The organism is Microbacterium testaceum StLB037, assembly GCF_008763945.1.
GTDB classification, from domain to species: Bacteria; Actinomycetota; Actinomycetes; order Actinomycetales; family Microbacteriaceae; genus Microbacterium; species Microbacterium testaceum_G.
The window spans coordinates 1,306,749-1,364,419 of record NZ_VTQH01000001.1; the positions used below are offsets into that span (position 1 = coordinate 1,306,749).

General features: G+C 68.8%; 55 protein-coding genes (2 of these 55 cut by a window edge). 38 read left to right on the plus strand and 17 right to left on the minus strand.

The features are described from left to right. From F9B98_RS06120 to F9B98_RS06130, 3 genes are all read left to right on the plus strand, one after another. Positions 1-748, plus strand: the 3' portion of a protein-coding gene (locus F9B98_RS06120) for an AAA family ATPase (RefSeq protein ID WP_318527703.1). The gene continues 179 nt to the left of window position 1, outside the view; only the last 748 of its 927 coding nucleotides appear in the window; its start codon lies beyond the left edge, outside the window; its stop codon occupies positions 746-748. Beyond that, positions 748-1,716, plus strand: coding sequence for a ParB/RepB/Spo0J family partition protein (locus F9B98_RS06125; RefSeq protein WP_150954308.1), 969 nt, complete (start codon positions 748-750; stop codon positions 1,714-1,716). The genes F9B98_RS06120 and F9B98_RS06125 overlap by 1 nt, the downstream gene beginning before the upstream one ends. 81 nt (positions 1,717-1,797) lie before the next feature. After that, positions 1,798-2,145, plus strand: coding sequence for a tryptophan synthase subunit alpha (locus tag F9B98_RS06130; protein WP_150954314.1), 348 nt, complete (start codon positions 1,798-1,800; stop codon positions 2,143-2,145). A gap of 234 nt (positions 2,146-2,379) precedes the next feature. Here F9B98_RS06130 and trxA read toward each other — a convergent pair whose 3' ends face one another. From trxA to F9B98_RS06150, 4 genes are all read right to left on the minus strand, one after another. Beyond that, positions 2,380-2,703, minus strand: coding sequence for a thioredoxin (trxA, locus tag F9B98_RS06135; protein WP_150954317.1), 324 nt, complete (start codon positions 2,701-2,703; stop codon positions 2,380-2,382). A gap of 62 nt (positions 2,704-2,765) precedes the next feature. Further along, positions 2,766-3,752, minus strand: coding sequence for a thioredoxin-disulfide reductase (trxB, locus tag F9B98_RS06140; protein ID WP_150954320.1), 987 nt, complete (start codon positions 3,750-3,752; stop codon positions 2,766-2,768). Between the two features lie 74 nt (positions 3,753-3,826). After that, the gene (murJ, locus tag F9B98_RS06145) at positions 3,827-5,425 is read right to left on the minus strand and encodes a murein biosynthesis integral membrane protein MurJ (RefSeq protein WP_150954323.1); all 1,599 of its coding nucleotides are present in this window, start codon (positions 5,423-5,425) and stop codon (positions 3,827-3,829) included. After that, positions 5,422-7,668, minus strand: coding sequence for a DUF6049 family protein (locus F9B98_RS06150; RefSeq protein ID WP_150954326.1), 2,247 nt, complete (start codon positions 7,666-7,668; stop codon positions 5,422-5,424). The genes murJ and F9B98_RS06150 overlap by 4 nt, the downstream gene beginning before the upstream one ends. Before the next feature lie 107 nt (positions 7,669-7,775). Here F9B98_RS06150 and F9B98_RS06155 point away from each other — a divergent pair, with 107 nt between their 5' ends. After that, positions 7,776-9,290, plus strand: a complete 1,515-nt coding sequence (locus F9B98_RS06155; RefSeq protein ID WP_150954329.1) for a methyltransferase — start codon at positions 7,776-7,778, stop codon at positions 9,288-9,290. 53 nt (positions 9,291-9,343) lie between these two features. Continuing rightward, complete coding sequence (locus F9B98_RS06160; RefSeq protein WP_150954332.1) at positions 9,344-10,771, plus strand: CCA tRNA nucleotidyltransferase; 1,428 nt, start codon at positions 9,344-9,346, stop codon at positions 10,769-10,771. A gap of 344 nt (positions 10,772-11,115) precedes the next feature. Here F9B98_RS06160 and F9B98_RS06165 read toward each other — a convergent pair whose 3' ends face one another. Beyond that, on the minus strand, positions 11,116-11,301 hold the full coding sequence (locus F9B98_RS06165) for a hypothetical protein (protein WP_150954335.1): 186 nt from the start codon (positions 11,299-11,301) through the stop codon (positions 11,116-11,118). Then, positions 11,298-11,630, minus strand: a complete 333-nt coding sequence (locus tag F9B98_RS06170; protein ID WP_225310285.1) for a PadR family transcriptional regulator — start codon at positions 11,628-11,630, stop codon at positions 11,298-11,300. The genes F9B98_RS06165 and F9B98_RS06170 overlap by 4 nt, the downstream gene beginning before the upstream one ends. A 149-nt stretch (positions 11,631-11,779) precedes the next feature. Between F9B98_RS06170 and F9B98_RS06175 the strand changes: the two genes are divergently transcribed. The 7 genes from F9B98_RS06175 (at position 11,780) to F9B98_RS06205 (ending at position 18,046) form a co-directional block, all read left to right on the plus strand. Beyond that, entirely contained in the window at positions 11,780-12,190 is a 411-nt protein-coding gene (locus F9B98_RS06175) for a hypothetical protein (RefSeq protein ID WP_225310241.1), read from the plus strand. Positions 12,191-12,270: 80 nt separating this feature from the next. Next, a complete protein-coding gene (locus F9B98_RS06180) occupies positions 12,271-13,557 on the plus strand; it encodes a GAF domain-containing protein (protein ID WP_150954344.1) in 1,287 nt (428 codons plus the stop codon). A 79-nt stretch (positions 13,558-13,636) separates the two neighbouring features. Beyond that, positions 13,637-14,161 (plus strand): hypothetical protein, encoded by a 525-nt coding sequence (locus tag F9B98_RS06185; RefSeq protein WP_150954347.1) that lies wholly within the window; start codon positions 13,637-13,639, stop codon positions 14,159-14,161. Between the two features lie 372 nt (positions 14,162-14,533). Then, positions 14,534-16,084 carry an aldehyde dehydrogenase family protein gene (locus F9B98_RS06190; protein WP_150954350.1) on the plus strand — a complete coding sequence of 517 codons (1,551 nt, stop codon included), beginning with the start codon at positions 14,534-14,536 and terminating at the stop codon, positions 16,082-16,084. 114 nt (positions 16,085-16,198) lie between these two features. Next, positions 16,199-16,591: a DUF779 domain-containing protein gene (locus tag F9B98_RS06195; protein WP_150954353.1), complete on the plus strand. Its 393-nt coding sequence runs from the start codon at positions 16,199-16,201 to the stop codon at positions 16,589-16,591. Positions 16,592-17,073: 482 nt separating this feature from the next. Beyond that, entirely contained in the window at positions 17,074-17,763 is a 690-nt protein-coding gene (locus F9B98_RS06200; protein ID WP_150954356.1) for a hypothetical protein, read from the plus strand. 7 nt (positions 17,764-17,770) lie between these two features. Further along, positions 17,771-18,046: a hypothetical protein gene (locus F9B98_RS06205; RefSeq protein ID WP_150954359.1), complete on the plus strand. Its 276-nt coding sequence runs from the start codon at positions 17,771-17,773 to the stop codon at positions 18,044-18,046. A gap of 128 nt (positions 18,047-18,174) precedes the next feature. On the opposite strand, the gene F9B98_RS06210 is transcribed toward F9B98_RS06205, so the two are convergent. From F9B98_RS06210 to F9B98_RS06230, 5 genes are all read right to left on the minus strand, one after another. Further along, positions 18,175-18,780 carry a response regulator transcription factor gene (locus F9B98_RS06210; protein WP_150954362.1) on the minus strand — a complete coding sequence of 202 codons (606 nt, stop codon included), beginning with the start codon at positions 18,778-18,780 and terminating at the stop codon, positions 18,175-18,177. After that, the gene (locus F9B98_RS06215; protein WP_150954365.1) at positions 18,777-19,889 is read right to left on the minus strand and encodes a sensor histidine kinase; all 1,113 of its coding nucleotides are present in this window, start codon (positions 19,887-19,889) and stop codon (positions 18,777-18,779) included. Before F9B98_RS06215 ends, F9B98_RS06210 begins: the two co-directional genes overlap by 4 nt. Before the next feature lie 19 nt (positions 19,890-19,908). Then, entirely contained in the window at positions 19,909-20,706 is a 798-nt protein-coding gene (locus F9B98_RS06220; RefSeq protein ID WP_150954368.1) for an ABC transporter permease, read from the minus strand. Continuing rightward, entirely contained in the window at positions 20,703-21,638 is a 936-nt protein-coding gene (locus F9B98_RS06225) for an ABC transporter ATP-binding protein (protein ID WP_150954371.1), read from the minus strand. The genes F9B98_RS06220 and F9B98_RS06225 overlap by 4 nt, the downstream gene beginning before the upstream one ends. Positions 21,639-21,721: 83 nt before the next feature. Then, positions 21,722-22,552 carry a class I SAM-dependent methyltransferase gene (locus F9B98_RS06230; protein WP_150954374.1) on the minus strand — a complete coding sequence of 277 codons (831 nt, stop codon included), beginning with the start codon at positions 22,550-22,552 and terminating at the stop codon, positions 21,722-21,724. A gap of 101 nt (positions 22,553-22,653) precedes the next feature. On the opposite strand from F9B98_RS06230, the gene F9B98_RS06235 reads away from it, so the two are divergent. Together F9B98_RS06235 and F9B98_RS06240 are read left to right on the plus strand one after the other, a co-directional pair. After that, entirely contained in the window at positions 22,654-23,595 is a 942-nt protein-coding gene (locus tag F9B98_RS06235) for an ATP-grasp domain-containing protein (protein ID WP_150954377.1), read from the plus strand. Then, positions 23,588-24,901, plus strand: a complete 1,314-nt coding sequence (locus F9B98_RS06240; RefSeq protein ID WP_150954380.1) for an O-acetylhomoserine aminocarboxypropyltransferase/cysteine synthase family protein — start codon at positions 23,588-23,590, stop codon at positions 24,899-24,901. The genes F9B98_RS06235 and F9B98_RS06240 overlap by 8 nt, the downstream gene beginning before the upstream one ends. 39 nt (positions 24,902-24,940) lie before the next feature. On the opposite strand, the gene F9B98_RS06245 is transcribed toward F9B98_RS06240, so the two are convergent. Then, the gene (locus tag F9B98_RS06245) at positions 24,941-26,002 is read right to left on the minus strand and encodes an LLM class flavin-dependent oxidoreductase (RefSeq protein WP_225310242.1); all 1,062 of its coding nucleotides are present in this window, start codon (positions 26,000-26,002) and stop codon (positions 24,941-24,943) included. 125 nt (positions 26,003-26,127) lie between these two features. Here F9B98_RS06245 and sfnG point away from each other — a divergent pair, with 125 nt between their 5' ends. The 5 genes from sfnG (at position 26,128) to F9B98_RS06270 (ending at position 33,068) form a co-directional block, all read left to right on the plus strand. Continuing rightward, positions 26,128-27,258 (plus strand): dimethylsulfone monooxygenase SfnG, encoded by a 1,131-nt coding sequence (gene sfnG / locus F9B98_RS06250; protein WP_150954383.1) that lies wholly within the window; start codon positions 26,128-26,130, stop codon positions 27,256-27,258. Positions 27,259-27,466: 208 nt separating this feature from the next. Then, positions 27,467-29,101, plus strand: a complete 1,635-nt coding sequence (locus F9B98_RS06255) for an ABC transporter substrate-binding protein (protein ID WP_150954386.1) — start codon at positions 27,467-27,469, stop codon at positions 29,099-29,101. 121 nt (positions 29,102-29,222) lie between these two features. Continuing rightward, the gene (locus F9B98_RS06260) at positions 29,223-30,296 is read left to right on the plus strand and encodes an ABC transporter permease (protein ID WP_150954389.1); all 1,074 of its coding nucleotides are present in this window, start codon (positions 29,223-29,225) and stop codon (positions 30,294-30,296) included. A 13-nt stretch (positions 30,297-30,309) separates the two neighbouring features. Further along, the gene (locus F9B98_RS06265; protein ID WP_150954392.1) at positions 30,310-31,380 is read left to right on the plus strand and encodes an ABC transporter permease; all 1,071 of its coding nucleotides are present in this window, start codon (positions 30,310-30,312) and stop codon (positions 31,378-31,380) included. Continuing rightward, the gene (locus F9B98_RS06270) at positions 31,377-33,068 is read left to right on the plus strand and encodes a dipeptide ABC transporter ATP-binding protein (RefSeq protein WP_150954395.1); all 1,692 of its coding nucleotides are present in this window, start codon (positions 31,377-31,379) and stop codon (positions 33,066-33,068) included. Before F9B98_RS06265 ends, F9B98_RS06270 begins: the two co-directional genes overlap by 4 nt. A gap of 572 nt (positions 33,069-33,640) precedes the next feature. Here F9B98_RS06270 and F9B98_RS06275 read toward each other — a convergent pair. Then, complete coding sequence (locus F9B98_RS06275; RefSeq protein WP_225310243.1) at positions 33,641-34,717, minus strand: hypothetical protein; 1,077 nt, start codon at positions 34,715-34,717, stop codon at positions 33,641-33,643. 2 nt (positions 34,718-34,719) lie between these two features. Next, the gene (locus F9B98_RS06280) at positions 34,720-35,829 is read right to left on the minus strand and encodes a hypothetical protein (protein WP_150954400.1); all 1,110 of its coding nucleotides are present in this window, start codon (positions 35,827-35,829) and stop codon (positions 34,720-34,722) included. 190 nt (positions 35,830-36,019) lie between these two features. Between F9B98_RS06280 and rpsF the strand changes: the two genes are divergently transcribed. From rpsF to F9B98_RS06330, 10 genes are all read left to right on the plus strand, one after another. Beyond that, positions 36,020-36,412 carry a 30S ribosomal protein S6 gene (gene rpsF / locus F9B98_RS06285; protein WP_058622540.1) on the plus strand — a complete coding sequence of 131 codons (393 nt, stop codon included), beginning with the start codon at positions 36,020-36,022 and terminating at the stop codon, positions 36,410-36,412. A gap of 5 nt (positions 36,413-36,417) precedes the next feature. Continuing rightward, a complete protein-coding gene (locus tag F9B98_RS06290; protein WP_150954403.1) occupies positions 36,418-36,939 on the plus strand; it encodes a single-stranded DNA-binding protein in 522 nt (173 codons plus the stop codon). 101 nt (positions 36,940-37,040) lie between these two features. After that, positions 37,041-37,295, plus strand: coding sequence for a 30S ribosomal protein S18 (rpsR, locus tag F9B98_RS06295; RefSeq protein WP_013584646.1), 255 nt, complete (start codon positions 37,041-37,043; stop codon positions 37,293-37,295). 10 nt (positions 37,296-37,305) lie between these two features. Then, positions 37,306-37,758, plus strand: a complete 453-nt coding sequence (gene rplI / locus F9B98_RS06300) for a 50S ribosomal protein L9 (protein WP_150954407.1) — start codon at positions 37,306-37,308, stop codon at positions 37,756-37,758. 199 nt (positions 37,759-37,957) lie between these two features. Then, positions 37,958-39,328, plus strand: a complete 1,371-nt coding sequence (locus F9B98_RS06305) for an adenosylhomocysteinase (RefSeq protein WP_225310244.1) — start codon at positions 37,958-37,960, stop codon at positions 39,326-39,328. Next, positions 39,325-40,629 carry an amidohydrolase family protein gene (locus F9B98_RS06310; RefSeq protein WP_225310245.1) on the plus strand — a complete coding sequence of 435 codons (1,305 nt, stop codon included), beginning with the start codon at positions 39,325-39,327 and terminating at the stop codon, positions 40,627-40,629. The genes F9B98_RS06305 and F9B98_RS06310 overlap by 4 nt, the downstream gene beginning before the upstream one ends. Next, positions 40,619-41,050 (plus strand): cupin domain-containing protein, encoded by a 432-nt coding sequence (locus F9B98_RS06315; RefSeq protein ID WP_150954413.1) that lies wholly within the window; start codon positions 40,619-40,621, stop codon positions 41,048-41,050. The genes F9B98_RS06310 and F9B98_RS06315 overlap by 11 nt, the downstream gene beginning before the upstream one ends. Positions 41,051-41,165: 115 nt before the next feature. Beyond that, a complete protein-coding gene (locus F9B98_RS06320; protein WP_225310246.1) occupies positions 41,166-42,032 on the plus strand; it encodes an ABC transporter substrate-binding protein in 867 nt (288 codons plus the stop codon). Positions 42,033-42,036: 4 nt separating this feature from the next. Next, positions 42,037-42,903 carry an amino acid ABC transporter permease gene (locus F9B98_RS06325; protein WP_150954419.1) on the plus strand — a complete coding sequence of 289 codons (867 nt, stop codon included), beginning with the start codon at positions 42,037-42,039 and terminating at the stop codon, positions 42,901-42,903. Next, positions 42,900-43,643, plus strand: a complete 744-nt coding sequence (locus F9B98_RS06330) for an amino acid ABC transporter ATP-binding protein (protein WP_150954422.1) — start codon at positions 42,900-42,902, stop codon at positions 43,641-43,643. The genes F9B98_RS06325 and F9B98_RS06330 overlap by 4 nt, the downstream gene beginning before the upstream one ends. A gap of 324 nt (positions 43,644-43,967) precedes the next feature. Here F9B98_RS06330 and F9B98_RS16110 read toward each other — a convergent pair whose 3' ends face one another. Both F9B98_RS16110 and F9B98_RS06340 read right to left on the minus strand, forming a co-directional pair. Beyond that, complete coding sequence (locus tag F9B98_RS16110) at positions 43,968-45,719, minus strand: hypothetical protein (RefSeq protein ID WP_225310247.1); 1,752 nt, start codon at positions 45,717-45,719, stop codon at positions 43,968-43,970. An 80-nt stretch (positions 45,720-45,799) separates the two neighbouring features. After that, a complete protein-coding gene (locus tag F9B98_RS06340; RefSeq protein ID WP_150954425.1) occupies positions 45,800-46,948 on the minus strand; it encodes a hypothetical protein in 1,149 nt (382 codons plus the stop codon). A gap of 671 nt (positions 46,949-47,619) precedes the next feature. Here F9B98_RS06340 and dnaB point away from each other — a divergent pair. The 6 genes from dnaB to F9B98_RS06370 all read left to right on the plus strand — a co-directional run bounded on the left by dnaB (position 47,620) and on the right by F9B98_RS06370 (position 52,615). Continuing rightward, positions 47,620-48,915, plus strand: a complete 1,296-nt coding sequence (dnaB, locus tag F9B98_RS06345) for a replicative DNA helicase (RefSeq protein ID WP_394685232.1) — start codon at positions 47,620-47,622, stop codon at positions 48,913-48,915. A 122-nt stretch (positions 48,916-49,037) separates the two neighbouring features. Next, on the plus strand, positions 49,038-49,577 hold the full coding sequence (locus F9B98_RS06350) for a GNAT family N-acetyltransferase (protein WP_150954428.1): 540 nt from the start codon (positions 49,038-49,040) through the stop codon (positions 49,575-49,577). 94 nt (positions 49,578-49,671) lie between these two features. Next, positions 49,672-50,571 carry a VOC family protein gene (locus F9B98_RS06355; RefSeq protein WP_150954430.1) on the plus strand — a complete coding sequence of 300 codons (900 nt, stop codon included), beginning with the start codon at positions 49,672-49,674 and terminating at the stop codon, positions 50,569-50,571. Next, entirely contained in the window at positions 50,568-51,206 is a 639-nt protein-coding gene (locus F9B98_RS06360) for a GTP cyclohydrolase II (protein ID WP_150954432.1), read from the plus strand. Before F9B98_RS06355 ends, F9B98_RS06360 begins: the two co-directional genes overlap by 4 nt. 42 nt (positions 51,207-51,248) lie before the next feature. Further along, complete coding sequence (locus F9B98_RS06365; protein WP_150954435.1) at positions 51,249-51,728, plus strand: MarR family winged helix-turn-helix transcriptional regulator; 480 nt, start codon at positions 51,249-51,251, stop codon at positions 51,726-51,728. A gap of 62 nt (positions 51,729-51,790) precedes the next feature. After that, entirely contained in the window at positions 51,791-52,615 is an 825-nt protein-coding gene (locus tag F9B98_RS06370) for an endo alpha-1,4 polygalactosaminidase (RefSeq protein WP_150954438.1), read from the plus strand. 114 nt (positions 52,616-52,729) lie between these two features. On the opposite strand, the gene F9B98_RS06375 is transcribed toward F9B98_RS06370, so the two are convergent. Beyond that, positions 52,730-53,308 (minus strand): hypothetical protein, encoded by a 579-nt coding sequence (locus tag F9B98_RS06375; RefSeq protein WP_150954441.1) that lies wholly within the window; start codon positions 53,306-53,308, stop codon positions 52,730-52,732. Between the two features lie 214 nt (positions 53,309-53,522). On the opposite strand from F9B98_RS06375, the gene F9B98_RS06380 reads away from it, so the two are divergent. The 3 genes from F9B98_RS06380 to F9B98_RS16270 all read left to right on the plus strand — a co-directional run. Further along, on the plus strand, positions 53,523-54,941 hold the full coding sequence (locus F9B98_RS06380) for a PD-(D/E)XK nuclease family protein (protein WP_150954444.1): 1,419 nt from the start codon (positions 53,523-53,525) through the stop codon (positions 54,939-54,941). 806 nt (positions 54,942-55,747) lie between these two features. Next, entirely contained in the window at positions 55,748-57,250 is a 1,503-nt protein-coding gene (locus F9B98_RS06385) for a site-specific DNA-methyltransferase (RefSeq protein WP_150954447.1), read from the plus strand. Then, positions 57,247-57,671: the beginning of a DNA cytosine methyltransferase gene (locus F9B98_RS16270; protein WP_191966689.1), read on the plus strand. 775 nt of this gene lie beyond the right edge of the window; the window shows 425 of its 1,200 coding nt (coding positions 1-425); the start codon lies at positions 57,247-57,249; the stop codon falls past the right edge of the window. The genes F9B98_RS06385 and F9B98_RS16270 overlap by 4 nt, the downstream gene beginning before the upstream one ends.

Consider the following 57,671-nt stretch of genomic DNA (forward strand, 5'->3'; position numbering starts at 1 on the left):
GACCACGACGGCTGTTAACATCGCCGCCGCGTTGGTGTCGGTCGGCGCTCGGGTGCTCGTCATCGATCTCGACCCTCAGGGCAACGCGTCGACCGCCCTGGGTGTCGCACACAACGCCGAGACGCCGAGCGTGTACGACGTGCTGATCGACGAGTTCCCCCTTGCTGACATCGTGCAGACCAGCCCGGAGTCCCCCGACCTGCTCTGTGCGCCCAGCACCATCCATCTCGCCGGCGCAGAAATCGAACTGGTGTCGCAGGTGGCTCGCGAGCACCGCCTTCGCGGAGCTCTTCGCGACTACCTCGACCTCGAGGACAACCACCTCGACTTCGTCATCATCGACTGCCCACCGTCGCTAGGTCTTCTGACGATCAACGCTTTCACTGCGGCGGATGAGGTTCTCATCCCCATTCAGTGCGAGTACTACGCCCTTGAGGGCCTGAGCCAGCTGCTCGGCAGCGTGCAGATGATCCAGAAGCACCTGAACCCCGGGCTCCATGTCTCGACCATCCTCCTGACCATGTACGACGGTCGAACTCGACTGGCTCAGCAGGTAGCCGAGGAGGTGCGGTCCCACTTCACGGACGAAGTCCTGAACACCGTCATCCCGAGATCGGTTCGAGTCTCGGAGGCGCCGAGCTTCGGTCAGACCGTCATCGCGTACGATGGCCAATCAGCGGGCGCCATCGCCTACCGCGAAGCCGCTGTGGAGATCGTCGCCCGTGACACCACGAAGAAGGGTTCCTGATGGCCAAGAGGACCGGCCTGGGTCGCGGTATCGGCGCGCTCATCCCTACCATGGAGCCTTCCGAGGCGCGTCCCGTCGACGTCTTCTTCCCCGATGGAACGAAGGCCAAAGACGCTGCCGCCGAAACGTCGGCTGAGGAGACGTCCGACGACTCCCTCGTCACCGTGCCCGGCGCACGCCTCGTCCATATCGATCCGAAAGCGATCGTCCCCAACCCGCGGCAGCCCCGAACCCACTTCGATCCCGACGACCTCGCCGAGCTCATCCACTCGGTCCGCGAGTTCGGTGTGCTGCAACCCGTCGTCGTCCGGGACAAGGGTGACGGTACCTACGAGCTCATCATGGGTGAGCGCCGCACCCGCGCCTCACGCGAGGCGGGGTTCGAGACGATCCCGGCCGTGGTGCGCGAGACGGACGATGAATACCTCCTCCGCGACGCCCTGTTGGAGAACCTGCACCGGTCGCAGCTGAACCCTCTCGAAGAAGCGTCGGCCTACCAGCAGCTGCTGGAGGACTTCGGCATCACGCAAGAGGAGCTCGCGACGCGCATCGGTCGGTCACGTCCTCAGATCAGCAACACGATACGACTGCTCAAGCTGCCGGTGCCCGTCCAGCAGCGCGTGGCCGCGGGTGTCCTCAGTGCAGGACACGCTCGCGCCATCCTCTCCTTGGACGATCCGAAAGAGATGCAGAAGCTCGCCGACAAGATCGTCAACGAGGATCTCTCGGTGCGGGCTGCGGAAGCCGCGGCCAAGATGCCGGGCGTCGCGCCCGTTCGGCAGAAGCCCCAGGCAGGTTCCCAGCGCCTCGGTCTCGATGCCATTGCAGAGCGGCTCGGAGATCGCTTCGACACGAAGGTCAAAGTGTCGTTGAGCGCTAAAAAAGGCCAGATCAGAATTGATTTCGCGAGCATTCAGGATCTTAATCGGATTCTCGCAACCCTGGGCGAAGAGGGCTACACGGGCTGACCCGGCTCCCCCACCCGTCATCTCGCACTCAGCGAACAGGATTCGGGTCCCGATGTCGGGACCTCGACGTACGCTGGAACAGTGACAGCGAACGACGACACTCCGCGCCGTCGCGCCAGCCTCGAGCTCTTGCGCGCCGAGGCATCCGACGAACTCGCGGTCCTGATCCACGAGAGGCTCCGCGGCGGTGAAGACCCGTGGGACTTCATGGAAGACCTCCCGAGCGTCGACGAACTGGTTGTTCTGACTCTGCGCGCGGACAACATCTCCGAGAACGGCGGCGTGCGGCCGACGCGAGCACGCAACTATCGCGTGCTCCGCCAGATCGCGCTGGACTATCCCCCTCTCACGAAGGCTGTGTGGCGCATTCTGGGCGACGAAGAACCGCACCGGCGCTGGGACGCCAGCGTCCGTCTCGACGCCTCCTGAGGGGCGCTCAGGCCGTTCCACGCGCGGGTCGCGTTCAACGAAGTCTCCCTGCGGGCCGCGCGGACGGTACCGATGAAGGATCCCCCCGGCCGAACCGGCGACGGTGGTCCCGCCTGCGTGCACCAGTGGCAAACGCGGGTGATCGGCATCCCCAATCTTCCGACGTGATCTCACGGGCGCAACGCAAACGTCCCCGGCACCAGGAGGCGCCGGGGACGTGAGATGCGACAGGTGTCAGCCGATGAAGGCCGCGAGGTCCTGCTCGAGAGCGAACTTGGGCTTCGCGCCGATGATGGTCGTCTTGACCTCACCGCCCTGGAACACCTTCATCGCGGGGATGGAGGTGATCTGGTACTTCATCGCGAGGTCGGGGTTCTCGTCGACGTTGAGCTTGAGGACGGTGATCTTTCCCGCGTTCTCGTTCTGGATCTCGTCGAGGACGGGAGCGACCATGCGACACGGTCCGCACCACTCGGCCCAGAAGTCCACGAGAACGGGTCCGTCGGCCTGCAGGACGTCCTGCTCGAACGTTGCGGAGGTCGTCGCCTTGGCAGTCATTGCATTTCTCCTTAGATGAGAGCGTCAGTTCGTGAAAACGCCGGTGAGACCGGTTTTGTTCCTCAGACGACCGCAGCGTCGGGAAGGCCCTCGATGGGGCTCTCGGCGACGGCGGGTTCGCCGGCCTCGCCACGCGCGGCGAGGAAGTGCTCGACGTCGAGAGCGGCGACGGTTCCACTGCCGGCGGCCGTGATGGCCTGGCGGTAGGTCGGGTCGATGACGTCACCCGCGGCGAAGACACCGTCCACCGAAGTACGCGAAGAGCGGCCGTCGACCCAGATGGTGCCCTGGTCGGTCAGTTGCAGCTTGTCGTGCACGAGGTGGGTGCGCGGATCGTTGCCGATGGCGACGAACAGGCCGTCGAGGGGCAGCTCACGCGTGGTGTCGTCGACCGTCGAGCGCAAGCGCACCCCGTTCACGGCCTCGTCACCGAGGATCTCGTCGACCGCGCTGTTCCAGATGAACTCGATCTTCGGGTTCGCGAAGGCGCGCTCCTGCATGATCTTCGACGCGCGCAACGAGTCCTTGCGGTGGATGACGTAGACCTTCGACGCGAACTTCGTCAGGAAGTTGGCCTCTTCCATCGCGGAGTCACCGCCGCCGACGACGGCGATCGTCCGATCGCGGAAGAAGAACCCGTCACACGTGGCACACCACGAGACACCGCGGCCGGAGAGGCGCTCTTCGCCCTCGAGGCCGAGCTTGCGGTAGGCCGAGCCGGTCGCGTAGATGACCGAAACGGCCTCTTCGACCTTGCCGCTTCCGAGGGTGACCTTCTTGACGGGACCGTCGAGCTCCAGCGACACGACGTCGTCGTACAGGACCTGCGCACCGAAACGCTCGGCCTGCGCCTGCATCTTGGCCATGAGGTCGGGACCCTGGATGCCGTCGGGGAACCCGGGGAAGTTCTCGACCTCGGTCGTGTTCATGAGGTCACCGCCGGCTTCGACGGAGCTCGCGACGACGAGGGGCTCGAGGTTGGCTCGGGCGGCATAGATGGCGGCCGTGTATCCGGCCGGGCCCGATCCGATGATGATGACGTGACGCACGGTTGCGCCTTCCTCTCGTTGATTCCGTCGGATGAAACCCATGGTAGCCGCGGGGTATTCCACGGCCCCCGGGGCTAGCGCTTGGGCAGGAACCGCCGAGCGAGCGCGAGCGCCGGGGCGAGTTCGGGAGTACGGAAGAGGGCCAGGATGCCGATGTACACGGCCAGGACGACGATGCCCAGCACCGCGGCACCGGCGATGCCCGACGCGACGCTGCTCGTCATCCATCCTTCGGGGCCGCCCAGCAGGATCAGGACGCCCCACCCGGCTGCGGCGGCGGGGATCGCTGCGAGGGCGAAACGTCCGAGCGCCGACAGCCAGGAGCCCGTGCCGATGCCGGAGAGGCGGCGGCGCAGGAGCACTGTCGCCACGACCACCTGCACGATGCTCGCGAACGACTGGGTCAGGGCGACGCCGGCGGCCAGTTCCGACCGTTCGACGAACGCACCGGCGGCGATCGCCCCTCCCGCGACGAGCGCGCACTGCAGCAGGGTGAAGAAGAAGGGCGTGCGGGTGTCGTTGTAGGCGTAGAAGGTGCGCTGGATGACGAACAGGACGGCGAGGGGCACGAGACACACGAGGAAGCACCACAGGACGGGAGCGGCGGCGAGGGCCTGTTCCGGTCCGTCCGTGAAGATCCGGCTGGCGGGGACGGCGGCCACGGCGAGGGCGGCGGTGGCCGCCACGATGAAGAACCCGAGGGTGCGGATGCTGCGGGCGATGTCGGCCCGGACCTCGTCGTCGCGTCCCGCGGCGGCGTGCTCGCTGAGCTGTGTGAAGTAGGGCGTTCCGATCGACAGCACGATGATCGAGTACGGCAGCATGAACAGCAACCAGGCGTTCTGCGAGGCGAAGATCGCGGGATCGTTGCCGGAGGCGCCGGACAGCACGTTCGACTGCACGATTCCGGCGAGCTGGCCGGCGACGACCATCAGGAAGGTCCAGCCGGCGAGCCGACCGATGTGGCGGAGTCCCACACCCTTCCACTGGAAGTCGGGCCGGAGGGTCAGACCCGCGCGGCGCCAGAAGAACATCAGCACGACCGTCTGAATGACGATTCCGCCCGTCGCCGTGGCCGCGAGCAGGGCGATCATCGACGGCGTCCAGACGTCGACGTTCTTCTGCGGACCACCGAACAGCAGGATGAACGCCCCGAACCCGGCGATCGAGACGACGTTGTTGACGATCGGCGCCCAGGTGTACGGACCGAAGACGCGGCGGGCGTTGAGGATCTCCCCGAGCAGGGCGTAGAGGCCGTAGAAGAAGATCTGCGGCAGGCACCAGTAGGCGAAGGCGGTCGAGAGGGCCAGCTGATCGTCGGTGAACTTGCTCGCGTACACCTGTACCAGCACGGGCGCGGCGATCATCGCGAGAGCGGTGGCCCCGAGCAGGCCCACCGTGCCGAGGGTGAACAGCTTCGAGATGAACGCCTGTCCCCCGTCGGTGTGCGCGGCGGCCTTCACGATCTGCGGAACGACGACGGCCGTCAGCAGACCCGTCGAAATGATCGCGTAGATGTTGTTCGGCAGCTGATTCGCGACGGCGAAAGCGTCACCCGTTCTGCTCTGCGAACCGATGGCGGCGACGAGCACGATCGTGCGCAGCACTCCGCTGACGCGAGACGCGATGGTCCCGGCTCCGATGAGCACACTGGCCCGTCCGATACTGCTCACGGGCGTTTCTCCTGCTCGGTGTCCGACGCGGTCGCGCGGGGGGTCTGCTCGTCGTCGTCGAGGTCGTCAGCGTCTTCTGCGGGGCTGCGGCCATCGGCATCCGGATCCTTCGCTCCGATCCCGTCGACCGGTTCGTCATCCTCGGGGTCCTGCGGCGATGCCTCCTCGGCGCGCAGTCGGCGCCGACGGGCGACCGTGCGCACGACCCCCAGACTCAGGAAACCGACGACCAGGGCGATGACGGCCACGATGCCGATGTTCTCCCACTCGGCGCGCACCTCGACGTCGACCGTCTGAGGCGCACCGATCGGGACGCCCGACGCGCTGTAGAGCTGCAGGTCGACACTGACCTCGCCGTTGGCGACGCGCGCTTCGACGGGCACCTCGACGCGGGTGTTGGCGGACGCCTGAGCGTCGATGGTCGTGCGCTCCTGCACGCGCAGGCGCACATCGTTGGTCCGGACGGCCATCACCACGGTGACGGGCCATGGCAGGTCGTTGCGCACCCACGGCCGCAACGGGGCGCTCGAGCTGACGAGACGGAAATCGGATGACAGGATGCCGACGGAGTCGAGCGTCGTGCGGGTCGCGGCGCGGTGGTCGGTGACGGCCTGGCGGGCGGCATCCCCCCTCCACGACGTGTTGGTCACCTGCAGCACCTCGGCGCGCTCGCGACCGGTGAGGAGCTCGGGCTGGTCGAGGATCGAGGCGAACTGGTCGACGCTCTGCTCGTCGCCCAGGAGCGTGCGGACCTCGTCCACGCGCGCCGTGTCGACCGTCGGGGCGCTGAGGGAGACTTCGGATGCCGGGAGCGAGGCGACGGTGCGGAGCGTGGTCGCCGTGTATCCCGGGGCGGTGGCGGCGAGGCCGAGGGTGGCGCGCAGGCTCACGCGGGAGCGGTCCGTCCCCCGGTCGAGCACCGCGAGCACGGGCTGGTCGCCCGTCTCGGCGCGCGCGATCGAGAGGTACGCCTGCGCGGCGGCGAGGGAGGCCCCGCGGCGGGTGCTGTCGTTCTGTCCGGCGGCGTCGGCGAGGGCGCGCGAGACCTCGGCGTCGTACACGGGGGTGGACACCCCTCCGACGCTCGCGGACGCTTGCCGAGCGCCCCCGGAGACGCTCGTGGACGGAAGGAGGACGTGCGTCGGATCGTCGGCGCTGCCGAGTGCCCCGAGGGTCGCGACGGTGTCGGTGCCCGCGGATCCGGTGGCGGGCCAGTAGACGTTCGGGGTGGCGACGCCGATGTCGAGTAGCGCCGACAGGGACGGATACGTGGGCTGCCCGGGCGTCGAACTCGGCGCGGGGTCGGGAGTGGACACCGCCGACACAGCGGGCGCGGGCTGCGTGAAGTCCGCGGCGGCCATGTAGTTCTGCAGCGAGGTGGGGGCCAGCGGGGTCGTGAGACCGGCGTGCAGCTGCGCCGCGACATCGGAGTCGCCGAACTGCAGGGCGAACCGGTCGTTCGGGAGGGCGAGAAGCCGCTGCAGCCAGGCGACGGCCGTCGGCGGGGCCGCCGACCCGAGCACGCGGATCGCCGCGGGGATCGCGGGGTCGATGGCGAGCGTCGCGGCGGTGCCGTCGACGGCGTCGAGCTGCGCCGAGAGGGCCCCGTCGACCGCGGTGAGCTCGGCCAGTTCGTTCGCGGTGAGCAGGCCACGGGTGAGAGGCGCAGCGGTGATCGGCACGACGAGAGCGATCGGGGTCTGCGCTCCCCCGTCGGCGGGGACGACGACCACGCTCGGCGCGGTCAGTCCCGAGCTGGTCGCGAGCACCGGATAGACGCCGGCTCCGCGGTTGGCGAGGGCCGGATCGGTGCCGGTCGCCGTGAGCGTCGTGGTCGACTGGGCGCCGGAGGCGGTGGCATCCAGTGTTCCCGTGGCGATCTGCTGGAACGTGATGCCGGAGGCGTCCCCGCTGAGCCAGCGGTCGACGGCGGCGTCGTCGGTGAGGGGCGTGGATCCGATCGACAGGGCCACGGGCACCGCCGACAGGCTCGACGTGCCGGCGGCGACGCTGACGACGACGGAGAGGGCTTCGCCGGGGCGCAGGATGCCATTGGCCGCGGGAGCGGCCGTCAGGACGGGCGGCGAGGTCGAGGCCGACGGCGAGGGGCTCGGTGTCGCTGCGGAGGCGGCGGTGGCCGGTAGCGCGATACCCAGGACGAGGGCTCCGGCGGCGAGGGTCGCCAGGAGCCGGCGCGTGAGGGAGCGCCGCGGCACGGGTGCGCCCGAAGGCTGGGAAGTCACGGTCATACGAGCGTCGGTGGCGCGAGGGGGCCCCGCACCGCCTGCGAGTCTAGGCCCGCCTACCTACAAGCCCCCCGATAGCCTCGCGCAGACGGTTGAATGGACCGGTGCTCCCCGAACCCGATCCCCAGCTGTGCCAGGCCCTCGCCGACGACCTTCGCGCGGCGGGCTACACCAGCGCCGCACTGCGCGACGCGTGGGGAGCGCAGGCCGACGACGCGGTCGCCCGCGGGCTGCGTCGTCCCGCCACCCGGGCCCTCGGCGAGCGGGGCGACGCCCTCGCGGTGCTGGGGCGGCTGTGGGGACTCGGCCTGCCCGTGCCCCGCGGAGACGCCGAGGCGGCGCTTCCCACCCTCCGCGTCGACGGCGCGGCGGCCCTGGGACTGCTGGAGATCTCGGGGGATGCCGTGACCCCGGCCGTGCTCGTCAGGCCCCAGGCCTTCGCCGACGACGAAGGCGAGGTCGAGTGGTGGATCGCCAGCGACCTCGACGAGGCGGCCCTGGGGGGTCCGCTCCCCGAGGAGCACGTGCTCGGCGTCGGCGGGGCGTCGCAGACGCTCGCGCGGCTGCAGCTCACCCGTCGCGCGCGTACGGCCCTCGACATCGGGACGGGGTGCGGCATCCAGGCCCTCCGCCTCCGCCGCCTCGTCGACCACGTCGTCGCGACCGACATCTCGGAGCGGGCCCTGCGCTTCACCCGCCTCAACGCCCTCGTGAACGGGGTGGAGGGGATCGAGACCCGCCTGGGCTCGCTGTTCGAGCCCGTTACCGGCGAGACCTTCGACCGCGTGGCATCCAATCCTCCGTTCGTCATCACGCCGCGCGTGGCCGGGGTTCCCGCGTACGAGTATCGCGACGGAGGGATGGAGGGCGACTCTCTGGTCGCTTCGGTGATCGAGGGGGTGCGCGATCACCTCGCTCCCGGGGCCGTGGCGCAGTCGCTGGGCAATTGGGAGTACCGCTGGGGCGAACCGGGGCTCGACCGCGTGCGCCGATGGGTCGGATCGTCACTGGACGCGTGGGTGATCGAACGCGAGGTGCTCGACCCGCTCGCCTACGCCGAGCTGTGGGTGCGCGACGGCGGCACCGTTCCCGGGACGCCGGAATACGCCCGGCTGATCGACGCGTGGCTCGACGACTTCGCGCGGCGCGGGGTGACGGGCATCGGGTTCGGGTACGTGCTGCTGCGGCGACCGCTCGCCGGTGGGCCGACGCTCGCGCGCTACGAGCGTGTCTCGGGCGGTGGCGAATCGGCGTTCGGCCCGCACCTGTCGGCATCCCTCGCCGCTCATGATCGAGCGGCCCTGCTCGACGACGAGGGGTTGGCCGCGAGCATTCTGCGTGTCGCCCCCGATGTGACCGAAGCGCGTCATCATCGGCCGGGTGAAGAGGACCCCTCGGTCATCGAACTGCGCCAGGGCGGCGGGTTCGCCCGCACCCTCGAGGTCGACCCGGGGCTCGCGGCCCTCGTCGGCGCGTGCGACGGCGACCTGGCCGTGGGTGCGCTCATCGATGCGATCGCCCAGCTGATGGAGGTGGATGCCGAGGCCCTGCGCGTGGATCTGCTGCCGCGCGTGCGCGAGTTGCTGGTGACGGGGTTCCTGGGTTTCGCCGACGACTGATCGCCCGCTCACCCGCTCCGTGACCTCCAGCGGCCCCGGATAGGCTCGAAGGCATGCTGAACATGGCTGAGGGTCTCGCGCGCCTCGAGGAGCTCGCCGCGCATCCCGTGGTCGCCACTCTCGCTCGCGTCTTCGCGGAGGCCGGTCGCGACCTGGCGATCGTGGGCGGGCCCGTTCGAGACGCGTTGCTCGGTCGCGTCACGCACGACTTCGACTTCACGACCGATGCGCGGCCGGATGAGATCCTCGCTCTGGTGAAGCCCGTCTCGAGCGTGCAGTGGGACGTGGGCCGGGCGTTCGGGACGATCGGCGCCCGGGTGAAGGGCGAGCAGGTCGAGATCACCACCTACCGCGCCGACAGCTACGACGGGGTCACGCGCAAGCCGACCGTCGAGTTCGGCGACACGCTCGAGGCCGACCTGAGCCGGCGTGATTTCACCGTCAACGCGATGGCGCTGCGGGTTCCCGCCCGCACCCTGGTCGACCCCACCGGCGGTGTCGAAGACCTGATCGCGGGGCGCCTTCGCACCCCCATCGACCCCGCGGTGAGCTTCGGCGACGACCCGCTGCGCATGCTGCGCGGGGCCCGCTTCTCGTCGCAGCTCGACTTCGCCGTCGACCCCGGCACCCTCGACGCCATCCGCGAGCTGCGCTCCTCGCTGCAGATCGTCAGCCCCGAGCGGGTGCAGGCCGAGCTCGTGCGCCTGTTGCAGACCGACGATCCGGTCCGCGGCATCCGGGTGCTCGTCGAGACCGGGCTGATCGAGGAGTTCCTGCCCGAGGTGCCGGCGCTACGCCTCGAGGTCGACGAGCACCACCACCACAAAGACGTCTACGAGCACTCGCTCACGGTGCTGCGCCAGGCGATCGCGCTCGAGAAGCAGCGACACCCGGATGCCGCTCCCGATGTGCCCCTGCGCCTCGCCGCCCTTCTGCACGACATCGGCAAGCCCGCGACCCGCCGGCTCGAGGCGGGCGGTGGTGTGACCTTCCACCACCACGACATCAAGGGCGCGCGCATGGCGCGCAAGCGCCTGCAGGCTCTGCGGTTCGACGCCGCGACCACGACGGTGGTCACGCGCCTCGTCGAGCTGCACCTGCGCTTCTTCGGCTACGCCGAGGGGGCGTGGACGGATGCCGCGGTCAGACGCTACGTGCGCGACGCGGGCGACGAACTCGAGCGCCTGCACATCCTGACCCGTGCCGATGTGACCACGCGCAACAAGCGCAAGGCTCAGCGCCTGGCATCCGCGTACGACGACATCGAGGCGCGCATCGCGGCGCTCCGCGAGCAGGAGGAGATCGACGCGATCCGCCCCGAGCTCGACGGCAACCGCATTCAGGAGGTCCTGGGACTGAAACCCGGGCGCGAGGTGGGCGAGGCGTACCGGTTCCTGCTCGACCTGAGGCTCGATGAGGGCATGCTCGGCGAGGACGAGGCCGAGAAGCGCCTGCGGGAGTGGTGGGCGGCGCGGGGCTGAGCTCCTCGGCTTGCGGTGCGGCCGGGGGTCGCGCTGCGCGGCGCGCCTCGCGCCGTACGTGACGGCTCGGGGTGCCCGGCAGGGCCGTGCGCTTGGGAAGTGCCCGGTTCGGGGCGCCGTTCGCGGCCCCGGGGTGCCCGGCAGGGGCGTGCGCGCGGGAAGCGCCCGGTTTGGGGCGCCGTTCGTGGCCCTGGGGCGTGGTTCGTGGCACCGGGGCCACGAATGCGCGGGGGTGACGGCGCGGGGCGTGATTCGCGCGCCCCGACGCCCGAATCACGCCCCGCGCCTTAGCGGTCCGTCCTCCTCGTCGCGGCCCTGGTCGAGGGCTGCGACCACGAGGTGGGTCAGGTCGATGCTGATGATGCGCGGCTGATCGTGAGATCCATCCCGGCTTCGGCGGCCTGATCGGCGAGGTCGGCCTCGAGACCGTCAAGCAGATCGTCGGCCTCCTCGACCGGTAGATCGTCGAGGTGTGCGCGGACGGCCGCGGCGAAGGTGCGGATGTCGTCATGGACGGTCGTCGTGATCATCGTGCGTCTCCGATCGTGCGCAGCTTCGGGGTGGGTGTGGTGTCGTCGAGCAGGTTCGTCATGGCGGAGGAGAAATGCGTCCAGCTGGAGCGCTGCGCGTCGAGCAGCTCGCGGCCCTGCGGGTTGATCGCGTAGTACTTGCGGTGCGGCCCGCCCTCGGACGGCACGACGTAGCTCGACAGCGCGCTCGCGGAGTACAGCCGCCGCAGCGTGCCGTACACCGAGGCATCCCCCACCTCGCCGAGCCCCGCTTCGCGCAGGCGCCGCACGATGTCGTACCCGTACCCGTCGTCGTGCTGCACCACGGCGAGCACCGCGGCATCCAGCACCCCCTTCAACAGCTGCGTCGTTCCATGCCCGCATCGATCTCGCGGAGGGAACGTCGGCGCTACTGCCGCTGAGCGACCTGGCCCGGATCGACCCCGCGACCGCGCGGGAGGCCCTCTCGAAGTACGACGACACCCCCGAGCGGCAGCGGTTGCGCGACACCGTCATCCCGGGTCTCGAGCGGTCGTGGACCGAGGTGGTGTTTTTCTCCCCCGTGCATCCGCACGCGATCTGGCGGGCGTGGCGCGAGATCCGGGGTCGGGAGCGGCCGCCGGTGCAGTTCTGGGCCATCCCCGCCGCCGACCTCCCCGAGGGGACCGTCGTGCTCGACCGGGCATGGACCGCCGTGGGCGATCCGATCGACCCGCGCGAGGTCCGCCCCTTCGACCGCGCGTCGCACCGGGCGGCCCTGACCACGACAGCAGCGAATCGCGCCTGGCTCGAAGAGATGGCGCGCCGGAGGGTGAGCGGGGCGTGGTTCCATGGCATCCCACACGTTCTTGCTCCCGGGCCGGTGCCGCTGGAGCGCGCTCGGGTCGTGTCGTGGGAGGTCGCGCCGTAGCTCGGGTGCACCTGGCCCTCCCGCCGCGGCACCGCCCGACCTACACTGGACCCACCTCCGTCACTGCCGATGGGAGTTCCGTGTCCTCTTCATGGTCGCGTCCGGCCGTTTCCCCCGAGACCTCGGGTCTGCTCATCGCGCGCGCCCACGAGGAGCTCATCGCCGGGAACGACGACCGGCGCCTCGACGACGTGCGGCCGCTGGTGAAGGATTCGTGGCGGAGGTCGCTGGCATCCCTCGTCGGTCCGGAGGGACTCCCCTCGCTCGATCTGGCGAGCACCGAGCTGGAGGCGTATCGCCGCGGGCACCCGCTGGCGGGGGTGATGGACATGGTCCGCTCGCTGCTGCTGCCGGGCACGGCGGAGGAATCCGGTGTCGTGGTCGCGGTCGGAGACGCCGCGGGTCGACTGCTGTGGGTCGAAGGCGACCGTCACATCCGGACCCTGACCGGCGACATGGGCTTCGTGGCGGGGGCGAATTGGGCGGAGGATGCCGTGGGCACCTCGGCCCCCGGAACGGCTCTCACCCTCGATAGGTCGGTGCAGATCCGCGGCGCGGAGCACTTCAACCGCCTCGTGCAGCCGTGGTCGTGCACCGCGGCGCCCGTGCACGACCCCGAGACGCGGGGACTCCTCGGCGTGATCGACGTGACGGGTGGGCCCGAGGCCGTGACCCCCCAAGCCCAGTTGCTGGTGGATGCCACGGCCCGAGCGATCGAGAACGAGATCCTCGTCGCGCGGCTGCGCGCGCAGCAGGCTCCTCCCCCGCGTCGATCGGCGCCGGCGCGGACGCTGCTGCGCATCCTCGGTCGGGATCGCGCCCTGCTGGAGGTGGGGGACGCGGCGGTCGAGCTCAGCGCGCGGCATGCCGAGATCCTGCTGCTGCTCGCCGTGCACCGGGAGGGGCTGTCGGCCGAGGCCCTGAGCGAGGCCGTGTACGGACACTCCGCGGTCGAGACGCTGCGGCCCGAGATGGTGCGGCTGCGGCGCGCCCTGGTGCCGGTCGCTCCGCGTCTCGTGCCCTCGTCGCGGCCGTACCGGCTGCCCATGAGCCTCGAGACCGACGCGCAGCACGTGCTGTCGCTGCTCGACCGCGGCGCGCACCGGGTGGCGCTGGCGGCGTATGCCGGTCCGGTCCTGCCCGAGTCGGAGGCCCCGGGCGTGGTGGAGGTGCGCGAGTCGGTGCGTTCGACGCTGCGCGAGGCACTCATCGCCGAGGCGGGGGTCGATGTGCTGCTCGCCTACGCCGAGACCGCCGATGCGCGCGACGACGAAGAGGTGCTGCGCCTCTGCCTGGAGCTGGTGCCCGCCCGCTCGCCGAAACGTGCGGGTCTGGTGGCCAAGCTGGAGCGCCTCGAGCGAGAGTGACACTCCGCGCTGGCTCTGTCTCACCAGGGGATTTCCCGAGAGCGTCCCCGATGTCGGAGGCCCTCGTTACGCTGAACATATGGACGAAAAAGCGCTCGACATCTTCTCGGCAGCTCGCGCCCGTCGCGACGTGGGGCGCATTCGCGAAGCGCTCGCCGAGGTGAAGGCGGGCGACGTCGCCCGCGTCATCGTCCGCTCCCCGCGCTACGGCCTGTACGCGCTCGAGGGCACCGCGCGCATCGGCGTCGGTGGTCAGCCGCTCGTCGGCGACGTCATCCTCGCCACGAGCGCCGAGATCCAGCGCATCGACCTGGGTATCGACGCCCCGCAGCCGGCGCTCGACGCCGACGTCGTCGACCCCTCGACGCTCCCCCACGGCACACCCGTGCGCGTCACCTTCCTCACGCCCACGCACCAGACGTTCGCTCTCACGGGTCCGATCACCGCGGGCAACGACCGCTTCCTCCTCGTCGGCAGCTGGATCGTCGCCGACGACCGCACGATCGCCCCGCGCGTGCAGAGCATCGAGCGCCTCGACGACGTCGACCTGCACGAGGTCAACGTTCCCCCGCTGCGCTCGGTCCTCGCCGACGCCGACGCGTAGACCGCGTTCGCGGGAACGGATGTTGTGGCCTGAGGGTCGCGGCATCCGTCGTTCTGGCCCGGGTTCCGTCCCGCCGTCGTAGCGCCCGTGCCTCGAGCTGACACGTTCTCGTCGAGATCACACGTTGTTCGCGGCAAAAGCGTGTGATCTCGCGCGGATCGTGTGATCTCGGGGCCGAGCCCGCGCCGCCCCCGCGCACCGCCCCCGCGCGCCGCCCCCGCGCGCCGCCCCCGCGCGCCGCCCCCGCGCGCCCGCACCGCACCCGCGCGCCCGGGCGCCCCGTGCAACCCGATGCAACCTCCCCCGGCGTACCGTCGGCGCATCGCCGCCCGAAGCCGTCGCGGCGACTCATGACCGTCGAAGGAGACACGCATGACCATCGTCGAAGAAGGCGTCTCGAGCGTCTACGCCGCACCCGGAACCCGTGGGGCCGTCGCCGAATACCGCTCGCGGTACGGGCACTACATCGGCGGCGAGTGGGTCGAGCCGCACAGCGGAGAGTACTTCGAGAACATCACCCCCGTCACCGGCAAGCCGTTCTGCGAGGTCGCCCGCGGCGACGCGCACGACATCGACCGAGCGGTGGATGCCGCGTGGAAGGCGTTCGCGAGCTGGAAGAAGACCACACCGGCCGAGCGCAGCGTCATCCTGAACAAGATCGCCGACCGCATCGAGGAGAACCTCGAGAAGATCGCCGTCGCGGAGACGTGGGAGAACGGCAAGCCGGTGCGCGAGACCCTCGCGGCCGACATCCCGCTGACCGTCGACCACTTCCGCTACTTCGCGGGCGTGCTGCGGGCGCAGGAGGGTTCGCTCAGCCAGCTGGACGAGAACACCGTGGCGTACCACTTCAACGAGCCGCTGGGCGTGGTGGGTCAGATCATCCCGTGGAACTTCCCCATCCTCATGGCCGCGTGGAAGCTCGCCCCGGCCCTCGCCGCGGGCAATTGCGTCGTGATCAAGCCGGCCGAGCAGACTCCGGCATCCCTCCTCTTCCTCTTCGACATCATCGGCGACCTGCTCCCCGCGGGTGTCGTGAACATCGTCAACGGCTTCGGAATTGAGGCGGGTGCGCCGCTCGCGCAGCACAAGCGGATCCGCAAGATCGCCTTTACGGGCGAGACCACGACCGGGCGCCTGATCATGCAGTACGCGTCGCAGAACCTCATCCCCGTCACGCTCGAGCTCGGTGGCAAGAGCCCCAACGTGTTCTTCGAAGACGTCGCCCTTCACAACAACGACGCGTACTACGACAAGGCGCTTGAGGGCTTCACGATGTTCGCGCTCAACCAGGGCGAGGTGTGCACGTGTCCCTCGCGGTCGCTGATCCAGCGGTCGATCTACGACCAGTTCCTCGGTGACGGCCTCGAGCGCGTGAAGAAGGTGCGTCAGGGCAACCCGCTCGATCCCGAGACGATGATCGGCGCGCAGGCCTCGAACGACCAGCTCGAGAAGATCCTGTCGTACATCGACATCGGCACGCAGGGCGGGGCGAAGCTGCTCACGGGCGGTGAGCGCGTCGACCTCGGCGGCGATCTGTCGGGCGGGTACTACGTCGCTCCGACCGTGTTCGAGGGCACGAACGACATGCGCATCTTCCAGGAGGAGATCTTCGGCCCCGTGCTGTCGGTGACGTCGTTCGACGACTTCGACGACGCGATCTCGATCGCCAACGACACGCTCTACGGCCTGGGTGCCGGCGTGTGGAGCCGCAGCGGCGACACCGCCTACCGTGCCGGTCGCGCGATCGAGGCGGGCCGCGTCTGGACGAACACGTACCACCAGTACCCCGCGCACGCGGCGTTCGGCGGATACAAGCAGTCGGGGATCGGCCGCGAGAACCACCTCAAGATGCTCGACCACTACCAGCAGACGAAGAACCTGCTCGTGTCGTACGCCGACGGAGCGTTGGGCTTCTTCTGAGTCGCAGCGGCGCCGGGGTTTTCCCGGCGCCGCGTTCCCCCAATGTCCCACTTTTGGTCGCTCGAGGACCCTGCAGACAGCCGGAAGTGGGACATCCTCTGAAAGGAATGGGACATGGCCGAGCTTTCTCGCGTCGATGTGACAGATGCCGCGGCCGCGCTGCTGCGCGAGCTCACGGTGAAGCACGGGCCGCTGATGTTCCATCAGTCCGGTGGCTGCTGCGATGGCAGCTCCCCCATGTGTTACCCCGTGGGCATGTTCCTCACTGGGCCCAGCGACGTGCACCTCGGCGACATCGACGCGGGTCTCGACGACCCCATCGAGGTCTACATGTCGGAGTCGCAGTTCGAATACTGGAAGTTCACCCACCTGACGATCGACGTCGTCCCGGGCCGCGGCGCCGGCTTCTCGGTCGAGGGCCCGACGGGCATGCGCTTCCTCATCCGCTCCCGGATGCTGACGGAGGAGGAGGCGGAGGCGTTCGGGGTGGGTGCTCCGTCCGCGTAAGGCTGGCTCGCCATCGTCTGTCCCGCACATAGGAGGTCAGTGCGAAGCACACGACGAGCAGCGGAATCGCCGGCGCGGCATCGTAGGCCAGCCCTGCGACGAGGAATCCGGTGAGACCGACGGATCCCGCGCCAACCCAGTAGGTGAGGGGACGCATCGGGTCGACGAGCACACCCCATCCGATGCCGATCAGGCAGAGATAGACGCCGATGACGATCGTGGAAACCTGCACGTGGACTCTCCTGATCATGACGTGACGCGTGACATCAGGGTGGCAGTGCTCGTTCCTAGGAGAGCCGCACTTCACCCGTCCGAAGGATGCAAATCAGCCGGCGGGTCTCACGTGTGCGGTGCTTCACCGCGAGATGACGCGATGTGCCTGTCGGCGTGCAGGCATCGGACGACCGTCGAAGCCGGCGCAAAACGGCCGGGTGAAGTTCCCTAGCGGAAGCATGCATACATGTGCAGAATGTGCACTGCTCGTGCCTGCTGTCTATCAACTAGGAGAAGCGGTTACTGCCCCGCCTGCCGCCAGCCCTCTGACCATCGCGATTCCCACCGATGCCTCGGACGGTGTTTCGCTGGCCGCGGGCGACTTCGAGATGACCATTGGCCTGCCGAACGCAAGCGAGGCCACCTCCGCAACGCGAGCTGCGAACGGTGCGGTCGCTTATCCGTCCGACGGTGACAGTGCGAACGCCGTCGTTCCGGTCCGAGGTGGAGTGCAGTTGCTTTCCGTGATCGAGAACCGCGACGCCGATGACAGCTACTCCTATCCCGTCACCGTTCCGGCGGGGAACGTTCTCGCGACTACACCAGACGGAGGCGCACAGATCGTCGACGAAGAGGGCGTTGTGAAGGTGAGTTTTGAGCCCGCTTGGGCGAAGGACGCAACAGGCAAGAGCATCCCTACTCGTTACACCGTCAGCGGCAATGTCCTCACGCAGATCGTCGACCATCGCGAGACATCTGACGTCACCTATCCCGTCGTTGCTGATCCACTGCCTGTGATCCTCATCGTTGTCACCGCGGCTGCTGCGATCATCGTGGCTGCTGCGGCGCTCGGCATAGCCACCTGGATTGTCATCAACTGGTGGAACTATTGCCGGGCCCGGGGCAAGTACCCGCAGTTGTCGACGCGCGGCGGCTTCACGGCGAGATGCGTGAGTTGAACGGCCGATGAGCGGCGATCGCGTTTTCGTGGCTGTGTGCTCCCTGACCGTGTCGATCGGCCTCACCGCAATCGGAGCATTCGGTCTGGCCGCGTGGGCGTTCGGTTCGGCAACCACGATACGGCTGCCGTTGGTCGCGACATTTCATGGCTTCGAGGAGAAGGATGGAACGCACGCCGTCACAATTGACGCGTCGTGGATGGGCGTGACCGTCGTCATCCTCGTCCTCGCGGCGCCGCTCCTCGCGGCGGTAGTCACTCGTTGCGGTCGGCCCGCGGATTAGGTGAGCGCGCGGCGTATTGAAGGTGGGGCTGACAGTGGGTCCTCGGGCCGTCCGGGGACCCACGCTCCGCGCGTTGTGCATGCGCGGAGGGAGCGGAAGGAGCTGCACTCGCCCTGGGCTCGGTTCCGCTAAAGCCACCCGCGCTCCACAGCCACCCGCACGGCGTCCGCACGATTGCGCCCGCCGGTCTTGCCGATCGCGCTCGACAAATGGTTCTTCACCGTGCCCTCCGAGAGGTGCACGGTTCGCGCGATGTCGGCGATCGAGCCGCCGTCGCGGGCCGCGGCGAGCACGTCGGTCTCCCGCTCGGTCAGCGGGGAGTCCCCCTGCGCCAGCGACTCGGCGGCGAGAGCGGGGTCGACCACGCGGAACCCGGCAGAGACCCGCCGCACCGCGTCGGCGAGCTCGGCCGCGGGGGTGTCCTTCACGACGAAGCCCGAGGCGCCGGCCTGCATGGCCCGCGCCAGGTAGCCGGGGCGTCCGAAGGTCGTGACGATGAGGGCACGGCATCCGGGAACTTCCGCGCGCAATCGAGCGGCGGCGGCGATCCCGTCGATGCCCGGCATCTCGATATCGAGCAGGGCGACGGTGGCCTCCGACGTGCGGGCCGCGTCGACCACCTCGTCGCCGCGCCCGACCTGGGCGACCACCTCGATGTCGGGCTCGAGCCCGAGCAGCGCCGCGAGGGCGCCGCGCACGAGGGCCTGATCGTCGGCGATGAGCAGTCGGATCACCACGCCACCTTCACCTTGAATCCACCCAGGTCGCTGCGACCGATGGTCAACCGCGCTCCCGAGGTCTCGACGCGTTCTCGGAGTCCCGTGAGTCCCGAGCCGGTGGATGCCGTGGCCGCCGGGCCGCATCCGTCGTCGGCGACCTCGATCGAGCGGTTGTCGAGTCGCACGCGGCAGGCGCTCGCGCCCGAGTGACGAATCACGTTCGTCACCGCTTCGCGCACCACCCACCCGGCAAGCTCGCGGCGGTCAGCGGGCACCTGGTCGGTGGAGCCGGGCAGGTCGGCGGAGACGCCCGCGCTCTCCAGTGCGGCACGGGCCGCGGCCAGCTCGCCGCTGATGCTCACGCCGCGGTAGCCGTGCACGGTCGCGCGTACGTCGGCCAAGGCTCCGCGGGAGAGGCCCTCGATCTGGGCGATCTCGTCGCGGGCCGCCGGGGAGCCGGCATCCATCAGCCTTCCGGCGAGTTCTGCCTTGACGGCAATTACCGTCAGCGAGTGGCCGAGGATGTCGTGGACGTCGCGCGCGACGCGTCCTCGCTCCTTCTCGGCGGCGAGTTCGGCGATCTGAGCCTGCGCGTCGCGCAGGCGCTCGAGGGTCGAGATGTTGTGCATGAAGCTGAACATCATGATCGAAATCGAGAGGATGATCGCCGAGTTGAGCACGCTCGTGAAGGTGTCGGCATCCGTCCACTCCCCCACGGCGAACGAGAGGCCGCTCAGCACGCCGACGGTCGTCCACACGGTCCGGCGGCCCATGCGCGAGACGGCGACGGCGACACCCACGAACGTCCACAGCCAGCGCACGTCGGCGCCGAGCCACGGCCAGAGCGACAGACTCAGCGCGAAGAGCGCGACGGGCAGAAGCAGCCGGCGGCTGTATGACGGCGTGCGGCGCGAGAGGGGCGCGGTCGCCATGAACAGGGCCGCGAACACCACGATGATCGCGGTTCCCAGCACCCGCGGGGCCAGACCCGGCTCTTCCCAGAGCGTGAGCAGCGTCGGAAAGGTCCAGATCAGCGAGATCGACGAACCGATGAGCCATCCGCGCTGAAACGGACGACGGCCCGGAACGATCGCTCGCTCCGGGCCGGTCGTCGTCGTGCTCACGTCGTTCACCCTAGGCGTGTCAGCCGCGACGCGTGTCGCGACGGAAGAAGTACACGGTTCCGGCGACGAAGACCGCGAGCCAGACCACCGCGTTGATCAGGGCGCCGAGGTCGAAGCCGTCGCCCGTGAGGGGCGAGCGGGCGAGCTCCCCGATGCCGTACACCGGCGTCAGCTTGCCGATGGCCTGCAGGAAGTCGGGCATCGACGACAGGGGGAAGAACAGCCCGCCGAGGAACGACAGCAGCACCACCGCGAGGCTCGTGATCTGCGCCGCGTTCTCGCCCGGCACCATGTACCCGACCATCAGGCCGAGGGTGGTGAAGACGGCGCCCGCGAGCACCCAGGCGGCGAGCCCCGTGACGATCCACTGCACCGGGGCGAGCTGTACGCCCGCACCGGCGGCCACCGCGTAGGTCGCGATCACCGCGATCAGGCCGAACATCATGCCCGCGAGCATCTTGACGACGACGTTCGAGACGGGGTTGAGAGGGGTGAGCCGCAGCTGCCGCGACCAACCCTGCGCGCGCTCGACCGCGACCGACGCCCCGGTCTGAGTCGCCGACATCATGGTTCCGTACATCGCCATCGAGACCATGATGTACGCGGCCACCGACACTCCCCCGGCCGCCAGCGGGGTATCGGTCAGCGGCACGTCGAGGGTCTGGAATCCGACGATGAAGAACATCAGCACGGGGAATGCGACGGTGAAGAGAATGCTGCGCGGATTGCGTAGCTTGCGCACCAGTTCGATGCGCAGATAGGTCAGCGTGAAGCCGCCCATCGCGGGAAGCGGGCGGTCGAGGGCGATGGCGGTCATCGGAGTGATCCATTCGAGACGAGGTCGGATGCCGAGGGCTCGGCGGTGAGCGTCAGAAAAACGCTCTCGAGGTTCTGGGCGGTGATCTCGAGATCGCGCGCCGAGGTGGAGGTGAGCAGGTGACGCGCCAGGGCGTCGGAATCCCGCGTGTGCACGGTGATGCGCTCGCCGGCGGCCTCGACCGAGTCGACGCCCGGAACAGCCGCAAGCGCCGTGAGATCGGCATCCGGAAGCGTCACCTGAACGACCCGCCCCGAGACGAGATTCTTGATCTCGGTGGTGCTGCCGTCGGCCACGATCTGCCCGCCGCGCATCAGCACGATGCGGTCGGCGTACTCGTCGGCCTCATCGAGATAGTGCGTGGCGAACATCACGGTGCGTCCGCGGGCGGCATCCGCCCGGATCGCGTTCCAGAACGAGCGGCGAGCCTCGACGTCCATGCCGGTGGTCGGTTCGTCGAGGATCAGGAGGGCCGGGTCGCTCACGAGCGCCATCGCGAAGCGCAGTCGCTGCTGCTCGCCGCCCGAGCACAGGCCCACCTTGCGGCGGGCGAGATTCCGGATGCCGGCACGCTCGAGGGCCTCGTCGACGGGGCGCTTCTCGGCGAACAGGCTCGCCGTCAGCTCCACCGTTTCGCGCACGGTCAGGTCTTTCAGCAGTCCGCCCGACTGGAGCACCGCCGAGACGAGGCCACGGGCGACGGCCCCGCGGGCGCTGTGGCCGAACACCTCGATGCTGCCGGCGTCGGGGGTGGTCAGGCCCAGGATCATGTCGATCGTGGTGGTCTTGCCCGCGCCGTTCGGGCCGAGGAAGGCCACGATCTCGCCCGGTCGGACGGTGAGGTCGACGCCGCGGACGGCGTGGACGGAGCCGAAGCTCTTGACGACGCCCCGCGCGTCGATCGCGGCGGGGGTGGGGGTGGAGGAGGTCATGTGTTCATGCTGGCCTCGGGGCGCTCGCCGCACATCGGACGGCCGTCACCATTCGGGGGTGACGTTCGTCATGGGTGGATCCGCTACGCCACCTTCGTCGCCCTGATCGTGTAGCTGAGCGGCACGACAGACGGCTGCTCGGTCAGCGCGTATTCGCCGTCGGGGCGTTGGGTCATGCGGCCAGGAAGTGCCTCCCACGGCACGCTGTCGTGCTCGACCAGGGCGTCGAGGCGCAGGCCGCGATCGAGCAGGGCGGTGACGATCTCGCCGAGCCCGTGATTCCACTCGTACGTCCGCGTCGACGTCAGGGGCGCAGCCACCTCGACATAGGTGCTGTCGTCGTCCCACTCCAGCGGCGCAGCCTGCTCGAAGTAGGGGAACGCCAGCGACAACCCCGGCAGCTCTTCGTTCATCGCCCACAGGACGGGGTGCCCCTCGCGGATGTGCAGCGTGCCGCCCGGAGCGAGCAGTTCGGCGACGACTCCTGCCCACTCGGTGATCGAGGGCAGCCAGCACAGCGCTCCGATACCCGTGTAGACGAGGTCGAACGACCCACGAGGCAGCACCTCGGGAGCGCTCCGAACGTCCGATCGGACGAAATCGACCTCGACCCCGGCCTCTTCCGCGAGTCGTCGCGCCTCGGCGACGGCGTTCTCCGAGAAGTCGAGACCGGTGACCTTCGCGCTCAGTCGTGCCAGCGACAGGGTGTCGGTCCCGATGTGGCACTGCAGGTGAACGGCCCGCTTGCCGGTGATGTCGCCGAGCAGCGGTCGGTCGAAGCGCACCACGTCCGACAGGGCGTCGGCGTCGTCGACATAGCGCTGGATGCCGTATCCCGAGCCGTCCCGGGCGGCGTGCAGCGTCGCGCGCTCGTCCCAGTTGGCGCGGTTGGCGTCGATGTAGTCGGAGGTCATGGCATCCCTTCTGAAGATCCGAGCATAGGGATGCCGGGACCCGGTGTCGCCGCGTGACGCGGGGTCGGCGCGATGTCGGAGGTGCGGGTTAGCCTGGCGTCATGTCGGGCAAGGTATATGTCATCCACGAGAACCCCCAGTGGATTCCGCCGTTCGCGGCGGCGTTCGAGGCGGAGGGCGTGCCGTTCGAGGAGTGGCTGCTCACCGACGGGTCGATCGATCTCGCGGTCGAGCCGCCCGAGGGCGTGTTCTGGTCGCGGTTGAGCGCGTCGGCGCACACACGCGATCACGCGCACAGCAAGGAGTTCGGCCGTGCCGTCCTGCGGTGGCTCGCATCGTGGGGCCGCACGGTGATCAATGGAGCCGACGTGCTCGAGCTCGAGGTGAGCAAGGTGGCGCAGCACGCGGCGCTGCGTCACGCGGGCATCGACGTTCCGCGCACCGTCGCGGTCTTCGGCACAGACGATCTGGTCACGAAAGCGCGGGAGTTCGGCGCGCCCTTCATCAGCAAGCACAACCAGGGCGGCAAGGGCCTCGGGGTGCGTCGGTGGGACACCGTCGACGAGTTCGCGGCCTGGGTCGGCGGTGCCGACTTCGAGCCCTCCCCCGACGGCATCACGCTCCTGCAGGAGTTGCTGGTCGCCCGGGCTCCGTTCATTACGCGCGCCGAGTTCGTCGCGGGCGACTTCGTCTACGCGGTGCGCGTCGACACCAGCGCGGGCAGCTTCGAGCTGTGCCCGGCCGAGGCGTGCGCGGTTCCGGGTGCCGACGGCGTCGAGCCCGAGCCCCTGTTCCGTCGCCGCGACGACGTCGACCCCGCGCTCATCGACCGTTACCTCGCGTTCCTCGCGGCGGAGGGAGTGGGCATCGCCGGCATCGAGTTCATCGAGACACGCGACGGCCGCACCGTCACCTACGACGTGAACACCAACACGAACTACAACCCCGATGTCGAGGCCACGGCACCCCGTTCCGGACCCCGCGAGATCGCCCGCTGGCTCGGTTCGCTCCTCCCGCAGGAAGCGGTCGGTCTGCGTGGCTGAGGCTGCTCCCCCGCACTCCGACTGGCAGGGCTTCGGGTTCGCCACCCGGCAGGTGCACGCGGGCGAGGTCGAAGACCTCACGCACGGATCGCGCATCACACCGGTGCACCTATCGGCCGCGTACCGGTTCGATTCCTTCCAAGAGGCGACCGACCGGTTCGCCGGCGCAGACCTGGGCCACCTTTACTCGCGCAACGCGAACCCCACCAATCAGGTGGCCGAGGCACGTCTGGCATCGCTCGAAGGCGGTTCGGGCGCGATCGTCGTCGGCTCGGGCCAGGCGGCGATCACCATCGCCCTGCTCGGTCTCGCGGGCAGCGGCGAACACATCGTCTCGACGGCGAGCATCTACAGCGGTACCCGGGTGCTGTTCGACCGCACGTTCGCTCGCATGGGCGTGACGGTCGAGTACGTCTGGGATCCCACGGACGAAGCGGAGTGGGACGCCCTCATCCGCCCCGAGACCAAGGCGATCTTCACCGAGACGCTGCCGAACCCCAAGAACGATGTCGTCGACATCGACGCCGTTGCTCGCGTCGCGCGGCGCCACGGCATACCCCTCGTCGTCGACAACACGATCGCGACGCCCTTCCTCATCCGACCCATCGAGCACGGGGCAGACATCGTCGTGCACTCGGCAACGAAGTTCCTCTCCGGACACGGTGCGAACCTCGCGGGTGCGGTGGTCGATGGCGGAACGTTCGACTGGGCTGCATCCGACCGCTCCTATCCCGCCCTCACCGACACCGCCATCGCCGGGCACGCCTCATACGTCGAAGCCTTCGGTGCGCGCGCGTTCGAGCTGTCGCTGCGTTTCGGTATCGCGAACGACACGGGTCCGGCGTTGTCGCCACTGAACGGCTTCCTCCTGCAGCAGGGCATGGAAACCCTGTCGGTCCGCATGCGGCAGCATCTCGCCAGCGCCCGCACGATCGCGGAGTGGCTCGAGGGGCACGCGGCGGTCGAAAGCGTCGACTTCGCGGGGCTCCCCTCGCACCCTCAGCATGCGCTCGCGATGCGCGACTACGACGGCCTCTCGGGCTCGGTGTTCTCGTTCACCGTGCGCGGGGGCCGACCCGCCGCGGAGCGGTTCTTCGACGCGCTGCGCCTCTTCAGTCGCATGACGAACATCGGCGACACCCGGTCGATGGCGTTGCACCCCGCGACGACGACCCACCTCGGCTTCACGCAGAAGACGCGGGACCGTCTCGGCATCGGCGACGGTCTGATCCGGCTGTCGATCGGCCTCGAAGACGCGGAGGACCTCATCGCCGATCTGGATCAGGCGCTCCGCTCGGCGTCCTAGGGTCGGCGCGCGTGGCGAGTCCCCGCGGCGCCAAGCGCGTCAGGCGTCGCGCAGCGCCTCCAAGCGGCGGACGCGCGGGATGACCTCGGCGGCGAAGCGCTGCATCTCGGGGAGGTGCGGCGAGAACTGCAGCAACAGGGTCGAGACGCCGACGTTCGCGAAGGCGACGATGCGTTCCGCGACCTGATCGGGCGTTCCGACGAGGTTGGGGCGCAGGCCGCGGTTCGATACCGAGTACTCCTTGAGGTCGACCTGGGTGTCGAGCTTCGACTTGCTCACGAAGTCCTGGTACGAGCCATAGGCCGCTCCCCCGCGCACGTCGGTGATGCGGTCGATCTCGGCCTGAGCCTCTTCTTCGGTGTCGCGCACGACGGCGTAGGCGGCCATGCCGAACGCCTCGAACGGCGTCGCGCCGGCCTCCGCGCGACGCCGGCGCATGTCGGCGACCTTCGTCTCGAGCTCTTCGAGCGTCCCGCCGTGCGTGAGGTACGCGTCGGCGAAGCGCGTGATCGCGGTGCGGCCGGCTTCGCTCTCACCGCCCGCGTACAGGCGCGGCTGCACCTGCGGCTTGGGTTCGGTGTAGGTCCCCTCGGTGCGGTAGTACTCCCCCTCGTAGGCGAACGGGGTCTGCGACCACAGGCCGCGCAGCACCTGGACCCATTCGATGGTGCGGGCGTAGCGATCGTCGTGCGCGCTGAAGAGGCCCTCGTACTGTTTGGCCTCCTCGGCCCACCACGCCGAGACGACGTTGAGGGTGAAGCGACCGCCGCTGATCTCGTCGATCGTGGCGGCCTGCTTCGCGGTGTGGAACGGGTTGTGGAAGCCCGGCCGCACGGCGGTCATGAGCTCGAGCGTCGACGTCACCGCCGCCAGTCCCGCGGTCACCGCCCACGCGTCGAGCGACGGCGCCTCGACGCCCTTGATGTCGTTGAGGTTCAGCTCGGGGATGAGGGTCAGGTCGAAGCCACCCTCTTCGGCAGCGCGGGCGATCTCGGCGATATGGGCGAACGACACCGGCGTCTGCTCGTCATCGACGTTGCGCAGCCATCCGCCGAAGATGGGGGTCCAGTAGCCGAAACGCACGCGCTGGGGGGAGGTCATGGCATCCATCCTCACCTGGCTTGCGTCGCCCTGCGTCACGCGGCGAAACGGTCCGTCACATGTCGTTGACCGATGGCCGAAGCGGTGCGAGGTTGGCCGGGTTCCGATCCCGCGAGGAGGGCCCCATGACCGATTCCACTCCCACCCACGAGCCCCTGAAGTTCGCCTACTGGGTGCCCAATGTCAGCGGCGGTCTCGTGATCAGCTCGATCGAACAGCGCACCGACTGGGACTACGACTACAACGTGAAGCTCGCCCGCACGGCCGAGCGCGTCGGGTTCGAGTACGCCCTGAGCCAGGTGCGGTACGCCTCCAGCTACGGCGCCGCGCAGCAGCACGAGTCCACCTCGATCAGCCTGGCTCTGCTGCTGGCCACCGAGAAGCTGAAGGTCATCGCCGCCATCCACCCCGGGATCTGGCATCCCGCGGTCTTGGCGAAGTTCATCAACACGGCCGACCAGTTCTCGCACGGGCGCGCGGCGGTCAACGTCGTCAGCGGCTGGTTCAAAGACGAATACACCGACTTGGGCCTCGAGTGGCTCGAGCACGACGAGCGGTACGAGCGCGCGGCGGAGTTCATCCAGGTGCTGCGGGGCCTGTGGACCGAGGAGAAGTTCTTGTTCCACGGGAAGTACTACGACATCACCGATTTCACGCTGCGGCCGTTCCCGTATGAGGTGCCGGGCCGGGCGCACCCCGACATCTTCCAGGGCGGAAACTCTACGGCGGCGCGCTTCAACGGCGGCGCGTTCTCGGATTGGTACTTCTCGAACGGCAAGGACTTCGACGGCTTCACCGAGCAGTACGACGACGTGACGCGCATCGCGGCCGAACACGGTCGACGCACGCGCTTCGGGCTGAACGGGTTCGTGATCCAGCGCGACAGCCGCGCCGAGGCCGAGGCTCAGCTGCGTGAGATCATCGCCCACGCCGACGCGGGTGCCGTAGAAGGGTTCCGCAAGAGCGTGCAGGAGGCGGGCAACGCGACCGCGGACAAGAAAGGCATGTGGGCCGACTCGAGCCTCGACGACCTCGTGCAGTACAACGACGGGTTCCGCACGCAGCTCTTCGGCGACGCGCAGCAGATCGCCGAGCGGATCATCGAGTACAAAAAGCGCGGCGTCGACCTGTTCCTGCTCGGCTTCCTGCACTTCCAGGAGGAGCTGGAGCGCTTCGGTGAGACGGTCATCCCGATCGTGCGCGAGCTCGAAGCGGATCTGGAGCGCACGGGAGACCCGCTCGAATTCGCGAGGTGAGTGCGTATGTCGCATTCCGCATATGGCACGACAGCGAGCGGGGGGTCACCAGCGGGTGAGGCGATGGTGAGGGACTGAGTCGCACCTCCCTTGGGTTTCGGTCTCGTAAATATGCGCGTGAGGGCTTTGTGAGCGGCGGGAATCGGACTTAGATGTCCGAAGGACTGCGGCATCTGTCGCAATCGTCACTTCACAGCAGAGGTAAAACATGACACTGCACAACAGTGGACGCGGCCGTCTCGGCCTCGCTCTCGGCGCGTTGGGCGTTTCGGCCCTCGTTCTCGCAGGTTGCTCCGCCGGCGACGGCGACAACTCCTCGGGCGGCGGCAGCTCGACCGACCCCCTCGTCATCGGCACCACCGACAAGATCACCTCGATCGACCCGGCCGGCTCGTACGACAACGGCTCGTTCGCCGTCATGACGCAGATCTACCCGTTCCTCATGAACAGCCAGTACGGCACGTCGGAGGTCACCCCCGACATCGCCGAGTCGGCCGAGTTCACCTCGCCGACCGAGTACACGGTCAAGCTCAAGTCGGGCCTGAAGTTCGCCAACGGCCACGACCTGACGTCGTCCGACGTGAAGTTCTCGTTCGACCGCCAGGTCGCGATCAACGACCCGAACGGCCCCGCATCGCTGCTGGGCAACCTCGACAGCGTCGCGACCCCCGACGACACGACCGTCGTCTTCACGCTGAAGAACGGCAACGACCAGGTCTGGCCCCAGATCCTGTCGAGCCCCGCCGCCCCCATCGTCGACGAAGAGGTCTTCTCGGCCACCGCCGTCACCCCCGACGACACCATCGTCGACGGCAAGGCCTTCGCCGGTCAGTACACGATCGAGTCGTACAAGCCCAACGAGCTCATCTCGTACGCGCCGTACGCCGACTACGCCGGTTCGCTCCCCAAGGCGGCCAACGGCGGCATCTCGACGAAGTACTACGCCGACTCGTCGAACCTCAAGCTCGACGTGCAGTCGGGAGCGATCGACGTCGCCTACCGCAGCCTGAGCGCGACCGACGTCGCCGACCTGCAGAAGGACGACGCGGTCAAGGTCGTCGACGGTCCCGGTGGAGAGATCCGCTACATCGTCTTCAACTTCGACACCATGCCCTACGGCACGAAGACCGCCGACGCCGACCCCGCCAAGTCGCTCGCGATCCGCCAGGCCGCGGCCGACCTCGTCGACCGTCAGGCGATCGCCACCGACGTCTACAAGGACACCTACTCGCCGCTGTACTCCTACGTCCCGCAGGGTCTCGCGGGCGCCAACGAGGCGCTCAAGGACATGTACGGCGACGGCAACGGCAAGCCCGACGCCGCCAAGGCCAAGGCGACCCTCGAGGCGGCGGGTCTCACCACCCCCGTCACGCTGAACCTGCAGTACAACGGCGACCACTACGGCCCCTCGTCGGGTGACGAGTACGCCGCGGTCAAGGCGCAGCTCGAGGCGGACGGCCTGTTCACCGTCAACCTCGCGCAGACGGAGTGGGTGCAGTACACGAAGGACCGCAAGGCCGACGCCTACCCCGCTTACCAGCTCGGTTGGTTCCCCGACTACTCGGATGCCGACAACTACCTCACCCCGTTCTTCTCGAAGGACAACTTCCTGCTGAACCACTACGACAACGCCGAGGTCCAGAAGCTGCTCGTCGACCAGGCGACGCAGACCGACAAGACAACGCGTGAGCAGGAGATCGGTCAGATCCAGGACAAGGTGGCCGCCGACCTGTCGACGCTCCCGCTGCTCCAGGGCAAGCAGGTCGCGATCGTGGGCTCGAGCGTCGAGGGTGCCGTCCTCGACGGGTCCTTCAAGTTCCGCTACGCACCGCTGCACAAGTAAGACCGAATCGGCGCCTCGCGCGATTCCGCACACCCGACGACCGGGGGTCACGTACCCTCGGTCGTTGGGTGAGAGCGGAGCGACGAGGCGCCGTTCCCCCTTCGAGTGAGGTCCCTCCCGTATGGTCACCGCCGTCGACGCTGCCGACATCGCCAAACCCGTCGCTCCCAAGGGCGGAGGACTGTGGCGCTACATCCTGGTCCGTCTGCTCCTGATCATCCCGACGGTGTTCATCCTCGTCACCGTGGTTTTCGTGCTCATGCGCATCACGGGCGACCCGATCACCGCCGCCCTCGGCGGCCGCCTTCCCCCCGATCAGCTCGAGGCCCGCATCGCCCAGGCCGGGTACGACCGACCGCTGATCCTGCAGTATTTCGAGTACATCGGCGGCATCCTCCGCGGTGACTTCGGTACCACGCTCACCGACAACCGCCCGGTCATCGAGATCCTGCTGCAGTACGGCTCCGCCACCCTCGAGCTCGCGATCTACGCACTCTTCGTGGCGCTGCTCATCGGCATCCCGTTCGGTCTCATCGCCGCGTACAAGCGCGACCGCTGGCCCGACGCGACCCTGCGCATCGGGGCGATCCTCGGCTACGCGACCCCCATCTTCTTCGTCGGCCTGCTGCTCAAGCTCGTCTTCTCGGTGTGGCTGAGTGTCCTGCCGGTCGCCGGCCGCGCGAGCACCCGCACCGAGCTCAAGTTCGGCACGCTCGACAACCCCACCGGCATCTACTTGATCGACGCGATCCGTCTCGGCGACGGCGCGGCCGTGGGCGACGTGCTGATCCACGCGATCCTGCCCGGTGTGGCTCTCGGCATCCTGACGGCGGGGATCTTCCTGCGTCTGGTCCGCACCAACGTCATCGGCACGCTCGGCGCACAGTACGTCACTTCGGCTCGTTCGCGCGGAGTGGGGGAGTACCGCCTGGTCACCAAGCACGCCTACCGCCCCGCCCTCATCCCGATCATCACCGTGATCGGCCTGCAGATCGCCCTGCTGCTGTCGGGCGCGGTGCTGACCGAGACGACCTTCGAGTGGAAGGGCCTGGGCTTCATGCTCAGCGAGTACCTCAAGGCGCGTGACTTCGTCGCCGTGCAGGGCATCGTCGTGATCATCGCCGTGCTGGTCGCCTTCACCAACTTCCTCGTCGACGTCATCGCGGCGATCATCGACCCGCGAGTGAGGTACTGAGATGTCGGATGCCATGACCCCCTCCCTCTCCGACGACACCGTGACCGCACGCAAGGTGCCGCTTCGCGACCGCCTGCCGGTGATCTCGCACCTGCGCCGCAGCGTCGGCCTGCAGCGCACGATGCTCGTGATCGGGCTCGTGATCACCACCGTGTTCCTGCTCACGGCGCTGTTCGCCCCGCTGCTCGCTCCCTACGGGTTCGCGCAGCAGGAGGCCGACGGCGTGAAGTTCGGCACGCAGCAGCCGCCGAGCGCGATGAACCTGCTCGGAACGACCGTCGGTGGATACGACGTGCTCTCGCGCGTGATCTGGGGAGCGCAGACCGCGCTGCTCGTGATCCTGTGCGCGATCGCGTTCTCGATCTTCCTCGGCATTTTCCTGGGGCTCGTCGGCGGCTACTTCGGCGGCTGGCTCGACCGCATCCTGGTCGTGCTGTGCGACGCGATCTACGCCTTCCCCTCGCTGCTGCTCGCGATCGTCATGTCGATCGCCATCACCAAGGGCCAGTCGACGCTGTGGGGTGGCATCCTCGCCACCGCGATCTCGATCACGGTGGTCTTCGTGCCGCAGTACTTCCGCGTGATCCGCGCCGAGGTGGTGCGGGTCAAGGCCGAGCCGTTCGTCGAGTCGGCGCGCGTGATCGGCGTGCCCACGGGCCGCATCCTCCTGCGTCACGTGCTACGCAACTCGACGCGCTCGCTGCCGGTCGTCGTGACCCTCAACGCCTCCGAGGCGTTGCTGACCCTCGCGGGCCTCGGCTTCCTCGGTTTCGGCATCGAGGCCACCGCCGCCGCCGAGTGGGGCTACGACCTCAACCGCTCGGTGAGCGATGTGACCAGTGGCATCTGGTGGACGGCCATCCCGCCGGGAGTCGCGATCGTCCTCGCCGTGCTCGGCATCACCCTCGTCGGCGAGAGCCTGAACGACCTCAGCGACCCGCGCCTGCGCACGCGTCGCCGAGCCGGGCGTGCGCCCGCGCCCGTCACGGCGGTCGATCCGTCGACGGCTCCTGCTGAGGCCTCGGCCACCGCGTCCCCCGCCGGGTCCCCGGCATCCGCCCCCTCCGAAGGGAGCCCCTCATGACCGCCGCCACCGCGCCCGTCGCCCGTATCGACGACCTGCGCGTCGCGTTCGCCACGGACGGTGCGCCGGTCGCCGCGATCAACGGGATCTCGCTCGAGGCCCACGCCGGCGAGGTGCTCGCGATCGTGGGCGAGTCGGGCTCTGGCAAGACCGTCACCGCGAACACGTTGCTGGGGCTGTTGCCCGAGACGGCGACGCTGTCGGGTGCGGTCATCGTGCGCGGACGCGACGGCGACCAGACCGACATCGTGCACGCCACCCGCGCTCAGCTGCGCGAGATGCGCGGGCGCGACGCCGCCATGGTGTTCCAGGAGCCCTCGACCGCCCTCAACCCCGTCTACACCGTGGGGTGGCAGATCGCCGAGGGTCTGCGTGCGCACGAGAAGCTGTCGAAGTCCGAGGCCAAGACCAAGGCCGTCGACATCCTGCGCCGGGTCGGCATCCCGAACCCCGAGCAGCGCGTCGACGACTACCCGCACCAGTTCTCGGGCGGGCAGAAGCAGCGCGTGGTCATCGCGATGGCGCTCGTGCTCAATGCCGGCCTGATCATCGCCGACGAGCCGACCACGGCGCTGGATGTCACCGTGCAGGCCGAAATCCTCGACCTGCTGCGCACGTGCCGCGACGAGTTCGGCGCGACGATCGTGCTCATCACGCACAACATGGGCGTTGTCGCCGACCTCGCCGACCGCGTGATCGTGATGTACCGCGGCGACATCGTCGAGCAGGCGCCCGTGCGCGAGCTGTTCGCGGCCCCGCGCGAGGAGTACACGCGCGAACTGCTCGCCGCCGTGCCGCACGTGGGTCGCGGCAAGAGCTCGCGCCAGTCGCTCGCCGATGCCGCGCCCACCTCGCCGCCGGCGGGGAGCCTGGTCGTCGCCGAGAAGGTCGAGATCGGCTACCCCGGTCGCTTCGGGTCGCCCGGCGTCGTCGCCGTGAAGGGCGTCGATTTCTGGATCGGTCCCGGCGAAGTACTCGGCCTGGTGGGGGAGTCCGGCTCGGGCAAGACCACGATCGGTCGCGCGATGGTGGGTCTCACCTCGGTCGTCGGGGGGTCGCTCAAGGTCCTCAGCACCGAGATGAACGGCGCGAAGCCCCGGAATCTCGCGAAGACCCGGCCCGACATCGGGTTCGTCTTCCAGGACCCCGCGACGAGCTTCAACCCGCTGCTCACGATCGCGGAGTGCATCGCCGAGCCGCTCGTGGTGCACCGCCGCGTCTCGGGTGCCCGGGCCGCGCGCACCCGGGTGAATGAGCTGCTGGATGCCGTGCAGCTGCCGACCGCGTTCGGCGACCGCTACCCGCACGAGCTGTCGGGCGGCCAGCGCCAGCGCGCCTCGCTCGCCCGCGCGCTCGCGCTCGACCCCAAGCTGCTGATCGCCGACGAGCCGACCTCGGCGTTGGATGTGTCGGTGCAGGCGCGCGTGCTGCAGCTGTTCGCGCAGCTGCAGGCGGAGTTCGGCTTCGCGTGCCTGTTCATCAGCCACGACCTCGCCGTCGTCGACGAGGTCGCCGATCGCGTCGTGGTGCTGCAGCAGGGCGTGATCCGCGAGCAGGGCACGACCGTCCAGGTGCTCACCGAGCCGCGCGATGACTACACCAAGCGCCTGCTCGTGTCGCTGCCGGTGCCCGACCCCGTCGAGCAGGAGAACCGCCGCGAGCTCTGGCGTTCGACCCGCGGGGTCTGATCGCCTCGGGCCCTCGCGCGTGGTGCGCGGGGGCCCCGGCCGTGGCTCAGGGTCAGTGATTCGCGCACCCTCAGCGCAATGCGCGGGATGCCGGCTGAGTTTGTGCGAATTGCGGAGCTTGTGTCGTGGCATCCGCCGTCGTCGCGCAGGGTCAGCGATTCGCGCACCCTCAGCGCAATGCGCGGGATGCCGGCTGAGCTTGTGCGAATCGCGGAGCGTGTGTCGTGGCATCCGCCGTCGTCGCGCAGGGTCAGTGATTCGCGCATCCTCAGTGCGATGCAAGGGATGCCGGCTGAGCTTGTGCGGATCGCGGAGTCTGTGTCGTGGCATCCGCCGTCGTCGCGCAGGGTCATCGATTCGCGCACCCTCAGTGCAATGCGCGGGATGCCGGCTGAGTTTGCGCGAATTGCGGAGCGTGTGCCGTGGCATCCGCCCCGCGCCCGTCGCGCAAACTCAGTGATTCGCGCATCCTCAGTCCAATCCGCCGGATTTCGACTGAGCTTGTGCAGATCGCCGAGCCTGTGCCGCGGCCACCCCCGCCACGGCCACCCGCCCCGCCCCAGCCCCCCGCGTCAGCGCCCGAACACGGTCGTGAGGATCCACCACCCGGCGACCGCGGCGAACACGACGAACGTCCAGACGGGGAACCCGCGCTTGAGTCGCCGGCCCTGCGCGGCCACACCCGCGGGCGGAGGCGTGAGCAGGGGAGCGGTACCGGGTGTCGGAACCGCCGCCGCCGAAGACCCGGCAAGCCGGTCGTCGCGCCACCGCGCCCACTGCGCGAGCTTCTCGTCGATCGCGTCGATCGTGGCGAAGAGCCACCGCCAGGTCGCGGGGTCGAGTGTCACCAGGTCGCGCTTGGCGTACAGGAACAGCCAGTCGTCGACGATCTCGACGTCGAGGGCCGCCGCGTTGTCGATGAAGCGCGCCATCACGTCGGGGGTGAACAGATACAGCGCATCGCGCTCGTACCCCTCGGGGCAGTACAGGGCGAAATGCTTGTCGAAGTCGCCCTCGAGGCTCAGCCGCTGGTCGCGACCGAACGTGATGGGCAGGTTCGAGCCGCCGAACAGACCGTTGTTGCCCACGGCATCCAGCACGATATGAGGGAGAGGGGTGTCGAGTCGCAGCGCGACGTAGCCCCACCGGTGCGTCTGCTTGCTCTTGCCCGACCCGGTCTCGTACGTGTAATTCGCCACCTCGAGCGAGCGCGGGTGCTCGCGCCGCATGACGTCGTGCAGCTCCTGGTCGCGGCCGAGGTCGAAGATCATGCCCGGTCGTCGGGGATTGGAGAATCCCGGATGCCAGGTCATCCCGTTCGCGCTCGCGAAGAGACTCAGCCGGTACCGGCGTGCCGCCGCGCCGCCGACCCCCCGGATGAGCGCCCAGACCATCAGGCCGATGACGATGGCGATGACGACGACGGGCAGGAGGGCGACGCCGCTCGAGCTGCTGCGGGTGATCCCCATCGCGACGATCGAGACGAAGGTCGGAACGATGATGACCAGCGCCGCGAGCCCGATCACCGAGAACACGATGATCGTGAGGGCGCGGCTGCGCAGCATCCCCTTCTCGCGCAGGGCCTTGTCGAAACCGCGGACCTTCGCACGGTCGATGGGCTGGGTCAGGGCGGTGGTGTCGACGGTCACGGTCACTGTCCCAGGAACACGAGGAAGCCGACGGCGAAGAGCACGACGGGGATGACGACGAGGGCTCCCGCCACGACGAGCAGCGCGTTGAGCCACGCGTTGCTGCGCTTCAGCCGCTGCCCGGGCGGGGCGACCCCGACGGGTGCGGGGGTGAAGGTGGGCGCCGGTGCCGCCACCGCCGGTCGATCGACGGGGGCGCTCGCCACCAGCTTGTCGTCGCGCCAGCGTCCCCACTGGTCGAGCTTGTCGAGCAACGCCGAAACGACCGCGAACGCCCACGCCCACCGGGTGGGGTCGAGGGTCGACAGCTCGTCGGGGGAGTAGAGGAACATCCAGTCGTCGACGATCTCGACCTCGAGCGCCGAGGCGTTGTCGATGAAGCGCGCCATGACATCGGGCGTGAAGAGGTACAGCGCGTCGCTTTCGTACCCCTCGGGGCACGAAAGCTGGAAGTACCTGTCGAAGTCGCCCTCGAGACTCAGCCGCTGCCCGCGCTGCCAGATGCCGAGCTTCACGCCGTTGCCCACCGCATCCAGCACGATGTGGGGGAGAGGCACGTCGAGCCGGATCGCGATGTACCCCCACCGCGAGGTTCGCGTGTTCTTCCCGTCGCTCGTCGTATACGAGTAGTTGCCGATCTCGACGAACCGCGGCTCGCGCCCGCGCAGGATGTCGTACGCCGTGCGGTCGCCGCCGATCCCGAACAGCACGCCCGGCAGCGGGGGAGCGGGCACCGCGGGAACGTACTCCATGCCCACGTCGCGACTGAACCCGGCGAGGCGCCACCGGCGGTCCTCCTGGGCGCGTTGCGTCTTCTGCCCGAGGAACCACGCCAGCGCCAGACCGCCGAGACCGATCACGATCGGAAAGAGGAACAGGATGCCGAGGATGAACGACCCCTCGCGCAGCACCGGCGCGAGCAGCACCGCCGCGACGATGATGACGACGCCGATCCCGCCGATGAGTGCGAACGCGATGGCGAAGGTGACGACGGCCACACCCGTTCCCGGGAGCCGTCCGGTCTTGCGCAGGTCGGCGGTGAAGGCCTTCGCGGCCCGGGGGTCGGGCGGCGTCAGCAATGCTCGCGCGTCGAACGGTCGAATCCCTGCCATGCGGCCCCCCGCCGTCGTCTGGTCACGTCCACGCTACCGAGGTCGGATTCCCCGAGGCCAGCGGCATCCGTTAGACTACGAAGGTTGTCCGGCGACGCCCATGCGCGTGTGAGCCCGTGACGACGTGCAACACACCCTCCTGCTGCCGGGAAATGCCCGTCAGCCGTTCTAGTCCGAAGGAGGTGGGTTAGTGACGCACCAGTACGAACTCATGGTCATCTTCGATCCCGAGGTCGACGAGCGCCAGGTCGCTCCGAAGCTCGACGGATTCCTCAAGGTCATCACGGCCGATGGAGGAACCATCGACAAGATCGACATCTGGGGCCGCCGTCGTCTCGCCTACGAGATCCGCAAGAAGAACGAGGGCATCTACGCCGTCGTCAACTTCGTCGCGACCAGCGAGGCCACGAACGAGCTCGACCGTCAGCTGAAGCTGAACGAGCAGATCATGCGCACCAAGGTCCTCCGTGCCGAAGAAGCGATCGCCCAGGTCGCCGCCGAAGCCAAGCGCTCCGAGGAGAAGGCCGCCCGCAAGGCCGCCGCTCCCCGCAAGGTCGAGTCCGCCGAGAAGGCTGCGAAGTAACGACGATGGCCGGCGAAACCGTCATCACCGTCGTGGGTAACCTCACGGCCGACCCCGAGCTGCGCTACACGCAGAACGGGCTCCCGGTCGCGAACTTCACCATCGCGTCGACCCCCCGCACGTTCGACCGTCAGGCGAACGAGTGGAAGGACGGCGAGGCGCTCTTCCTGCGCGCCTCGGTGTGGCGCGAATTCGCCGAGCACGTCGCCGGTTCGCTGACCAAGGGCAGCCGTGTCATCGCGACCGGTCGCCTGAAGCAGCGTTCCTACCAGGACCGCGAGGGCAACAACCGCACCTCCATCGAACTCGAAGTCGATGAGATCGGCCCCTCGCTCCGCTACGCGACCGCCCAGGTCACCCGAGCCGCCGGTGGCGGTAACGGTGGCGGCGGCGGTCAGCGCGCCCAGGTGCAGCAGTCGAACGACGAGCCGTGGTCGACCCCCGGCTCGAACAACGGCGGCGGCAACAACAGCGGCGCGGACGCGTGGAGCACTCCCGGTTCCTACGGCGACGACACCCCGTTCTGATCTTCGCCCCGCTCTCGAGCGAGACGACCCCTGAAATTCCGGATGCCATGACCCGGTCCCCGTGACCGGAACGGCGTCCGAACCACACGAAAGAAGGAAGCATGGCTGGAAAGGCCACTGGCGACCGCCGCAAGCCGCGGAAGGGCGCAAAGAACGCAGCCCCCGCGAAGGCGATTCGCGTCGGCGTCATCGACTACAAGGACGTCGCAACCCTCCGCAAGTTCATCTCGGAGCGCGGCAAGATCCGCGCCCGTCGTATCACCGGTGTCTCCGTGCAGGAGCAGCGCCTGATCGCCCGCGCCATCAAGAACGCGCGCGAGATGGCTCTCCTGCCCTACGCCGGCGCCGGCCGCTAAGGAGCACCCGATGGCAAAGCTGATTCTCACGAATGAGGTCACCGGGCTCGGTAGCGCCGGTGATGTTGTCGAGGTCAAGAACGGGTACGCCCGCAACTACCTCATCCCGCAGGGCTTCGCCGTGGCTTGGAGCCGCGGTGGCGAGAAGCAGGTCGCGTCGATCCGCGCCGCTCGCGAGTCCCGCGCGATCCACGCGCACGAAGACGCCGTGGCCCTGAAGAACACCCTCGAGTCGAACACCGTCAAGCTGTCGGTCAAGGCCGGCAACGAGGGTCGCCTGTTCGGTTCGGTCAAGCCCGCCGATGTCGCCGACGCCGTCAAGGCCGCCGGTCTCGGTGAGCTCGACAAGCGCAAGATCCAGATCACCTCTTCGATCAAGTCGGTCGGCGAGCACGAGGCGACCGTTCGCCTGCGTGACGACGTCACCGCCGTGATCACCCTCCAGGTGGTCGCCGCGAAGTAATTCGCGACGCACGATTCGGCCCCGCTCCTGCTTCGGCAGGGCGGGGCCTTTTCGTTGGTGCCGCGGGGCCTCCGGGTTTGGGGCGCACTTTTCCGTTCGGGGCGGGGAATGCCGCGCCCCAAACGGACGAACGCGCCCCGAACCCGCCCACCGCGGGGGTCGTCGGGGGGACGGATGCCGGGACCCTAGGCTGAGTGCCGTGACCGACCCCCGCGCACCCGAGCGCATCGTCCGCCGCTTCGCGCGCGCGTCGAACCTGATGATCGCCGGACGCCCGTTCGCGGCGACCGGAACCGGCGCCGACGCCCTGGCTCAGCTGGTGGAGCGGCTGGGTGGCATCCCGAGTCCGACTCCCCGTCCGGGGCGCATCGAGTTCGACCTGGATGCCGACCGGGTGCTGCTCGACGGAAGGCCCCTGCCCGAGCGCGGTGATGCAGCCGGGCGCATCGCGTTCGCACGGCAGCACATGCCCGTCGCCACGGCCCTGGCCGAGCGGCTCGACCTCACCGGCCTGCGGGTGGGTGTGGCGATGGTGCTCGAGCCGAAGACCGCCGTGCTGTCGCTGCTGCTGCGCGAGCGGGGCGCGGAGGTATCGGTGTACGCGCATCCGGACGAGACCGATGTCGCGGTCGCCGACGAGCTGCGGGAGCGGGGGTTCGCGGTGACGGCGGATCCGTCGCTGTCGGGTGCCGACGAGCACGCGGCCGCCCTTGAGTTCGTGCGCGCGGGCCTCGACGTGCTGCTCGACGACGGGGCGCACCTCATTCGTCTCGCGCACGAGGACGACCCGGCGCTCGTGGACGGCTGGATCGGAGCCTGCGAAGAGACGACGAGCGGGCTGACGCCGCTCCGGCGGATGCGGGACGCGGGTCTGCTGCGCTGCGCCGTCATGGCCGTCAACGATGCCCGCACCAAGACCATGTTCGACAACCGCTACGGCACGGGGCAGTCGTGCGTGTTCGCGATCGCGGACCTGCTCGAGGAGCGGGGGATCGCGCTGACGGATCAGCCGGCCCTCGTCATCGGCTACGGACCCGTCGGGCAGGGCGTCGCCGCCCATCTGCGGGCGCTCGGTGCCGAGGTGCGCGTGGCCGAGACCGACCCCGTGCGGGCGCTCGAGGCGCAGCACGGCGGCTTCGCCACCGGCCCGGCGATCGATCTGGCCGGGGGAGCTCTCGTGGTCTCGGCGACCGGCGTCCCCGCGACCGTGACGCGCGAGATCGCCGCGGTGGCCCGCGTGGTCGCGGTCGCCGGGGGCGTGCCGGGCGAGGTCGCCGAGGCGGGGTCCGCGCTGCTGTTGGGCGGCGGGGGAGCGGTCAACATCACCGCGGCCGAAGGCAATCCGATCGAGATCATGGACCTGTCGTTCGCCGTTCAGCTCGCGGCCCTGGGGGCGCTGCTCGAGCGGCGTCCCGGCGTCGGCGTGCACGAGTTGGGGCCCGAGGTCGACGACCTCGTCGCCCGGACGGCGCTCGCGGTGCGAGGAGCGGCGCTCGACTCCCCGCGCGCGCTCGACCCCGAAGGCCTCGACGAGTGGCGCTCGCCCCGATACAAGGCCTCCCGCTCGTGAACGTCGTCCTGTATTCGGCATCCCTCGTCGTTCCCGTCACCGCCCCGCCCATCCCCGGGGGAGCGATCGCGGTCGCCGGAGGCCGCATCCGGCACGTCGGCGACCGCGAGTGGGTGCGCCACGAGCTGCGGGCGCGCGGGCTCGCCTTCGACGAGGTCCACTGGCCGGGAGTGCTCACCCCCGGACTCGTCAACGCGCACTCGCACCTGCAGTACACCGGTATGGCCGAGGTCGGGCGGGGCTCGTACGCCGGCTTCGACGACTGGGACGACGCCTTCACCCCGGTCTACCGCGCCGGTCACGACTGGGCGGCGGATGCCAGGACCGGAGCGCTCGCGATGATCGCCGCCGGGACCACGGCGGTGGCCGACATCGTCACCGACGTCGAGGCGGCCTCGGCGCTGCACGACGCGCGGCTGCACGGCATCACCTACTGGGAGGTGATGAGCTGGACGAACGCCGCGTGGGCCGAGCGCGGCCGCGCCGAGGTGGAGGCGCGCCTCGACGCAATGCCCGCGCCTCCGGGAACGGGTCTCTCCCCACACGCGCCGTACTCCCTCGACGTCGAGCCGCTGCTCGAGATCCCCGACATCGTGCGCGAGCGCGGCAGTCGCCTGCACCTGCACCTCGGCGAGGCCGCCTTCGAGCGCGAGCACGGAGAGGCGGTTCCCTGGCAACTGCACCGGCCAACGAGCTTCCGGGCGCTGCGCGACGAGGGCTTCGGCACCGGAGCTACCGAGTTCGTCGACGAGCTCGGCGTTCTAGGCCCCGACTGCCACATCGCCCACGGCGTGTACATGACGGCGCGCGACCGGGCGATCCTGCGCGCGCGGGGGACGACGGTGGCGCTCTGCCCCCGCTCGAACGCGGTCATCGGTCTCGACGAGCCGCCGGTCGCGGCGTATCTGCTGGAGGGCAATGCGCTGGCCGTGGGCACCGACTCCCTGGCATCCAGCCCCTCTCTCGACCTGCTGGCCGACGTGTCGGCGCTGCACCGGCTGGCGCGGGCGCAGGGGTACGCGAACCGCGATCTGTCGGAACTGCTGCTTCGCGCTGCGACCCTCGGCGGGGCGCACGCGATGGGGCTCGACACCGGGCCCGCGCGCACCGGGTATCTCGCCGTGGGGGCCGTGGCGGACCTGGCGTTCTTCGACGTGCCGGTGTCGGAGGTCGATGAGACCATCGAGCACCTCGTCGTCGACGGCGAGGGGAGCGCGGCCGCGACGTTCATCGACGGCGAGGTGCGCTCGGCATCCGCCGCCTTCACCCGAGAGACCGGAGAATCCGCCGATGACCGCTGAGCGTCCCGCCACCGCCGTCCTGCTCGATCTCGAACCGCACGCCGAGGGCGGGTGGTTCCGGCGCATGTGGACCGGCAGCGTCGAGGTCGAGACCCCCGGGGGGACGCGGCCCGCGGCCACCTGCATCCACTACCTGCTCACCCCGGGCGAAGAGAGCGCGTGGCACGTCGTGACCAGCGACGAGGTGTGGCTCTGGCACGGCCCCGGCGCGCTCGAACTCTCGCTCGGCGGTGACGGCTCCCAGCCCGGTGACGCGCGCACGGTGACGCTCGGGCCCGACCTCGCCGCCGGTCACGTGCTGCAGCAGACCGTGCCGGCCGGGGTCTGGCAGGCGGCCCGACCGGCGGGAGAGGCTGAGGTCGTGGTCAGTTGCGTGGTGTCTCCGGGCTTCAGCTTCGCCGACTGGCGCCTCGCCGAGTAGGCCACGGCGCGTGTCGCCAGGTTTCGACGGCGACATCCGCTGAAACATGCGCTCGGTACGCTGTGCACATCACAGCACTCCGGGGATGACCCCGATACGTCCACGAGGAGAAATCGTGACCGCTTCCGCACGCCTGCGCCGCGTCGCCGCCCTGACCGCCCTGGCCGCCGCCACGGTCGTCACCCTGACGGCCTGCGCCTTCGCCCCCACCGGTTCCGACGCCGGCGCCGCCCCCGCCACCGAGGGCGCGCTGCAGACCGTCGCCGCCGGCAAGCTCACCATCGCCACCGGCGAGCCCGCCTTCTCGCCCTGGGTCGAGAACGACGACCCGGCGTCGTGCGAGGGCTTCGAGGCGGCCGTCTCGTGCGCCGTCGCCGAGAAGCTCGGCTTCACGAAGGACGACATCGTCTGGGTGCGCTCGAACTTCGACAGCGCGATCGCGCCCGGCCCGAAGGACTGGGACATGAACGTCCAGCAGTTCTCGATCACCGAGCAGCGCAAGCAGGCCGTCGACTTCTCGTCGCCGTACTACACGACCACCCAGGCGGTCGTCACGACGGGCACCTCGCCCGCGGCCTCGGCCACGACCGTCGCCGAGCTGAAGAACATCCCCGTCGGCGTCATGAGCGCCACCACCAGCTACCAGGTGGCCGCCGACCAGCTCGGCACGGGCAACCTCAGCGTCTTCAACTCCAACGACGACGCCGTCGCCGCCCTGCAGTCGGGTCAGGTGGATGCGATCGTCGTCGACCTGCCCACCGCGTTCTACCTCGCGGGCGCCGTGCTCGACAACGGCAAGGTCGTCGGTCAGCTCCCCGACTCCTCAGCCGGTGGCGACGAGCTCGCCTACGTCCTGCCCAAGGGCTCGGCCCTGACCGCTCCCGTCAGCGAGGCGGTCGACGCCCTCAAGGCCGACGGCACCCTCGACGAGCTGCAGCAGAAGTGGCTCGGCGGCACGGCCGCCGCGCCCGTGCTGAAGTAACTCCGTGGCATCCACCTCATCCGACACCGCGTGGCGGCCGAGCGAGCTCGAACTCGGTCGGCGCGCCACGCGGCGTCAGCAGTCGACGAAGTCGGTGTTGATCGCCCTGGTCAGCTCCGTCGTGTTCGTCGTGGTCGTCGGGTGGGCGATCCTCTCGAGCCCCGGCTGGGAAGACGTACGCCGCAGCTTCTTCGACCTCGACATCGCGGTCAAGAGCTTCCCGTCGATCCTCGCGGGGCTGTGGGTCAACATCCAGGTGCTCATCGTCGCCGCGCTCGCCGTGGCGGTGCTCGGCACCACCCTCGCGGTGCTGCGCTCGCTGCGGGGGCCGGTGTTCTTCCCCCTGCGCGCCCTGGCCACGGTCTACACCGACCTGTTCCGTGGCATCCCTCTGCTGATCGTGCTGTACCTGGTGGGCTTCGGCCTGCCGGCGCTCGGGATCTTCGGGCGCGTGCCGGTCGTGCTGTGGGGAACCATTGCGATCGTGCTGACCTACTCGGCGTACATCGCCGAGGTGCTGCGCGCGGGCATGGAAGCCGTGCACCCCTCGCAGCGGGTCGCCGCCCGCTCGATGGGCCTGACCCACGGCCAGACGCTGCGGATCGTCGTGATCCCCCAGGGCGTCCGCAAGGTCGTGCCGGCGCTCATGAACGACTTCGTGTCGATGCAGAAAGACGTCGGGCTGATCTCGGTGCTCGGAGCGGTGGATGCCGTGCGCGCGGCGCAGATCGCGGCGGCGGAGTACTACAACTTCACGCCGTACATCGTCGCGGCTCTGCTGTTCGTCGCGATGGCGCTGCCGATGATCCGCCTCACCGACTACGTGTCGGCGCGGTTGGCGAAGCGCGAGCAGATGGGCGGAATCGTATGAGAGTGCTCGACGTCCGCGCGGTGCGGAAGGCCTTCGGCGATCACGTGGTGTTGGACGGCATCGACCTCGACATCGCGAAGCACGAGGTCGTCGTGCTGATCGGCGCTTCGGGCTCGGGTAAGTCGACCCTGCTGCGCACCATCAACCTCATCGAGCGCGTCGACGACGGTCAGATCCTGCTCAACGGCGACGATCTGACGGATCCGACGATCGATCAGGATGCCGCCCGCTCGCGCATCGGCGTGGTGTTCCAGCACTTCAACCTCTTTCCGCATCTGCGCGTGATCGACAACGTCACCCTCGCTGCGCGGAAGGTGCACGGGCTGCCGAAGGCCGAGGCCTATGCCCGCGGCACCGAGCTGCTCGAGCAGCTGGGGCTCGGGGCGAAGGCGCGGGAGTTCCCCGACCGGCTCTCGGGCGGCCAGCAGCAGCGCGTCGCGATCGTGCGCGCCGTGATGACCAACCCCGAGCTGCTGCTGCTGGACGAGATCACCTCGGCCCTCGACCCGCAGCTGGTCGGCGAAGTGCTCGACCTGGTGCGGGTGCTGCGCGACCGCGGGTCGACCATGCTCATGGCCACGCACGAGATGTCGTTCGCGCGCGAGGTGGCCGACCGAATCGTGTTCATGAAGGGCGGGAAGATCGTCGAGCAGGGCACGCCCGCGCAGATCTTCGACGCCCCGCAGCGGCCCGAGACGGTCGCGTTCCTCGAGCGTGAGAGGCAGGGTGGGGCGCTGTAGCGCGTCGGTGGCCGGCGGGGTTGCGCCGTTCGCCGCGGGTCGGTGATCTGCTCGGTCGCTGACCCATGGGTTGAGGGCGCGTTCCGCGCGTGGTCGGTGACCTGCCCGGACACCGCATCCCTGGGTTTGGGGCGCATTCCGTGCATTGGGGCGTGAATTATCCGCCCCGAAGCACGAGAAGCGCCCCAAAACCCGGCGCGTGGCCGCCCGGGGCCGGGCACGCCGCGACACCGGATGCCCCCCAATAACTCGGCATCCGGTGTCGCTTTCCGTGGAGGGGTCGCCCCCTCCACGGAACCTGTGCGGATCAGTCGGTCATGTAGATCAGCTGGTCGCGCGGCGACGCAGCAGCAGCGCGCCGCCGAGCAGCAGGGCCACCAGGCCCGCGATGCCCAGTCCGGCGGCCGATGCTCCGTCAGCACCCGTCGTCGCCAGCGCCTTACCGGTGCCCGAGGTCGCCGACGTCGCAGCGGTGTAGGGCGTGGCCGACACGGCCGAAACGGAACCCGTCACGGTCGAAGAACCCGAGGTGCCGGGCGTTCCGGGGGTACCGGGCGTGCCGGGCGTTCCAGGGGTGCCGGGGGTGCCGGGGGTTCCGGGCGTTCCGGGGGTTCCGGGCGTGCCGGGCGTTCCAGGGGTGCCGGGGGTGCCGGGGGTTCCGGGGGTGCCGGGCGTTCCGGGGGTTCCGGGCGTGCCGGGCGTTCCGGGGGTTCCGGGCGTTCCGGGGGTGCCGGGGGTGCCGGGCGTTCCGGGGGTGCCGGGGGTGCCGGGCGTTCCGGGCGTTCCGGGCGTTCCGGGCGTTCCGGGCGTTCCGGGGGTGCCGGGGGTGCCGGGCGTTCCGGGGGTGCCCGGGGTGCCGGTGTTCGAACCGATGGTAGTGCTGTCACCGATCACCGAGACGGCGTTGCCGCCGATGGTGACGGGCAGCGAGATCGGAACGATCAGCTGGTTGCCGCCGAGGATGCTGTCGCTTCCGTCGGTGGTGATGCCGCCCAGCAGGCCGCCGCCGGTGCCGCCGGTGGTGGTGGCGCCCTCCGAGGTGCTGTCGCCGATTCCGGAGACGGCGTTGCCGCCGATCGTGACGGGGAGGCCGATCGGGGCGATCACCTGGTTGCCGCCGAGGATGCTGTCGCTTCCGTCGGTGGAGACGTCACCGGTGCCGGTGCCCGCGCCGCCGCCGGTGGTGGTGGCGCCTTCGGTGTAGCTGTCGCCGAGGCCCGAGACCGCGTTGCCGCCGATGGTGACGGGGAGCGCGATCGGGGCAATCACCTGGTTGCCGCCGCCGATGCTGTCGGTGCCGTCCGTCGAGACGTCGCCGGAGCCGGAGCCGGAGCCGCTGCCCGAGCCCAAGCCCGAGCCGCCGGTGGTGGTGGCGTCCTCGCTGTGGCTGTCGCCGATGACCGAGACGGCGTTGCCGCCGACGGTGACCGGAACGCTGATCGGCGCTGCCGCCTGGTTGCCGCCGAGGATGCTGTCGGTGCCGTCCGTCGAGACGTCGCCGACACCGCTGCCCGAGCCCGAGCCGCCGGTGGTGGTGGCGTCCTCGCTGTGGCTGTCGCCGATGACCGACACGGCACTGCCGCCGACGGTCACGGGCACGCTGACCGGCAGCACGGCCTGGTTGCCGCCGCCGATGCTGTCGCTGCCGTCGGTGGCGACGTCACCGCCACCGCTCGAGGCGCCGCCGCCGGCGGATCCGCCGTGGGTGTCGGCATCCTGGCTGTGGCTGTCTCCGACGACCGAGACGGCGTTGCCGCCCACGGTGACCGGCACATCGATCGAGACGATGCCCTGGTTGCCGCCGCCGATGCTGTCGCTGCCATCGGTGGTGACGGACGGGGCGGGCGCCGCCGCGGGGGCCGAGGTGTCGGCGCCTTCGCTGTGGCTGTCGCCGATCAGCGAGACGGCGTTACCGCCGACCGTGACGGGCGCGTCGACCGAGACGATGGCCTGGTCACCCGAGAGCAGTCCGTCTGTTCCCGAGGTTTCCGCGGCATTGGCGATGCCGGCTCCGAGGACGGCGATGCCGCCTCCGACGAGCGTGCCCAGAAGCACGCGTGAGTAGATCTTTCGCATGAGAGTTTCTCCTGTAGATGAATGAGGGTGCGCGTGAGTGCGCGTGGTCGTCTGCCGTGCGATGCACGGTGCGACCGTCCTCAGTCAGGAGAGACGTCGGTGCCGTAGACGGGGAGGGCGGGGAGGTCGTCGTCGACGTCGCCTCCGCGCGAGAGAAGAACGATGGCGGCCAGCTGAGCGCCGAGGTCGGCGGTGGCTGCGGATGCGCCGCCCGCTCCCGAACCCGAGAAGGCCGACGAGGCCGTTCCGGTGCTGGCGCCGAAGGTGACGCCCGAGGCGTCGTCGGCGGTAGGGGAGGAAGAGCCGATGGATGCCGAGTCGGCGGCGGCCCGAGCGGCTTCGGTGGCTGCCGAGGCGGTGTCGCGGAACAGGCGCGCGATCTGGTCAGCGGTCGCCTGGACCGAGGCCTTCGCCGTCTGGACGGAGGTGAGGGCACCCGCGAGCGTCTCGCTCGCGTCGGGCGTGCTCGCGGAGGGGAGGCCCGGGAGGTCGACACCGGGGAGCGAGGGGAGGGGGGTCGAGCCGCCGCCGGTCTGCGTTCCGCCGGGGATGGCGGGGACGACCGGGGCCACGGCGGGCAGCTCGCCCACGACGACGGGGAGGGACTCGTCGACCGTGTCGCTCACGCCGGTGACGACGCCACCGAGGCCCGTGCCCTCGACGACCGCGCCCACGATGGGGAGCGACTCGACGGTGTCGACGACCGGGTTCACGATGCCGCCGACCACGCCCGATCCGGCGACGCCGGTGACGATGTCTCCGACCGCTCCGACGGTGCCGCTGACAGCTCCGTTGGCGGTGTCGCCGACCGTGTTGACGGTGTCGACCACGGTGGGGACGACTGCGGGGACCACGGCGGGAACGGCTTCGGTGGTGGCTGTGACGGTCTCGGCGACGGGGGCGGGAAGCACCTCGGCGACCGGCTGAACGACCGGCTCAGCGGTTTCGACGACCGTCTCGACCACCGGGGTCACGACGGTCTCGACGACCGGCTCGGCCGCCTGCGTAACGGGGGTGGCGACCGCTTCGACGGTGCCGCCGGCGGTGTCGGTGACGCCGTTCACGGTGGAACCCACGGCACCGAGCAGCCCCGAACCGGAGCCGTCGTCGGCGGACGCGGAAGATGCGGAGGAGAAGAGCGAGAGGGCGAGGAAGCCCAGAATCGCGAGCACGCCGAGGAAGACCACACGCACAACGCGCGAGGCCCCCCACTCAAACGTGTTCTCCACGATTCGCCCCCCAAAGGTGAATATTCGTGAATCTCCGACTTGGCGAGCGACGATACGCCCGGGGTGAGAGTTTCGGAAGACCCCGGGTGAAATCTAGGTAGTGGCAGGGTTCACCCCTCACGCCGGGGACCGACACGCCGGGTCTCGAGAAAAACTTGACACGGGGGTGCGATCTCGGTAGCTCTCCGCCGAGTTATCCCCGCAGTTGTACACATGTGGATGCCCTAGCGCACAACCTTCAATCCCAAGTTCACTCGGGTTTTCCTCAGCAAACCTGTGGACAGACTTATGCCCGGTCAAAGGTCGTTTCCGGTCCAAAAATTCGATCCATCCACCGAGTTCTCCACAGCACTTGTGCACAGACACGGCGGCGTTTCCCGCAGTCTCTCCACAGAGTTATCCACAGGCTCGTTTGCATGGGGACGGCGTGGTATCTAGCGTGGGTGCAGCCCCTCGGGCAGCCGGATCACCCTGCCGCGCGCGTCGATGTCGGACGTCGGTGATTTCATGCTGCCGAGGCCGCCCCGAGCCCCGTTTCCGCGACGCCCTACACGCGCGCGAGGCCCGGCAGGGGGGTGCCCGAATCCGAAGGAGAGCCCGTGTCGATCGCCGACATCGCCGAAGAACGTCTCGGTAAAGCGCCGCGCCCCGAGCGCACGCCCCCGCACGACATGCTCGCCGAGCAGAGCGCTCTGGGTGGCATGCTGCTGTCGAAGGACGCCGTGGCCGATGTCATCGAGTCGCTGCGCGGCCCCGACTTCTACGTGCCGAAGCACGAGCTGATCTTCGAGGCCATCCTCACCCTTTACTCGCACGGTGAGCCCACCGACGTCGTCGCCGTCACCGACGAGCTGATCAAGACGGGCGAGCTGCAGCGCGCCGGGGGAGCGGACTACCTCCACACACTCACCTCGATCGTGCCGACCGCCGCCAACGCCGGCTACTACGCGTCGATCGTCGCCGAGCGCGCGATGCTGCGTCGCCTTGTCGAGGCCGGCACGCGCATCGTGCAGATGGGTTACGCCGGCGAGGGCGACCCGGTCGAGCTCGTCAACAGCGCCCAAGCCGAGATCTACAACGTCTCGGGCGATGACAGCGCCGAGGACTACATCCCCCTGACGACGGCGGTGGATGCCGCGGTCGAAGAGATCGAGGCCGCTCGCGGCCGCGACGGGTCGATGACGGGCATTCCCACCGGTTTCGCCGGCCTCGACCAGCTCACCAACGGTCTGCACCCGGGCCAGATGATCGTGCTCGCCGCGCGCCCCGCCATGGGTAAGTCGACGCTCGCGCTCGACTTCGCCCGCGCCGCCGCGATTAAGTCGAACGCCCCCTGCATCTTCTTCTCGCTCGAAATGGGTCGCAGCGAGATCGCCATGCGCCTGCTCAGCGCCGAGGGTCAGATCCCCCTGCAGAGCATGCGCAAGGGAACGCTCGACTCGCGCGACTGGACCACGGTGGCCTCCACCCGCGGCCGCATCAACGACGCGCCCCTCTACATCGACGACAGCCCCAACATGACGCTCGTCGAGATCCGCGCCAAGTGCCGTCGCCTCAAGCAGCGCGAGGGTCTGAAGATGGTCGTCATCGACTACCTGCAGCTGCTCACCAGCGGAAAGCGCGTGGAGTCGCGTCAGCAGGAGGTCAGTGAGTTCTCGCGTGCGCTGAAGCTGATGGCCAAGGAGCTGCAGGTTCCGGTCATCGCGCTGTCGCAGTTGAACCGTGGCGCCGAGCAGCGCGCCGACAAAAAGCCGGCCCTTTCCGACCTGCGTGAGTCGGGCTCGATCGAGCAGGATGCCGACATGGTGGTGCTGCTGCACCGCGAGGCCGCGTACGAGAAGGACTCACCGCGTGCCGGCGAGGCCGACCTGATCGTCGCGAAGCACCGTAACGGCCCAACCGACACGATCACGGTCGCGTTCCAGGGCCACTACTCGCGGTTCACGGATATGGCGCCGGGGATGTAACGACGCCCCCGTCGGGGTTGCCCCTGAACCGTCCGTCCGGGAGCAAACGTCCGGACAACTCCCCTCGGCGTTCCCAGTTCAGCTTGCGCGGCCCGCGCTGGGGCTGTGCGACGATGTCGTCGATGACGATCACCAGCTCTCCGTGGCACCACCCCCGGCCAGAGCAATCCCGAATCCACTTGGACGTCGTGCCGGAAGATGTCTTGCACGCTCTGGCCACCGGTGGGTCTGCGTCGCGCGCTTCGCAAGATGTGTCGCCCTATCTCGCGGGACCGGAATGCGCGGGACTGTGGCGCATCAGAAGCGAGCAAGTTCGAGAGGCTCCAGCGGACGCAGCGTGGATCACGCGGTTGATCGTCGACCCCCGCGTCTACGTGCCCGTCGGCGTGGCCGGCTTCCACGGGGCTCCCCACGCGGCCGGCATGGTCGAGGTCGGTTATCGTGTCGACCCGGAGTTCCGCCGTCGGGGCTATGCGTGGCAGTCCCTCGAAATCCTTCTGGCGGTCGCTCAGCGGCATCCGGCGGTCAAGACCGTGCGCGCCAGCATCAGTCCCGACAACGCGGCATCGCTCGCGCTCATCGATGGATACGGATTCGTCGAGGTCGGCGAGCAGTGGGACGACGAAGACGGCCGAGAGCTCGTCTTCGAGATGCCGGCCTAAGGGGCGACGTCCCGGGAATGAGGTCCTGCGTTTAGTTGTTGCGTCAACTAACCGCGAGCGGATGGTCCGCTCCGCAGGCCAAAGGACGAACCCGATGACCGCTCCCGCGCTGACCTGGCGCCCGTCGCCCCTCCACACCGCCGGTGCCGCGGCCGACGCCACGCGCATGGATACCGTCGAACTCCTCGTCGCAGACCTCGACGCGCAGACGGAGTTCTACCGCCGCGCCGTCACTCTCGATGTGCTCGACCAGTCCGGTCCGCGCGCGACGCTCGGCCGCGACGGCATCCCGATCGTGACCCTCACCCACACGCCCGACCTGCCGCCCTTCCGCCGGCACGACGCCGGGCTGTACCACACGGCCATCGCGTTCCCCGATCGCGCGGCGCTCGCCGCGGCGGTCATGTCGATGGCCCGGCACGCGGGGCACCTGTACGAGGGTGCGACGGACCACACGTTCAGCAACGCCTTCTACTTCCACGACCCCGAGGGCAATGGCATCGAGTTGTACTGGGACCTTCCGGTCGAGGTCTGGCAGAACAAGCCCGCTGGATGGATGCCGCAGAACCTGGCGATCGACCCGAACGCCTTCCTCCGCGAGCACTTCGACCCCTCCCGCGAGAGCAACGGCGAGGCCACGATCGGGCACGTGCACCTGCAGGTCGGCGACATCCCCACGGCGCGCCGCTTCTACGTCGACACGCTGGGCTTCGACGTCGTCATGGACCTCGGGTCGGCGCTGTTCATCTCGGCCGGCGGCTACCACCACCACATCGGCATGAACACGTGGCACAGTGCCGGCGCGGGCCCCCGCGCGGTCTCGCTCGGTCTGGGCGATGTTCGTCTCCGGATGCCGGAACGCAGCGACGTGCTCGCCCTCGCCGATCGCGCCCGCCACAGTGGCATCGCGGCGGAGGACGACGGCCGGAGTCTGCGGCTTCGTGACCCCTGGGGAACCCTGCTGACCGTCACGCCGGAAGAAGGTGCAGCATGACCGCGCCCATCAACGTCCTGCCGCGCGCCGAGGTCCGCACCGAGGTGCGGATCCCGCTGCGCTTCGCCGACGGCTTCGAGGCGACCGCGCGCGTGTCGACCTTCCGTCACCTCGCCGACGGAGCCGAGCACCTGCTCTTGTCGTTCGACGGGACCTCGCCGAGCCACGATGCTCCCCTGGTGCGGCTGCACAGCGAATGCCTCACCGGCGACGTGTTCGGTTCGGAGCGATGCGACTGCGGCCCACAGCTGCGCGAGGCCGTCGAGCGGCTGTCGATCGAGGGCGGCGCGCTTCTCTACCTGCGGCAGGAAGGCCGCGGCATCGGGCTGTACGCGAAGCTCGACGCCTATGCGCTGCAGGACACCGGGCTCGACACCTACGAGGCGAACACCGCGCTGGGTCGCGGTGAAGACGAACGCGACTACACCGCGGCGGCCCAGATGCTCACTGCCGTCGGGCTCCGTGGCATCCGGCTTCTGACGAATAATCCCGACAAGGTCGCACAGTTGGCCGCTCACGGGATCACTGTCCACGGCGTCGTGCCGACCGGGGTGCACTTGACCGCGGCGAACGCGCGCTACCTGCAGGCGAAGCGCGATCACACCGGCCACCACCTCGACATCGGGGTAGCGTGAAGGCGCAGTAACCCCTCCCGCTCCCGACGTTCGGAGCACTCCATGACCTACGCCGTTCCGCGCATGAGCCCCGAAGAGGGCGAGGCCTGGCTCGGACTACTGCGCGTCTGCACCCTGTTGCCGAGCGAGCTCGATGCGCAGCTGTCGCGCGACTCCGCGATGACGCACTACGAGTTCGGCCTCATGTCGTACCTTCGCGCGATGCCCGAGGCGACGGCATCCATGAGCGAGATCGCCGGGGCCACGAACACGACGCTCCCGCGGGTGTCGCACGTGTGCCGTCGGCTGGAGGGGCGCGGGCTGATCGAGAAGTCGATCTCGCCCGCCGACCGTCGCGTCAGCATGGCCACCCTGACCGCGGCGGGGCGACGAGAACTGATCCGCGCGACCCCTCGACACATCGCCACGGCGCGCAGGCTCGTGATCGACGCGCTCTCGCCGGAAGATCTGGCCCACCTCGCGCGCATCACCGGGATCCTCGGGAAGAACCTCGATCCGTCGCACCAGTTCGGGCTGGGGTGATGGTAGTGCGGTCGCTCGGCTCGCCTTTAAGCAGGGCGGATGCCAGGACCCGGCGTCTCCCCATGTTCGGGGCTGCCGCCGTGCTGGGGGTGGCCTTACTCGTGGCCGCCTGCGCGCCCACGGGGGCCATCAGCCCGGCGGACGACGTGCACCCGTCCGTGCGCCTGCCCAACACGACCAGCGGTTTTGACTACCAGCTCGGCGGTCCCTACCCGCCCCCACCGGGGGTCACGATCGTGGAGCGCGATCGCACCGCGGAGCCTTCGGGTGCGGGGTACGACATCTGTTACGTGAACGGCTTTCAGACCCAGCCCCACGAGTCGGAGGCCTTCGCCGCCGCCCGCCCCGAGCTGGTCGTGCAGACCGGATCCGGCCCGCTCGTCGACGAGGGGTGGCCCGACGAGTTCCTCTTCGACACCTCGACCGCCGACAAGCGTGCCGCGCTCGCCGAGCTGGTGGGGGAGTGGATCGATGGGTGCGCCGCCGACGGCTTCGCCGCCGTGGAGATCGACAACCTCGACTCGTACACGCGGTCGGGGAGAGCCCTTACGGCCGACGACAACCTCGCCCTCGCCGCGACCTACGCTCAGCGGGCCCACGCCGCGGGCCTCGCCATCGCGCAGAAGAACACGGCCGATCAGGTATCCGCGCTTCGCGCCCTGGGATACGACTTCGCGGTGACCGAGTCGTGCGTCGAGTTCGAGGAGTGCGGGGCGTATGCCGCGGAGTACCCGGTGGTGCTCGACATCGAGTACACGGACGAGCTCGGGCAGGAGGGCTTCGCTGAAGCGTGCGGTGATCCGGATCGACCGGCCGTCATGATCCTGCGCGATCACAGCCTGGTGACGCCTGGCGATGGGGAGTACGTCTACCGCAGCTGCGACTGACGTATGTGTTTCGGTGCGGGCGCCTCGCGCGGGAGTCCCCGCCTTCGCTGGGGTGCTGCGACCGCCGCGGACCGGCGTCCCGTACGCCGTCGCGGCGCGGTGGAACCGCCAGGTTCAGGGCTGCCAGAACCCCAGCGCGCAGAGCAGCCGCGTCTCGTCGTCGGCATCGGCGTGCGGCTCGATGGCCGGCGGGAAGACGCCCCACTCGCGCCACTGATCGGCGTGCGGAACGACGAGCTCGTTCATGCCCGCGATCAGCTCGGGGGAGAGGTGGAACGGGATGCCGAACCGCTTCGCGATCTGGTACGCCTGGAACGCGCGGTAGGGCGCGAGGTGTGTGAACCCCTCGTCGGCCGGGTAGTCGCCATAGGTGAAGCGAAAGGTGTCGGCGATGTCGCCAGACCGCACGGCTGCTGTCGCCTTGTCGTTGAGGGCGTCGTAGGACGCAATCGGGTCGTCGCCGAGCAGATCGACGTCGGCGTAGGGGTCGCCGTCCGCGGCCGCGCGGCCCGCGAGCACGTCGGGGATCCAGGCTTCGTCGTACGCGTGACGCCCGAGGATGCCGAGCAATGTGGGCGACTCGAGCTGGCTCCACTCCTTCGGGACGGGAGTAGAGAAGTCGGCGGGATCGAGCTGGTCGATGACATCGCGCAGCGCGGCATCGGCGTGGAGGAAGAGAGTGGCGGGGCTCATGGTTGGGGAGGGTACTCCGGGGTGGGAATGGGGGCCAGAGCCTCCGCGGCACCGGACTCGCTGGGGCATGCCGCGACCGTCCCAAGTGGCACGAGCGATGCCCGGCTCGAGCAGAGGTCCCGGTTGGCGAACGGCCGCGATTATCGGGTATGCCTGGCCAGAGAAAGCAGGCGGAGGCGTTCCTTAGCTGCGCGCACGCCTATAGATTGCGGTCGTGTCGGCACCCGAACCAATCCCTGCAATCCCTGAACCCACCGTGATTTTCGTGATCAATCGCGCGTGGTCACCTGGCGCGGATGGGGCGTCAACCTATGACGCGACTCGCGGCTACTGGCGGGTCGGTGCAGACACCCGAGATCGCGCCGTCTACGCATTGGGCGTCGCCGGGGGAATCGTCAGGGGTGCATTTCGGGTCGGTGAGTGGCACCCCGGTTCTCAAGACGGGCGATGGGGCTTCGAAGGGGTGCCGGCGCCGGAGCTGGCAGTCGTGGGGACGAGCGTCGAGAGACTTGCGCCTCCCAAGGGTGCGGCGAACCCCGTGCGTCGGTACCTCGATGGCATTCCCCCCAGCGAAGAGCATCACGTTCGAGACCTCGCGCGTGAACTCAACGCGGAGCCTCTGGCCCGCATTATGTACGGGCAGCGGGAGCTATTCCACAGCAATCTGCTCGCCTGGATCTTCGACGAACTCCCCGATGTTGCGGATGCGATCTTCCGGGATCTCACCGACAGTGATCCGCAGAACGAGAATGCGGTTCGCAGTGTCGAACGGGAAAAAGAGAACCTCGACCTCGTGATGCGCTGGCCGGGTGCTGCGCCACTGGTCATCGAAAACAAGGTGTTCTCACTTCCCGAGCGTCAACAACTGGACGAATACCGCGGAAAGACGTCGAGATGGAAGGGAGCACCCGCGCGCCACGTCTTGCTGAGCATGTCGCCTCCCCGTGAGCCCGGGGACGGGTGGACCTATCTGAGCTATCAGGATCTCGCCGAACGAATTGACCTTGCCGTCGCGGAAATCGACGAGGACACGTACGAGATCGAAACCGTCAGACGCTACTCACGCGTCGTGAAGCTGCTGAGTGCGCTCCTCGACACGACAATCGTGCACTCGCTGGAGGAGTCTGCGTGGCTGGACAATTCGCAGCTGAATGAGATCGATTCGACACAGACCAGGACCGCGCTGAAGAAGCTGCGAGCACGGAGGGTCCAGGCCGCGATCGCTGAGGCAGGTCCCGCTGTGGGGTGGACGGAGGCCGACATCAGCCACGGTAAGCCGCTCGTCGGGTGGCGGCGGCATGTCACGGTCGACGGGATCGAGATCGAGGCCGGTTGGCAATATCAGGACGGTCAGTTCCGGCGATGCGTCGTTCTGCCTCATCTCGCGGGGAGATCGGCCGCAGACCGGCTCACGCGAGAAGAATTTGCCCGGTCACACCCAGATCTCTTCGATTTCGCGCAACTTTTCGCGGCGCTCCCCTTGTCGGGTTCAGAATATTTGCCGCGTGGTGGAATTGGGCATTTCGCGCCCGAATTCGTCTACCGGTACGTGAAGCTGCCTCAGCTGACCATCGAGCGGCTCATCGCTCTGACCTACACCATCGACGCTCAGCTGAGGATGCTTAGCCAGTAGCGCGTCACGGCGGCGGCCTGCCGGCGTGAGCTGGACGTCCTGGTCGCGATCGGCCGCGCCCAGCTGCCTGGTGTGGTCGAAGACTATAGGCGCGCACGGATGACGCAGACCTGGTGAGCAGAGTGGATCCGCTGACGGCGCTCGTGAACCGCGGGCAACCTCTGGGGCTGCGCCCGTCGTGCATGCGGGCGGGTGCGGTGTCCACATTATGCTTGTTGCGTGTGGCGGCAGAAACGGCGGGCACAGGGCTGTCGGAGCGCCGCGAACTCGGATGGGCTCGCGACCTGGACGATGGACGTCATAACCTCTCGAATTCGCCCCTGAACTGTGAATCGCGACACCTTTGCGTGGCACATCACGCAACGCCGTGCGTCTCAACGCCGATCTGGCGAAACTCGCGATCAGCATCCGCTCGCGGGGGTTTCTTGCCGTGACTTGCGGAGTGAACTAGACCATCTCGACCGTCGTTCGACACTGGAGCCCGTTCCTATCCGGTCGGCGTCGGGCCCCTAGCGGCCGCCGCCAACACGACCGGGTCGAGGTCCGGGGTAAGGGCAGTCGCCGCAGACTGGCATCGGGTTAGAGGCGGCGCCGTCCAAGGCTGAGAACGTTGCGATCAGTCTGGTGTGAGGGGGGGTATCGCCGGGGCAGACAGGCGCCCGTCCCGACCGGGGGGGGGGGGGGGGGACCAAGCCGAGCAAACGCTGCGACGTGAGACGGCGACTCAGCCCAACGCGGCGGCTGCCCGCGGCATGCCTGAGAGGGGATGTCGGCGCTAGCTCGTATAGTCAGACGAGGCGACGCGGGTGCGTGAGTTTGACCCGCGCAACGATCACGAAGTAGGAATAGTGCGCAAAATCACGGTTGGCGACAATCTGTCGGTCATGCGAGAAACCCCTACCGGCTCGGTACAGCTTGTCTACATGGATCCGCCGTTCTACTCGGGCCGAGACTATGAGGTTCGCCTCGCGCAGGGCAGTCAGGTCGCGGCCTTCCGCGACACATGGGCCGCGGCCGAAACTGCCGGCAACCTCGCACAGCTCTCCGAGCATTTGGAGCCGTCCGCGGCTCGGCGCGTACAAGGTCTTATCGAAGCGCTTGATTCCAAGAACTCAATTTCGGCGTACTTGTCGAGTTTGGCACTTCGTGTTGGGCAAGCGCATCGGCTACTAGCTGAAACTGGGACCCTCTTTCTGCACTGCGACTCCAGCGCCAGCCACTATCTCAAGGTCATTGTTGACGCCATTTTTGGATACAGCAATTTTCGAAACCAGATAGTCTGGAAGCGAACGAACAGCCACGGGGGATCCCGAAGATTTGGTCCTATCCATGATGTTATCTTGTTCTACTCCAAAAGCTCAAAATATTCTTGGACGCCCCAACGTGTTCCCTATTCGGATGAATACCTTCGCAAGTTCTTTATACATGCGGACGGTCGAGGCACTTATCAAGCGATTACGTGCACGGGACCAGGATCGCGGTTGGGGACCCGAGCGCACTACGAGTGGAAGGGCGTGTGGCCACCCTCTGGGCGCCATTGGGCATGGACGATAGAAGAAATGGAGCGACTTCACGCTGACGACCGCCTCATTTACTCGAAGTCCGGCGTGCCGCGCTTGAAAAAGTACGCACACGAATCCGACGGTGTCGTTCTGCAAGACTTGTGGAACGATGTGCCTGCCTTGTCCGCTAATTCCTCGGAGCGAGTCGGGTACGATACGCAAAAGCCACTCGCACTTCTCGAGCGCATCATTGTGGCGGTCACGTCGGTGGGCGATATTGTGCTTGACCCATACGCGGGTACCGGAACAACTGCGGTGGCAGCTGAACGACTCGGGCGAGGGTGGGCTATCGGCGACGCTAGTGTGCTCGCGGGCAGCGTCGCCCTGTCGCGAATCAGATCCGAGGCCGGTGCAGTTCCGATAGAAACCTCCGGTTTTCCCACAAGTACGCACGCCGCAGACGCGCTCCGGCGTGCGGACACACCTGCCTATGCATCATGGGCAACTTCATTCATGATGACTCAAATCGATCGTCGGACGACGCTCAAGAGCTTGGCGGTGGGCAGAAGAAAATCAGCGCCTGATATGGCTGGTGTTGTTCCGCTTGCTGCGCCGCTTATGCCCGGAGATCTACCGAAAGCGATGGAGGTGCTAGTTCTGGAAGGACCAGGGCACCGACTCTTGACCCGTCAACTCACCTCGGTGAACAACCAGGCGGTTATCGAAGCAGTCCCCCTGGCCGCGATGACATCGCCCGCTGCGCGTGCAGCCGGTCGCGCAGATCACCCCCTCGGGTTGGCGATTTGACTCCCGCCGTCACGAATCACGTTAGCGGCACTCTTAGCGACCTGGATCGCCAGATTGTCGCCGCGGTCCCCCCGGGTGGAAACTGGCGAGATCTTCCAATCGACTTTCCCTCTGCTCGCGTTAAGCAAATCCGCGAGAGCGCTGCACGAGGCGAGGGGAGCCGATCGACCTATTACGGACGACTCTCTTGGGATAAGCCTTCGTACACGATCTCGACTTACATCTCGAGGCCGGGGAATGGATGCTTTATTCATCCAGCTGCCCCAAGACTAATAACTGTGCGCGAGGCAGCGCGCCTTCAGACCTTCCCGGACTACGTACAGTTCTCCGGAACCTTCCGTCAGAGATCGATGCAAGTCGGAAATGCGGTCCCCCCGCTGATGGCATATGCACTGGGATCCGTAATTGCTCGGGGCACGGC

Excerpts from the sequence above, each read along its gene's own strand:
- F9B98_RS06125 (WP_150954308.1), top strand. The coding sequence starts at position 748 with ATGGCCAAGAGGACCGGCCTGGGTCGCGGTATCGGCGCGCTCATCCCT.
- trxA (WP_150954317.1), bottom strand. The coding sequence starts at position 2,703 with ATGACTGCCAAGGCGACGACCTCCGCAACGTTCGAGCAGGACGTCCTG.
- F9B98_RS06160 (WP_150954332.1), top strand. The coding sequence starts at position 9,344 with ATGCTGAACATGGCTGAGGGTCTCGCGCGCCTCGAGGAGCTCGCCGCG.
- F9B98_RS06165 (WP_150954335.1), bottom strand. The coding sequence starts at position 11,301 with ATGATCACGACGACCGTCCATGACGACATCCGCACCTTCGCCGCGGCC.
- F9B98_RS06185 (WP_150954347.1), top strand. The coding sequence starts at position 13,637 with ATGGACGAAAAAGCGCTCGACATCTTCTCGGCAGCTCGCGCCCGTCGC.
- F9B98_RS06190 (WP_150954350.1), top strand. The coding sequence starts at position 14,534 with ATGACCATCGTCGAAGAAGGCGTCTCGAGCGTCTACGCCGCACCCGGA.
- F9B98_RS06195 (WP_150954353.1), top strand. The coding sequence starts at position 16,199 with ATGGCCGAGCTTTCTCGCGTCGATGTGACAGATGCCGCGGCCGCGCTG.
- F9B98_RS06205 (WP_150954359.1), top strand. The coding sequence starts at position 17,771 with ATGAGCGGCGATCGCGTTTTCGTGGCTGTGTGCTCCCTGACCGTGTCG.
- F9B98_RS06220 (WP_150954368.1), bottom strand. The coding sequence starts at position 20,706 with ATGACCGCCATCGCCCTCGACCGCCCGCTTCCCGCGATGGGCGGCTTC.
- F9B98_RS06225 (WP_150954371.1), bottom strand. The coding sequence starts at position 21,638 with ATGACCTCCTCCACCCCCACCCCCGCCGCGATCGACGCGCGGGGCGTC.
- F9B98_RS06230 (WP_150954374.1), bottom strand. The coding sequence starts at position 22,552 with ATGACCTCCGACTACATCGACGCCAACCGCGCCAACTGGGACGAGCGC.
- F9B98_RS06235 (WP_150954377.1), top strand. The coding sequence starts at position 22,654 with ATGTCGGGCAAGGTATATGTCATCCACGAGAACCCCCAGTGGATTCCG.
- F9B98_RS06245 (WP_225310242.1), bottom strand. The coding sequence starts at position 26,002 with ATGACCTCCCCCCAGCGCGTGCGTTTCGGCTACTGGACCCCCATCTTC.
- sfnG (WP_150954383.1), top strand. The coding sequence starts at position 26,128 with ATGACCGATTCCACTCCCACCCACGAGCCCCTGAAGTTCGCCTACTGG.
- F9B98_RS06255 (WP_150954386.1), top strand. The coding sequence starts at position 27,467 with ATGACACTGCACAACAGTGGACGCGGCCGTCTCGGCCTCGCTCTCGGC.
- F9B98_RS06260 (WP_150954389.1), top strand. The coding sequence starts at position 29,223 with ATGGTCACCGCCGTCGACGCTGCCGACATCGCCAAACCCGTCGCTCCC.
- F9B98_RS06265 (WP_150954392.1), top strand. The coding sequence starts at position 30,310 with ATGACCCCCTCCCTCTCCGACGACACCGTGACCGCACGCAAGGTGCCG.
- F9B98_RS06270 (WP_150954395.1), top strand. The coding sequence starts at position 31,377 with ATGACCGCCGCCACCGCGCCCGTCGCCCGTATCGACGACCTGCGCGTC.
- F9B98_RS06280 (WP_150954400.1), bottom strand. The coding sequence starts at position 35,829 with ATGGCAGGGATTCGACCGTTCGACGCGCGAGCATTGCTGACGCCGCCC.
- F9B98_RS06290 (WP_150954403.1), top strand. The coding sequence starts at position 36,418 with ATGGCCGGCGAAACCGTCATCACCGTCGTGGGTAACCTCACGGCCGAC.
- rpsR (WP_013584646.1), top strand. The coding sequence starts at position 37,041 with ATGGCTGGAAAGGCCACTGGCGACCGCCGCAAGCCGCGGAAGGGCGCA.
- rplI (WP_150954407.1), top strand. The coding sequence starts at position 37,306 with ATGGCAAAGCTGATTCTCACGAATGAGGTCACCGGGCTCGGTAGCGCC.
- F9B98_RS06315 (WP_150954413.1), top strand. The coding sequence starts at position 40,619 with ATGACCGCTGAGCGTCCCGCCACCGCCGTCCTGCTCGATCTCGAACCG.
- F9B98_RS06330 (WP_150954422.1), top strand. The coding sequence starts at position 42,900 with ATGAGAGTGCTCGACGTCCGCGCGGTGCGGAAGGCCTTCGGCGATCAC.
- F9B98_RS16110 (WP_225310247.1), bottom strand. The coding sequence starts at position 45,719 with ATGCGAAAGATCTACTCACGCGTGCTTCTGGGCACGCTCGTCGGAGGC.
- dnaB (WP_394685232.1), top strand. The coding sequence starts at position 47,620 with ATGCTCGCCGAGCAGAGCGCTCTGGGTGGCATGCTGCTGTCGAAGGAC.
- F9B98_RS06350 (WP_150954428.1), top strand. The coding sequence starts at position 49,038 with ATGACGATCACCAGCTCTCCGTGGCACCACCCCCGGCCAGAGCAATCC.
- F9B98_RS06355 (WP_150954430.1), top strand. The coding sequence starts at position 49,672 with ATGACCGCTCCCGCGCTGACCTGGCGCCCGTCGCCCCTCCACACCGCC.
- F9B98_RS06360 (WP_150954432.1), top strand. The coding sequence starts at position 50,568 with ATGACCGCGCCCATCAACGTCCTGCCGCGCGCCGAGGTCCGCACCGAG.
- F9B98_RS06365 (WP_150954435.1), top strand. The coding sequence starts at position 51,249 with ATGACCTACGCCGTTCCGCGCATGAGCCCCGAAGAGGGCGAGGCCTGG.
- F9B98_RS06370 (WP_150954438.1), top strand. The coding sequence starts at position 51,791 with ATGTTCGGGGCTGCCGCCGTGCTGGGGGTGGCCTTACTCGTGGCCGCC.
- F9B98_RS06375 (WP_150954441.1), bottom strand. The coding sequence starts at position 53,308 with ATGAGCCCCGCCACTCTCTTCCTCCACGCCGATGCCGCGCTGCGCGAT.